The organism is Dermabacter sp. HMSC08H10 (assembly GCF_001807585.1).
Taxonomy (GTDB): Bacteria; Actinomycetota; Actinomycetes; order Actinomycetales; family Dermabacteraceae; genus Dermabacter; species Dermabacter hominis.
This window is the reverse complement of record NZ_KV789424.1, coordinates 170,001-221,773: the sequence shown is the minus strand read 5'-3', so window position 1 is coordinate 221,773 and position 51,773 is coordinate 170,001. Positions and strand designations below refer to the sequence as shown.

The following is a 51,773-nucleotide window of genomic DNA, read 5'->3' as shown; positions in this document are numbered from 1 at the left end:
CGGTGTCTACACCCCTGTCTTCCTCAGCGTGGAACCTCTCGCAGTAGTCGCCTACTGCATCGTCTTCCTCGCGCTCGTCGCGGCCCTGGTGACCCTGGCAAAGTTCGTCGCCACCCGCCCCCCGATCGCGGAAGTGCTCGAAAGCTGGGAGCACATCCTCTTTCCCATCGTTCTCATCGGCCTCGGCATCGTGATCCTCGTCAGCGGCGGAGCCTTCGGGCTCTGACGTAGCGACAGCGAGCCAACCAGCCCTGAGGGCGTGTCGGGGGTGTGCAACGGGTTGGCCCGGTTCGGACTCGACGAGGTTGCTGAGATCTTCGGAGGGTTGGTTCCTGGCTAGCCTGACCGGAGGTAGGTACGGCAGCGTCGGACAGGAGACAGCACAGGGTGTCGTGCGCGGAGGCCACCGGCAGCAGCCCCGGTGCGGCAAGCGGAAGAAGCACCGCACGTCTACTCGTCGTTGTGTCCACTGTCGCAACCTCCCTTCCCTAGTGCCCTCGCACGACCACGATGATCGTGCCCGCGGGGCGCATCGAGTCTAGTTGCGAGTCGCCCTGGGCTGGCCCTTCGCTCCGCACCGGGGCACGCCTCTGCTCGCGCTGCCGCCGCGGACACCACCCCTTGCAATATCGCTCGATGGTGATACTATCGGCATATGACGATGATTCCGGTGGTGGACAACGCTCCGTTCGAGGTCGCGGACGGCCATGCTGCGCTGTTCCATGCCCTGTCCGAGCCCACTCGATTAGCCCTCCTTCAGCACCTCTCGACCGGTGAGCACCGGGTCCGTGACCTCGTAGAGCACATGCACCTGGCGCAGTCCACCGTGAGCAAGCACCTGGCGTGCCTGCGCGACTGCGGGCTGGTCACCGTGCGCACTGAGGGACGGGCCTCCTGGTTCGCCCTGGCTGATCCGGCCCGGCTCACGGACCTGCTAGAGACCGCGGAGACGTTGCTGGCCACTTCCGGAGCGTCACTCTCCCTCAAAGCCCACCGTGACCACGCTGAGCTCGAGGACGGGGAGCTGTGATGGCGAGCGAGGAAGAGCACTCCCACCACCATGCTTCACCGGGAACGGCCCGGGGCCGCCTGGCGATCGCGTTCGGTATTACGTCTGTCATCGTGCTCGCGCAAGCCCTCGGCAGTGTCGTCACCGGAAGCCTTGCTCTGCTCACCGACACGGCACACGCGCTGGTCGATGCCTCGGGGCTGCTGGTGGCCCTGATCGCGGCAACCATGATGCTGCGCCCGGCCAGCAGCCAACGCACCTGGGGATTCGCCCGCATCGAAGTGTTGGCCGCCCTGGCCCAGGCCACCCTCTTGATCGTGGTGGGAGCCTATACAGCCATCGAGGGCATCTCGCGGCTGACCGAGCCCCCCGAGGTCCCTTCCGGGGAGCTGCTCGCCTTCGGGGTGATCGGGCTGATCGCGAACATCGCTGCGATCCTCGTCCTGGCCGGGGGAAAGAACTCCAGCCTGAACATGCGCGCCGCGTTCCTCGAGGTCCTCAACGATGCCCTCGGATCACTCGGCGTCATCACGGCCGCACTGGTCATCCAGTTCACCGGGTTCCAGCAGGCCGACGCTCTGGCAGGGCTGTTCATCGCGGCCCTGATCATGCCCCGAGCGTTCCAGATCCTGCGCGCGACGGTGCACATCCTCATGGAGTACACCCCCCAGGGGGTCGATCTCGATCAAGTTCGCGAGCACATCCTCGCCCTGGATCACGTCCAGGACGTTCACGACCTGCATGCCTCCGCGATCGGCAGTAACCTGCCCATCATCTCGGCCCACGTCGTGGTCAGCGAGGAGTGCTTCGAATCCGCCCACGCGCTGCGGATCCTCGAAGACGTCCACCTCTGCGTCAGAACACACTTCCCGGTGGCGATCGAGCACGCCACCATCCAGTTGGAGAGCCCGTCCGTGCATGAACGCGAGGCCGCAGGCAGCCTCCACACCTAACCCCACCGAGCTGCCCACCCCTTCCCCCCGGAGCGGCAACCCGACACAGAGGGGGCGCGGACCACCGGGAGGCGGTCCGCGCCCCGTCGGTGTCGCTGGTGCTCAGCGGAAGCTGATGAAGGTGGGGGATCCCCAGATCGTGCGCTCGGTGACGGCGCCCGCGGAGCGGCCCGCGTCGACGACCTTGTCACCGCCGGCGTAGACGCCGATGTGACCGGGCCAGACCACCAGATCGCCGGACTGGGCCGCGGACTTCGAGATCGAGGTGCCGGCGTTGACCTGCTGACCGGAGGTGCGCGGCAGATCGATGCCGGCCTGCTTGTAGGCGTACTGGGTCAGCCCCGAGCAGTCGAAGCCCACCCCCGGGCTGCTCGAGCTCCAGGAGTAGGAGGTGCCGATCTGGGTGCGAGCGGCGTCGACAATGCTCTGCCCGACGCTGCCCGAGGAGGAGGTGGAGGGCGTGGGGACCGACGTGCCCGTGCCCCCGATGGAGAGGCCTCCACCGTTGAGGGCGCCGCGCGCCCCCGCGCGAGCTGCGTACTGAACTGGGGCACCCCAGCATGACAGTTACTCGCGGGACTTTTACGGTTCCCAATGGGCCCAAAAGTGCACTTTTGCGACACATCTGTCGCACTGGGTACAGGGCAACGAGACGCGCGGTCGCATCCACCTCGACGTCTCCAGTAGCTATAGCGATACCGGACGTATACCACCCCGCCGCGAGATCTCGGAAGAAGTGGGCTGCACTCCCCGCACCGTTACGACGCACGTAGCGATGCTCCGAGAAGCTGGCTTGCTGCCCGCGAGTAGGGGTGGAAATGCCATAAGCACAGAACGGTTCCCCCTCCCCCTAGAGAGAGCACATGGCTTCCACCCTTCTTCACGCCCCACCACCACGGGCCTCCCGGCTCCCCTTCCGCCCTTCTCACTGCGGGCTTGAGATGTGGTCCCGCCTACCGCTGGCACTGCTATCCATTCAGGATCCACAAGCTGAAAGACCTCGAAGCGATGCTCTAGAGCGATCTTCCGCTTTCGCGCGCTGGGGCCACGCGGAGCTTGTGGAGGCCATACCAATAGGCGTCGAAAAGTGCCTCCCACGAGGCCTCGATAATGTTCGGGCCCACGCCAACCGTCGTGAAGCGGCCAAAGGGAGCCTGGCTCGTCACGAGCACGCGAGTCGTCGCGTCGGTGCCCTGCTGGGAGTCGAGGATACGCACCTTGAAGTCGACGAGTGCGAACGAGGCAATCTCGGGATATGTGTCCACGAGCGCCTCACGAAGGGCCTTGTCGAGGGCATTCACGGGGCCGTTGCCTTCGGCGATCGTCACGCTTCGATGACCGGGAGCCGTGCTGAGGCGCACGGTTGCTTCCGATTCGAGCGACCCGTCGCGGAGCTGGTGGGAGGAGGTGCGCCACGACTCCACCTCAACGTAGGTGGGAAGGTCCCCGAGAACGTGGAGCACGAGCATCTCGAAGGAAGCGTCGGCCGCCTCGTAGCTGTATCCCTCGGCTTCGCGCCCCTTGACTGTCTGGGCGAGCAGGGCGAGTGTAGCGTCCTCACCGGAGAGGTCGTAGCCGAGCTCGCGCCCCTTGAGTTCAATCGACGCCTTGCCCGCCATGTCCGAGATGATCATGCGCATGTCATTGCCCACGACCGTTGGATCCATGTGCTGGTACAGATCCGGATCCACGCGGATCGCGCTCGCGTGCAGGCCAGCCTTATGCGCGAACGCGCTCGCTCCCACGTACGGCGCGCGTGCGTACGCGGGAATATTCGCGACCTCCGCGATCGCGTGGGCAATCCGTGTCGCATCGCCAAGCTGTTCGGGGCTTACGAGCTTTCGCCCGAGCTTGAGCTGGAGATTAGCGAGAACAGGAATGAGATCGGCGTTGCCCGTTCGCTCGCCGTAGCCGTTCACACAGCCCTGAACGTGCACCGCACCCGCTTCTACTGCGGCGATCGTGTTCGCGATCGCACAGCCGGAATCGTTATGCATGTGGGCACCGAGACGGTCGCTCTCGAGCCCTGCTTTTTCAAGCCGTGCGCGCACATCCGTGATGGTCGCACTCACCTGATGCGGGAGCATTCCGCCATTCGTATCGCACACAATGACGATCGCCGCCCCGGCGCGCAAGGCCTCGTCTACGACGTGCACCGCGTAGTCGGCATCGTGAGCGTAGCCGTCGAAAAAATGCTCGGCGTCGATGAACACTTCGCGGCCGTAGCCACGGAGAAACTCAATGCTCTCGCGCACCATCGCGAGGTTCTCCTCGGCGCTCGTGCGCAGCGCTGATTCGACGTGCCGAAGATCAGACTTTGCCACGAGAGTGACCGTCGGAGCCCCTGAATCCACGAGCGCCCGCAGCTGCGGGTCCTCGCTCGCGGCACACCCCTTCTTGCGGGTCGCCCCAAAGGCCGCGAGCTGGGCATTCCTCAAAGAGAGCTCCTTCTTCGCACGGGCGAAAAATTCTGTGTCCTTCGGAACTGCACCTGGCCAGCCGCCCTCGATATAGGTCACGCCGAGCTCATCGAGAAGCTTCGCGACCTGGAGTTTGTCCTCGACGCTAAGCGTGAACCCTTCCTGCTGAGAGCCGTCGCGCAGGGTCGTGTCATAGAGGTGAAACACTGCCGTGACCTCCGGGGTGCTGAACGAATCGGGTGGGGATGAGGCGCTAGACGAGGCGCGTGAGCCAGCCGTGGCGGTCCTCAACTCGGCCGTACTGGATGCCCGTCAGCTCTTCGCGAAGGGCCATCGTGACCTCGCCACTGCCACCATTGCCGATTGTCCACGTGGCCTTTTCATCACGCAGCTCGCCAATCGGGTTGATCACGGCTGCTGTACCGCACGCAAACATTTCCGTCACGCGGCCCGCAGCGATATCGGCGGTGAGCGCCTCGTAGTTGACGGACTCTTCGCTCGGGCTAAGGCCACGATCGGCGGCGAGCGTGAGGATCGATTCGCGCGTCACGCCCGGAAGGATCGACCCGGTGAGCGTGGGCGTCACGATGCGACCATCGGCGTAGACGACGAAAATATTCATGCCCGAGAGCTCATCGATGTTCGAGTGTGTCTCCGAATCGAGGAACATGACCTCATCGGCACCCGCCTTGGCAGCCTCGTACTTGCCCTGGAGCGAGCTCGCGTAGTTGCCGCCGCACTTAGCAAAGCCCGTGCCGCCGCGGCCCGCACGGGCGGCGAGCGGCGAGACCCAGACGACGAGGGGCTGCACGCCGCGCGGGAAGTAGTTACCGGCAGGCGAAGCGATCACGTAGTAGTCGACCGTGTGCGCCGCACGCACACCGAGGAAGCTTTCCGAGGCGAACATGAACGGGCGAAGGTAGAGACTTGACTCGCCACCCGTGGGAACCCACGGCTCATCGGCGCTCACGACGCCTCGCAGCGAGGCGAGGAAATCCTCGGTCGAGATCTCGGGTAGCGCGAGGCGCCTCGCCGAGTTCTGGATACGCACGGCGTTCTTCTCGGGGCGGAAGGTCCACACGCTTTCGTCGGCATGCCGGAATGCCTTGAGCCCCTCGAAAATTTCCTGAGCGTAGTGGAAGACCGCAGCGGCGGGTTCGAGCGAGAGGGGACCGTACGGGAGAATCTCACCCTCGCTCCAGCCTTCGGCTTCGGTCCACCGCTGATGGGCCATGTAATCGGTGAAGTTGTCGCCGAAGCCGGGATCCTTGAGGATGCGCTCACGCTCCTCGTTCGAGATTCGACGCGGAGCCGAGCTTGCGCGGTATTCACCCATGGGCTGTAATCCTCTCACCTTTAATCGTTGATTTCCCCAGTTTACGAGGCTGCGCGTGCCTTTTCCCGAACAGCCTGCGCAATTGCGTCCCCGATCTGCGCGCACGTGCGCGCGGAGCCCGGGTTCTCGGCGAGATCCTCGGTCACGGCCTCACGCACGCGCTGCGCGGCCGCGTCCTCACCGATCGACTCGAGAAGGAGCGCGACGGAGAGGATCGTCGCGGTGGGGTTCGCGATGCCCTTGCCCGCGATATCGGGGGCGCTTCCGTGCACGGGCTCGAACATCGAGGGGAACTCGCCCGAGGGATTGAGGTTTCCGGAAGCCGAAAGGCCGATGCCGCCCGAGATCGCGCCCCCGAGGTCGGTAATGATGTCGCCGAAGAGATTGTCGGTCACAATTACGTCGAAGCGCGAAGGATCCTGAACGAGATAGATCATCATCGCATCAATGTGCGAGTAATCGACCTCAACATCGGGATACTCGGCGGCTATTTCGTCCACGATGCGCTTCCACAAGCGGCCGGCGTGCACGAGCACGTTGTGCTTGTGCACGAGGGTGAGCTTCCCGCGGCGCTTCGCGGCAAGCTCGAAGGCATAACGCACGACGCGCTCAACGCCGTGGGCAGTATTGATCGACACCTCGGTCGCCACTTCGTCGGCGCTCCCCTCGCGAAGCACCCCACCGGCACCAACGTACGCCCCCTCGGTTCCCTCGCGCACGACGACGAAGTCGACCGCGCCAGGGTTCGCAAGTGGGGAATCCACGTGCGGGAAGAGAGTCGTAGGGCGGAGGTTCACGTAATGCTCGAACGCAAACCGGAGCTTGAGCAAAAGCCCCCGCTCGAGAACGCCCGAGGGCACGCTCGGGTGTCCGACGGCACCCAGTAGCAGGGCGTCGTGGCGCTTAAGCGCGTCCAGGTCCTCATCCGTCAGCGTTTCGCCGGTGTCGTGCCAGCGGCTCGCGCCGAGGTTGTAGTCGGTCGTGACGAGGTTACGCCCCGTGCTTTCCAGGGCCGCCCGAAGAACCTTGAGGCCCTCGGGTACAACTTCCTGCCCAATCCCATCTCCGGGGATGACAGCGAGGTCAAGTGTGCTCATGGTTTCTCCTTCGGTGGCGCGAGGGTGGTGCACGGGGCGGCGAATCAGCGTTGTGCGGTGCCCTCTGTGTAGTCGGCATCGAGCTGCTCGGCGCTCCAGGCAAACATCGTGCGAAGCTCCTTGCCGACCTTCTCGATCGGGTGCTCCTGCTCGCTCGCGCGCAGCTTCGTGAACTCGGGCGCACCTGCCTTTTGATCATCGACGAAGCGCTTCGCGAAGCTGCCGTTTTGAATGTCGTCCAAAACGGCCTTCATGGAGGCCTTGACGTGTTCGCCCACGACTCGCGGACCCGAGACGTAGTCGCCGAATTCGGCGGTATCCGAGATCGACCAGCGCTGCTTCGCGATGCCACCTTCGATCATGAGGTCCACGATGAGCTTGAGCTCGTGAAGCACCTCGAAGTAGGCGATCTCGGGCTGGTAGCCCGCCTCGGTCAGTGTCTCGAAGCCCGCCTGCACGAGGTGGCTCATGCCTCCGCACAGCACAGCCTGCTCACCAAAGAGGTCGGTTTCGGTTTCTTCCGTGAAGGTGGTTTTGATCGCGCCCGCGCGCAGGCCACCAATCGCCTTCGCGTATGACAGGGCGAGCGGCCAGGCCTCGCCCGACTCGTCGTTTTCCACTGCGATGATGCAGGGAACACCGCGCCCGGCGACGAACTCGCGGCGCACCGTATGGCCCGGGCCCTTCGGCGCGACGAGCGCGACGTCGACGCCCTTAGGCGCTTCGATGTAGTCGAAGCGGATGTTGAAGCCGTGCGCGAAGAAGAGCGCGTTACCCGCCTCGAGGTTGTCCTTGATCTCGTTCTCGTAGATCTCGGCCTGGTACTGGTCAGGAGCGAGGATCATGATGACGTCGGCCCACTTCGCGACCTCGGCGACGGTGTCCACGCCAAAGCCCTGCTCTTCGGCTTTTGCTCGCGATTTCGACCCTTCCTTGAGGCTGATGCGTACCTCGACGCCCGAGTCGCGAAGGTTGAGGGCGTGAGCGTGGCCCTGCGAGCCGAATCCTACGATGCCGACCTTCTTGGACTGGATGAGTGCAAGATCAGCGTTGTCGTCATAAAACATTTCCGCCACGGTGAACTCCTTCGGTTCTCATGTGTGATTCGGTTGTGGGCAGTCTAACCGCCCCTCGTCTTACTTACTGGATACGTGTCTCATATTGAGAAACGCCGGTGGGTGTGCACCCGTCGGACCCCACGCTGCCTACCCGAGCAGCGCGCGATCCGTAATCGAACGCGAGCCGCGCCCGATCGCGACCGCCCCCGACTTCACGATCTCCTTGACCCCGAACTGCTCGAGCATGGACAGCAGCGCGGCAAGCTTATCGGCCGATCCCGTCGCCTCGATCGTGACGGAATCGGAGGCCGCATCGACGACCTTCGCTCGAAACATCTGCACTATTTCGAGAACCGACGTGCGGGTCTGGTTGTTGGCCTTAACTTTGACGAGCACAAGCTCACGCTCGACCGACTGCCGCGGCTCGAGCTGGACGGTTTTCAGGACGTTCACGAGCTTATTGAGCTGCTTCGTGATCTGCTCAAGTGGCATCTGATCAACCTCGACCACGACGGTGATGCGAGAGATACCCTCGTGCTCGGTAGGTCCTACCGCGAGCGATGCGATGTTGTAACCGCGCCTCGCAAAAAGCGCCGTAACGCGCGTGAGCACGCCGGGCTTGTTTTCGACGAGGACAGACAGCGTATGGTTCTTCTCCGGGTCGCGCGAAAAGTCCATGCTCAGATCTCCCTCTCCCATTCGGGCGTCATACCCTGCGCGATTTGAATCTCGTCATTGCTCACGCCAGCGGGCACCATGGGCCACACCATCGCGTCAGCACTCACCTGAAAATCGACCACGACGGGGCGATCGTTGATCGCCATCGCTTCGCCGATCACCCGGTCGATGTCCTCGTCGCGCTCGCACCGTAGCCCCACGGCACCGTAGGCCTCGGCGAGCTTCACGAAGTCGGGAACGCGGCGCGTGCCGTGCCCGGTATTGAGATCGGTATTGGAAAAACGCTGATCGTAGAAAAGGTTCTGCCACTGACGCACCATGCCTAGCGACGAATTGTTGACGATCGCGACCTTGATCGGAATGTCGTTGAGCACGCAGGTTGCGAGCTCCTGATTCGTCATCTGGAAGCAGCCGTCACCGTCGATCGACCACACGACCTTGCCGGGCTGTCCCACTTTCGCGCCCATCGCCGCGGGCAGTGAGTAGCCCATCGTGCCGAGGCCGCCGGAGTTGATCCACGAATACGGCTCCTCGAAGTCGATGAATTGGCTCGACCACATCTGGTGCTGGCCCACACCGGCAACGAAGATCGATTCGGGGGCACTGATGGCGCTGATGCGCGAAATCACGTGCTGCGGCGCCGTGTAGCCGTCGGCAGTCGCGGTCCACCCGAGCGGGTAGTTCTCGCGCAGCCCGTTCATGAGCTGCCACCAGGCTTCGTAGTCGCGTTCGTCGCCGTCTGCAAGGCGATCGGCGAGGGCCGCTAGAAGGGCGCGAGCGACATCCGCCGCATCGCCCACGATCGGCACGTCGGCGACTCGGTTTTTTGAAATCTCGGCGGGGTCGATATCGGCGTGCACAACCTTTGCTGCGGGCGCGAACGAGTCGAGCCTTCCCGTCACGCGGTCATCGAAGCGTGCCCCGATCGCGATAATCAGGTCACTGCGTTGGAGGGATGCGACCGCGGCGACGTCTCCGTGCATCCCGGGCATTCCCAGGTGCTGCGGGTGCGAGTCGGGAAGGGCGCCACGCGCCATGAGGGTCGTCACGAACGGCGCGTTCGCCGCCTCGACGAGCGCACGCACCTCCTCGCTCGCGCGCGAACGAAGCACACCACCGCCCAGGAGGAACACGGGGCGCTTCGCGTTCACGAGCAACTCGACCGCTTCGCGGATCTGCTTGCCGTTGGGGCGCCCCGGGACGCGATAGCCGGGAAGATTGAGCTCTTCGGGCCATTCGAAAACGGTTTCGGCCTGCTGCGCATCCTTCGTCACGTCTACGAGCACGACTCCCGGCCTGCCTGTCGAGGCGATGTGGAAAGCCTGTTTGATCGCGAGCGGAATGTCATCCGCGTTCTTGACGAGGATGTTGTGCTTCGTCACGGGCATCGTCATGCCCACGATGTCGGCCTCTTGGAACGCGTCCGTACCAATAAAACTCGAACCCACCTGACCGGTGATGACCACCATGGGGATCGAGTCCATCTGGGCATCCGCAATCGCGGTGATGAGGTTTGTCGCGCCGGGCCCCGAGGTCGCGATACACACGCCTACCTTGCCGGTTGCATGCGCGTACCCGCTCGCCGCGTGGCCCGCGCCCTGCTCGTGACGCACGAGAATGTGCCGAAGCCCCTTCGCATCGAGAAGCGGATCGTAGGTCGGGAGGATCGCTCCCCCGGGCAGGCCAAACACGACGTCCGCCCCCGCCGCTTCAAGCGACATGATGAGCGATTGCGCTCCCGTGACTGCTCCAGCCATAACGCCTCCAACTATTCACTGACGAAAAAGCCCCTCGTCCCTTGCGGGAAATCGAGGGGCGCGGCTTATCGTGCGGGGGCGTTAGCCGCGCCCGGTCACAATAAGGAGAATGCTCTGCATGCGTCTCAAACTACCCGGATACAAATCTTGAAACGAAACGGTTCACATCTTGAGATCCGACGGCTCCTCCGAACCGTCGGCCCCACGGGGCCCGCCGCTTACGGGAGAGGCCTGCGCGTCGCGCCAAATGTTGCCGAGCGCACGTGATGGGCATACACCTTCAGTGCCTGACTCACCTCGCGGCGTCGATTCTGCGGCCGCCACGGAAGAGGCCCGCGCGATTCGCGGCGACAGTCAAGTTCTGCCTGCGGAACATCGAGCGTCAGCTCTCGCTTCGGGACGTCGATGACGATTCGGTCACCCGTCTCCACGAGACCGATCGCACCACCCTCGGCGGCTTCGGGCGAAATATGCCCGATTGAAAGGCCCGAGGTGCCGCCCGAGAACCGACCGTCGGTGATGAGCGCGCACGCCTTACCGAGCCCGCGTCCCTTGAGGTAGGAGGTGGGGTAGAGCATCTCTTGCATGCCCGGGCCACCCTGTGGTCCCTCGAACTGGATCACGACAACGTCGCCTTCCGCAACGGACTTATCGAGGATGCGTTGCACCGCTTCCTCTTGGGACTCGACAACAAAGGCGCGCCCCTCGAAATGGAAGAGTTCCTCGTCGATGCCCGCGCTCTTGATGACGGCGCCATCACTTGCGAGATTGCCACGAAGCACGCACAGACCGCCGTCTTTCGTGTGGGCGAACGGCACGGCGCGAATTACGCCCGATTCCTGGTCGAGATCGAGCTCCTCCCAGCGCATGTCCTGGCTGAACGGCACCGTCGTGCGTTTTCCGCCCGGTGCCGCGCTAAAGAGAGTGAAGGCCTCCTGCCCGGCCTCTCCCCCGCGGACATCCCACGTGGCGAGCCATTCGGCGAGGGAACGAGCGTGAATCGCGTGCACCGAGTGATCGAGCAGGCCCGAGCGATCAAGCTCGCCGAGGATCGCGGGAATCCCGCCGGCACGGTGCACGTCTTCGACGTGAGCAATTCCGTTCGGGGCGACCTTGGAGAGGCAGGGCACGTTCCGCGAAATCCGGTCGATGTCCTCGAGGCTAAAATCAACCTCACCCTCGATCGCTGCCGCAAGGATGTGCAGCACGGTGTTGGTCGAGCCGCCCATCGCGACATCGAGACTCATGGCGTTTTCAAACGCCGCTTTCGTAGCGATCGAGCGGGGCAGCACGCTCTCGTCGTCATCGTCGTAGTAGCGGCGGCACAGCTCGACGATTCGTTTTCCCGCCTCCACGAAGAGGTCGCGGCGGAACGCGTGCGTCGCGAGCGTCGTGCCATTTCCCGGAAGCGAAAGCCCCAGGGCCTCGGTGAGGCAGTTCATCGAGTTTGCCGTGAACATTCCCGAGCACGAGCCACACGTGGGACATGCATTGTTTTCGATCTGGGCGAGCTGGTCATCGCTGACGGACTCATCGACGGCGTAGCTGATTGCATCGACGAGATCGATGCTGTGGTCGATTACGCCTTCGACGGGTTTGCCGGCTTCCATAGGACCACCCGAGACGAAGACGACGGGAATGTTGAGCCGCATGGCCGCCATGAGCATGCCGGGCGTGATCTTGTCACAGTTCGAGATGCACACGAGCGCATCGGCGCAGTGGGCGTTGACCATGTACTCGATGCTGTCGGCGATAACGTCTCGGCTCGGGAGAGAGTAGAGCATCCCCTGGTGCCCCATCGCAATGCCGTCGTCGACCGCGATGGTATTGAACTCCTTCGCCACTCCCCCGGCCTCGCGAATCGATTCGGCGACCATGTCGCCAACGTTTTTGAGGTGCACATGGCCAGGAACGAACTGTGTGAAGGAGTTCGCGATCGCGATGATCGGCTTGCCGAAATCATTCGAGCCCATGCCGGTCGCGCGCCACAGGGCGCGTGCGCCGGCCATATTGCGTCCGTGGGTTGACGTGCGTGAACGAAGGTGAGGCATGGCCACAGCATAGGCAGAAACCCAAGACCCTCGCCCAAATATTGGACGAGGGTCTCAGATTATGAACTGCCTGTTGCTAGAACGACCAATCAGCCTTCGCGATGCGGCCAACCGGGATCGTCCGCGAGGCGCTGCTTGAGCGCCTCATACTTGGCGTTTTCCTCCTCCTCGAGCGCGCGAGCTTCAGCGACCTGCTGCTCCGTGGGCTCGTGGTCACCCATGCCGACAGCGAGTGCCGGATCAACGACTGCGATCGCGCCCGTTTCAAGCTTCACCTTGTGGCGGAGAATCTCGTAACGCACAATCTTTGCGAGGAAGTAGATGCCGAGAAGGTTCGGAATCGTCATGAGGAAGAATACGGCATCCGAGAAGTTGATGACAGCGTCCATCGACACGGCCGAGCCGAGAATAACCGCGAGAATCCATACGATCTGGAAGCCGCGCTTCACGAAGGCCGACCGCCCGAAGAGGAACTCGGCGGCAAGGTTGCCGTAGTAGTAGTAGCTCAGGATCGTCGAGAACGCGAAGAGCGCCACCGACACGGTCAAAATATACGGGAACCAGCTTGCGACCGTCCCAAATGCATTCGCCGTCATGACGATGCCGTCGCCGCTACCGTCCTCATACACACCCGTCACGGTAATGGCGATCGCCGTGAGCGTGCAGACGATAACAGAGTCCACGAGCGGCTCCCACATCGCGGTGAAGCCTTCCGTCGCGGGCTCCTTGGTCTTCGAGGCCGAGTGCGCCATGCCGGCCGAGCCCACACCCGCAGCGTTCGAGAAGAGCGCGCGCTGGATACCAACGATGGCCACGCCGATCGCGCCACCGGTCACGCCCTCGCCGGTTACAGCCGTCGAGAAGATCTTGGCGACCGCCTCGGGCACCGCCTGAATATTCATGATGATGATCGCGAGCACGCACAGGAAGTACACGATTGCCATGAGAGGCGTGATGCGCGCCGTCCACGTACCGATCGACTGAATACCGCCGACGATCACGAGCGCCGCAAGCGCCGCCATAATCGCACCGATGACCCAGCGGTTGTCCTGAAGGAAGGCAATGCCGAGCTGATCGCTAAGGATCGCCGCGCCCTGATTCGACTGGAAGAGGTTACCCGCACCAAACACGCCGATGAGCGTGAATGCCGCGTAGAGGAACGAGAGGACGATGCCGAACTTCTTGAAGCCGACGTCAGCAAGACCGTGCCTGAGGTAATACATGGGGCCGCCATGCGTGTGGCCGTCATCGTCAATCTCGCGGTACTTCGAACCGAGAGTCGCCTCGGCCATCTTTACGCTCATCGCGAGGAAGCCGAAGAGTACGATCCACAGCGCGGCACCGGGACCACCGATCGAAATGGCGACGGCGACACCGGCGATATTGCCGAGGCCAACGGTCCCCGAAAGCTCCGTTGCGAGAGCCTGGAAAGAGCTCACCTCACCCGGGTCGGTCTTACGGGTGTATTTGCCGCGAATGACACCAATCGAGTGCGCGAGACCCGTGATGGGCTGGAATCGAAGCCACACCGTGAGGAAGAGGGCGGCCGCGATCAGCCACAACACGATGATGGGAACCTCAACCCCGGCAATGGTGGGGGCGAAAAACACGATCGCCGACAGGAAATCGGCAAACGGTGCAAAGTAAGTATTTAAGAACTGGTCGATAGCACCAGAACTATGCATCAGTTACTCCTTGAAGGGGGAAAGCCAAACACGCTCCACCATTCGGAAAAGAACCGGCGGTTTCAAGCACATTCGGGAAAACGAATTCTTAGCGACAATTTTTTCTCGCACACTCAAGCGGACCTATTTGCACACTGACGCGGCGACAAAACCCCTGGTCACCAGCGGTACATAACAATCACCAGGAGTCTCGTCAAGTAATGACGGCCAACACGGCGCCTGTGACTAGCATCACTCGGTGGCCTGCATCACTCGCCTTCGCGCTGCTGACCCCATTCGCCGTCTTCATAGAGGCGCTCTCGAATCTCATGCCATTCGCGCGCTTCCTCTTCATCACGATCACGCGCCTCAGCAATTTGATCTTCGGTGGGCTCGTGATCCCCCATCCCCACGGCGAGCTCAGGATCAATCTGCGGGATCGCTCCGGTTGTCACCTTCACCTTGTGGCGCAGGATCTCGTAGCGAACGATCTTGGCAAGCGCGTACACGCCGATGAGGTTCGGGATGGTCATGATGAAGATGAGCGCATCGGCAAGAGTGACAACGGAATCGATCGTGATGGCGGACCCGATGATGGTGAAGGCAATCCACACGACCTGGAAGCCGTGGGTCACCCATTTCGAGTTGCCGAGGATGTACTGGATCGCGCTCAGGCCGTAGTAGTAGTACGCGAGCACGGTTGAGAACGCGAACGGGACGACGATCACCATGAGGACATACGAGAACCACGGCGCAACGGTCGAGAAAGCCTTCGCGGTCATCACGATGCCGTCGGACTCACCGCTCTTATAGACGCCGGTCACGACCACGACAAGCGCGGTGATCATACACACGACGCACGAGTCGAGGAACGGGCTCCACATGCCCGTAAAGCCCTCGGTCGCGGGGTGGCGGGTTTTCGCCGCCGCGTGCGTCATGCCCGCGGTTCCGACGCCAGCGGCGTTCGAGAAGAGCGCACGCTGGATACCGATCACGGCGGCTCCAGCCGCGCCCCCGGCAACGCCCTTGGGCTGGAACGCTTCGGTCACGATCGTCATGAATGCCGAGGGGATCTGCGGGAGGTTGAAAAGAAGAATAAGGATTGCGCAGACGAGGTAGGTACCCGCCATGATCGGAACGGCTTTCGAGGTGATCTTGCCGATCGACTTCACGCCGCCGACCACGACGAGCGCGAGGAAGATGCCAAAGACCACACCCACGATCCAGCGGTGGTTGAGAAGGAAGTCCCAACCGAGCTGCTCACCGAGGATCATCGCGGTCTGGTTCGACTGAAACATGTTTCCGCCGCCGAACACGCCGAAGAAAGCCGAGATCGCGTAGAACATCGCGAGAACGCTGCCGGCCTTCGCCCAGCCGATCTCTTTGAACCCATATTTGAGGAAGTACATAGGGCCTGCGTGGACCGTTCCGTCTTCGTCGATCACGCGGTATTTCGTGCCCAGGGTCGCCTCGGCCATCTTGAGGCTCATCGCAAAGAAGCCGAAGATCGCGATCCACAGTGCAGCGCCCGGACCGCCGAGCCCAATCGCGACCGCGACGCCCGCGATGTTGCCGAGCCCGATCGCGCCCGAAATCTCGGTGGCAAGCGCCTGGAAGCTGCTCACCTCACCGGGGTCAGTTTTGCTCGCGTAACGCCCTCTCACGACGTCAATCGCATGCTTAAATCCCGTGATCGGCTGGAATCGCAACCACACCGTCATGAAGACGGCCGCCACTGCGAGCCAGACGACGATCAGTGGGATTTCAATGCCGCCGATATTCGGCGCGTAGAACACGACCGCGCTCATAAATTGAGCAATCGGTGCGATCAGCTGGTCAACGTACTGGTCGAAACTCATGAGTCCCTCTCGGTTGGCCCAGATCTGCTTCAGGCCGCAAAATGGGGCCCCGGTCACTAAAGCCCGAGGCCCCATTTCATACTAGGTAGTTCTTAATGACCCATTATGACCGGTGAGTTAGCCCACCTCAAGTTTGGCCATAATGATCTCACGAACGCGCCCGGCATCAGCCTGGCCGCGCGTCGCCTTCATGACCGGGCCGATAAGCGCGCCGATCGCCTGGACCTTGCCGCCCTTGATCTTCTCGACCACGTCGGGGTTATCAGCGATGGCCTGATCCACGGCGCCCTCGAGAACCGAGTCATCAGAGACAACCGCGAGGTTCTCCTTCTCCACGATGGCGGCGGGATCACCGTCACCATCGAGGACCTTCGCAAGCACCTGGCGGCCGATCTTGTCGTTGATCTTCTTGCCCTCGACGAGCGAGACGAGTTCGGCAACCTGAGCCGGAGTGACGCTGAGCTCCTCGAGCTCTTTCTCGGATTCCTTGGCGATGCGTGCGAGTTCACCCATCCACCACTTGCGTGCCGCCTGGGGCTTCGCACCCGCAGCGACCGTCCCCTCGATCAGGTCGAGCGCACCGGCGTTAATGACGTCGCGCATCTCGAGATCCGTGAAACCCCACTCACCGAGCAACCGTCGGCGACGAGCCGCGGGAAGCTCCGGAAGCGAGGAGCGCAGCTCCTCAACCCACTCGCGACTCGGGGCGACCGGCACGAGATCGGGCTCGGGGAAGTAGCGGTAGTCCTCGGCATCGCTCTTCACACGGCCCGGGCTCGTGTGGCCCGTGTCGTCGTGGAAGTGACGGGTCTCCTGGATGACCTCGGCACCGCTATCGAGCACTCCCGCCTGGCGGCTGATCTCAAAACGCACGGCGCGCTCGATTGCACGGAACGAGTTGACGTTCTTCGTTTCGGTACGTGTGCCAAGTGGCGCCTCTTTCGAGGGGCGAAGCGAGACGTTGATGTCGGCGCGCACGTTGCCGCGCTCCATGCGCGCTTCCGAAACTTCGAGGGTGCGGAAGATATCGCGGAGCGTGCGAACGTACGCCGCGGCGACCTCCGGTGCGCGGCCGCCCGTGTTCGGGATCGGGCGTGTCACGATCTCCACGAGGGGAACACCCGCGCGGTTGTAGTCGACCTGCGAGTGAGTCGCGCCCTGGATACGGCCGGTACCGCCGATGTGGGTGTTCTTGCCGGCGTCTTCTTCCATGTGCGCGCGCTCGATGTCGACGCGCACGATCTCGCCGTCGTCAAGTTCGACGTCGACGTACCCGTCGTAGGCGATCGGTTCGTCGTACTGCGAGGTCTGGAAGTTCTTCGTGAGATCCGGGTAGAAGTACTGCTTACGCGCGAACCGGCAGTGCTCGGCGATCGAGCAGTTCAGTGCGAGACCGATCTTGATCGCGTACTCCACTGCTTTCTCATTGACGACCGGCAACGTCCCCGGAAGACCGAGCGAGACGGGCGTGATCGCCGTATTGGGTTCGGCGGCAAAGACATTGGGGGCGCCATCGAACATCTTGGTCTTCGTGCCAAGTTCTACGTGGACCTCGATGCCGAGGACCGGGTCATACTTCTCGATCGCCTCGTCGTAGTCGAGGGGTTCGATATCCGTGTAGGCGTTCACTTGGCGCCTCCTTCCAGGGCCGGGGCGTTGTTCAGGAGAGGCCCTCCCCAGGTGTCTTCAAGCAGCGCCTCGAGCGCGCCGCCGGCGCGATAGAGGCGATCATCGGCCATCGCGGGCGCGAGGAACTGGAAGCCTGCGGGCATCGAATCCTCGGCGAGGCCGCTCGGGAGTGAGAGGCCGGGGACACCCGCGAGGTTCGCGGGAATCGTCGCGATGTCGTTGAGGTACATCTTGAGCGGGTTATCGGTGTTCTCACCGAGGCGGAAAGCGACGGTGGGAGCGGTCGGCGACGCGAGAACGTCACACTTCTCGAAAGCCGCGGCAAAGTCGCGCTGCACGAGAGTACGCACCTTCTGGGCGCTTCCGTAGTAGGCGTCGTAGTAGCCAGAGCTAAGCGCGTACGTGCCGAGCAGAATGCGGCGCTTGACCTCGGCGCCGAATCCCTGGCCGCGCGTGGCGGCCATAACCTTTTCGGCAGTCGGGTGGTCCTCGGGAACAACCCGCATGCCAAAGCGCATGCCGTCGAATTTCGCGAGGTTGCTGCTCGCCTCGGACGGCATGATGAGGTAGTAGGCGCCAAGCGCGTACTTAAAGTTGGGGCAGCTCACGCGAACAATCTCCGCGCCTGCTTTTTCGAGGAGCGCGAGCGATTCTTCGAAGCGCTGCTTCACGAGCGGATCGAAGCCTTCGCCCTCGAGCTCTTCGATAACGCCGATGCGCATGCCCTTGACGTCCTTCGCGCGCGCAGCCTCGACGAAATTACCGAAACCGTCCTTGAGGGAGGTCGAGTCCTTCGGGTCATAGCCGCCGATCACCTCGTGCAAAAGCGCGGCATCCTCGACCGTGCGCGTGCACGGGCCGGCCTGGTCGAGCGAGCTTGCCATCGCGATGAGGCCGTAGCGCGATACGGAACCGTAGGTGGGCTTCACGCCGACGGTGCCGGTCACGGCTGCGGGCTGGCGAATCGAGCCGCCCGTGTCGGTGCCGATCGCGAGAGGCGCCTCGAAGCCAGCGATAGCGGCGGAGGAGCCGCCGCCTGAGCCGCCGGGGATTCGCTCGAGATCCCACGGGTTGTGGGTGTTGCCATACGCGCTCGTCTCGGTCGAGGAGCCCATCGCGAACTCGTCCATGTTGGTCTTGCCGAGGATCGGAAGTTTCGCGTCTCGGAGATTCTCCACGAGCGTTGCGTCGTAGGGCGGAATCCAGCCTTCGAGGATCTTCGAACCGGCGGTGGTCTGGATTCCCTTCGTGACGACGACATCCTTCACGGCAACGGGAACGCCCGCGAGCGGCGCGAGGCTCTCGCCCTTGGCGCGCGCCTCATCGACAGCCTCGGCGGTGGCACGTGCGTCCTCGCCGGTAACGGTCACGAACGCATTGAGCTGGCCCTCGACGGCCTCGATGCGCGAAAGGTGCGCGTCAGTCAGCTCGCGCGCGCTGAACTCGCCACTGTCGAGGCCCTTCGCCATCTGCGCGGCGGAAAGCTTCACAAGGTCGGTCATCGGTTACTCCTCCCCCAGAATCTGCGGAACGACGAAGCGGCCGTCGGCGGCCGAGGGCGCGCCGGAGAGTGCCTCTTCTTGCGTGAGGGTTTCGGTGACCTCGTCTTTTCGGAACACGTTGGTCATGGGGATCGGGTGGCTTGTGGTCGGGACGTCGTCGCTCGCGACTTCACTCACGGACGCAACCGCGTCCAGAATCGCGTCGAATTCGCCCGCGAATCGGGCGATTTCGTCGTCGGTGAGCTCGATGCGAGCGAGGGACGCCAGGCGTGCGACTTCTTCAGAACTCATTGCTGGCATGCCGCCCATTCTAGGCGCTACGGCAGGGCGTTTTCTCCACCCTCGAGAAGCGATGTGAAACCTTCCTCATCGAGAATCGGGATGCCAAGCTGTTCTGCCTTCGTGGCTTTCGAGCCCGCGTTCTCGCCGACGACGACGTAGTTCGTCTTCTTCGAGACGCTGCCGGATGCCTTGCCGCCTCGCTGGAGGATCGCCTCTTTCGCGCCATCGCGCGTGTAGCCCTCGAGAGAACCGGTGACAACGATCGTGAGTCCTTCGAGCGTCTTTTCGATTCCGCTCGTCGATTCGTCGACAACGACAACACCCGAGCGCTTCCACGCCTCAACGAGCTCGGCGTGCCATTCCTCCTGGAAGAACGCCGCGACACTCGCTGCAATCGTCTCGCCGACGCCATCAGTTTTGGCCAGTTCCTCGACGCTTGCACTCGCGATCGCGTCGATAGAGCCCCAGGCCGTCGCGAGTGCGCGGGCGGCCGTCGGACCCACGTGGCGGATCGAGAGGGCCACGAGCACCCGCCAAAGCCCTGCCGATTTCGCCTTGTCGAGTTCGCTCATCAGCACCTCGGTGGTTTTTCCGACGGTCGCCGGCTTCACGAGGCTCCAGGATTTTCTGGACTTGTAGTAGCGCCACTGCGGGCGGTTCCAAAAGGCGCTCACGGTGCGCCAATCACCCGTTTCCTCACCGTCGCGGCGCACGCTCTGGTAGACCGTGACCTCGCGCAGGTCCTCGGGCGTGAGATCAAACAGATTCGCGCCCGTACGCACGACGCCTGAGCGTGGTGCGGGAATGCGGGGATCGTCGGGGTCGGTGATGCGGAGCATTGGAACTCCGTCCGCATCATCGGTTGCAATGCCGTTCTTGAGCGTCACAAACGCGTCGCTTTGGAAATCCTCTTCCGTCAGCACCGGCAGGTAGAGCGCGTGGCCGGCCTTGAGAGAGGCGAGGGCTTCGGCGCGGCGCTTATCGGGATCGGTGAGCGCAATTGCCGATTCATCGCCGAGGGCCTCGATGTCGAAGGCCCCGCGGCTCGCGGCATGGGCGATGCGACCCGTGACCTGCGAGGGGCAGTCCTTTTGGTTTGGGCAACGCCAGTCTTTATCGCCCTCTTTTTCGGGGCGGATCTCGGCGCCGCAGCTCGGGCAGTTTTTCGGCATGACGAACGGCTTTTCGCTCCCGTCGCGGAGCTTTTCGACGGGGCCGAGGATTTCGGGGATCACGTCGCCGGCCTTGCGCAGGATGACCGTGTCGCCGATCAGCACGCCCTTTCGTTCGACATCGAATTGGTTGTGGAGCGTCGCCCGCGCGACGGTCGAGCCCGCGACCTTGACGGGTTCCATGACGCCGAAGGGGGTCACGCGGCCAGTTCGGCCCACGTCAACCTGAATGTCGAGCAGCTTTGTCGTGACCTCTTCGGGCGGGTACTTGTAGGCGATGGCCCAGCGCGGTGCCCTAGACGTTGCTCCAAGAGCACGCTGATGAGCGAAGTCGTTGATCTTGATGACGATGCCGTCGATGTCGTGCTCGAAGTCGTGGCGCTTGCGCCCCGCCCGTTCGATGTACTGCGTGACCTGCTCGAGCGAGTCGAGCACCTCGAAGTGAGGAGAGGTAGGAAGGCCCCACGAGGCGAGCATCTCGTAGACCTCACTTTGGCTCTCGGGGTATCCGACGGCGCCTTCGTGCGCCCCGATCCCGTGGACGTACACCTCGAGGGCGCGTGAGGCGGTGATGGAGGAGTCTTTCTGGCGAAGCGATCCCGCGGCGGTGTTGCGAGGATTCGCGAACTCGCGAAGCCCCGCCTCGCGGCGCTCCTCATTGAGTTTTTCGAACTCGTCGACCGGGAAGAACACCTCGCCGCGCACTTCGAGAAGCGCAGGCGGCTTTTCAGTGCTCAGAGTGTGCGGCACGTTGCGGATCGTCTTGACATTCGCGGTGACGTCCTCGCCAACGCGACCGTCGCCGCGCGTCACGCCGCGCACGAGTGTGCCGTTTTCGTACACGAGCGAAATGGCGAGGCCGTCAATCTTGAGTTCCGTCAGGAACTGGGGCGTTCCGGGCGCATCCTCCTGGCAGCGCTTCGCCCACTCGCGAATCTCGTCAAGGCTGAAGGCGTTGTCGAGGCTCATCATGCGCTCGATGTGAGGAACCGAGGCGAATCCCTGGGCAACCGCGCCGCCCACGGTCTGGGTGGGTGACTCCTCGCTCGCAAACTCGGGAAACTCCTCCTCGAGACTCTTGAGCTCGCGTTCGAGGGCGTCGTATTCGCCGTCGGCCATGATCGGCGCGTCGTTCTCGTAGTATTCGACGCGCGCCTCTGCGAGGCGTTCGCGCAGCTCAAGAATGCGGCCCTCAGCCTCGAGCGCGGTGATCTCCGCGAGGTCAGCGGCTGCGGAGCTGTCTGAGGCGGTCGTGCTCGGTGTCTGCTCGGTACTCACGCGTTCAGTCTACGGGCCGCTCCGCTTCGCCTTCCTGCTCGCGCTTCGCTTTTCGCCACAGGAAGAACGAGGAGACTGCACCCACCGCAAAGATGGCGAGCCACAGCACGAGCGCTCCGATGCCAAAGGAACTCTGTCGCTCTCCGCTTATGTCCAAGGCCAGGAGGATGCCAGCGAGCACCATGAGTGCAAGCTGGAAGAAAAGCTTGCGTTTTGCGACCGTCGCGCGATCCTTCGGGAGGTTACGCGCGTATCGCACGGGATCGCCGCACTCCTCCCCCACGCTTCGGTGTGCAGATTCGGCACGGGCGAATGCGTCGTCAGCGAGCTCCTCGATGCGTTTTTCGGTGAGGTCCCCGCGCACGCGAGCGGCACGAATGAATTCTTCGCGCCAGTCGCCCCGATCCTCACCCGAGCCGAAGAGTCGCGACTCTTGCTTCTTTGGCGCGGGCCAGAGAGCGAGCACGGCCCACGCGAGAGCGCCATACACGGGCACGCCAATGAGATAGACGAACGGCGAAAGCTCATACCGCTGGTCGGTCAAGAGCTCGAAAACAGTCGCGCCCGCGAGAGCAAGCGCAAGAATGCTCGCGGCGACAACACCGCACATCCATGCAAACGGCAAGCGCCGACGCGTCGCGTCATACACCGCACCGGCGACCGCGATGAAAATTCCGAGCATGAGCGGGGCGATGAGGCCTCCGAGCGAGATGTCGGCACTTAGACCATCACTGAGAAGCCACACGATCGTGAAGAGTATGGAGAGGCCCGCGGCCACGGTGAAGGCGAAGGCAGCCGTGAGGCGCGCCGTCAGGGGCGCGTCGTCGTCAAAAGCCCAGCCGCTGTGGTTCAATGCCTCGCCTCGCGTTTCTCGCTCACGTCCGTTCCCCCTCAAATATCTCACGCGATCACCGGCACGAGCATCCCCTTCAGGGCTCCGGTATAGGATTTCGGGACAAAGAACGCCGCGCCGCGCACGAATCACGAGGCCCGGAGTGAAGGGAGATTCGCGATGAAAGTTGAGCGGGTTCTTCCTGCGCTCATCGCGATCGTTTGCGCTCTCCTCTTCGGATGTGCAACGGCCGCGCACATGCCTCCCCTCGTGGACATCGGCGCCGGCCCCTCGGCCCTCGATGTCCTCCCGCAGGAGAGCGCGACTGACCAGAAGGCACACGTCAATACGGAAATCTCCGCGGGGTTCGAGCAGTATCAACCCGAGGGCCCCAATCCCCTCGGCCCGACCCTCGAGATCATCGTGTGGGCGCTACTCGCGCTTGCAGGGCTGTGCTTACTCATCATTTGTGTGCGGGTAGGGCTACGCGCGCTTAGGACGCGGCGAACACTCACTCCTCAAAGCGAAAGTGGGGACGCGCCGAGCGAAGTCGAAGCCTCCGCTGTCGCGGCCTCTCTCCAGGCCGCGGCGCAAGCCCTTGAGAGGAGTGCGGTCGACGGCAACGCCATTGTCGCGGCATGGCTCGCGATCGAAGCCCGCCTCACGGAAGAGGGTTATGGTCGCTATTCCTACGAAACCTCAAGCGAGTTTGTCGAGCGCGTCGTCGGCTCCGCTGGACTCGATAACTCTCGCCTCGCGCGCCTTGGGGAGCTCTACCGAACCGAACGCTACTCGAGCGCAGAAACTCGCCCCGCCAGCCTCAACGAGGCACGAGACTTGCTCCGTGCCTTGAGCGGCGAATTGGACACGGCCCGCAAGGGAGGCGCACGTTCATGAAACGTCTCGTGCTCACCTTCGCCGTGACGGCGGTGACGACGGCAATCGTCCTCGCGCTGCACCTCGTCGATATCCGCCTCAACCTCGCCTACGCGCTTATCTTTACCCTCGGCGCACTGCTCGCGAGGGAACTCAATGCCACGGGACTCACCGGAAGCGAGGCTCCCGAGTTTCCGCGAGTCCTCTATCGCGCAGCACCCGAGCTCGAAGCAGCAAAGGATCGCCGCGTGCGCCGCATCGAGGATGACCTCTACCGCACAATCGAGACAAAGCGGCAAGGCCCGCGCCTTCCCGCAACGTACCTCGCGGGCATCGCTCACGAACTCGAGACCCTCGCTGCCACGCGCGGGGAAAACCTCGTGCTGTCGCAGCAAACGTCGGACATTATCGCCTGTGCGGAAGAGAGCGACGCTGCCCACTCCCCCGCCTATGCCCCTCGACCGCGCACGACGCAGGTCCGCCTCACACGTCGCGGCCTCGTCGCAGCGCTGCGCGACCTCGAGAGTGCATACGCACGACTGATCGCCCCCGCACCCCACGTCAAGGAGAGGCCATGACCGACACCTTCACCCCGAGCGAGGCCGCCGCACTCAGCACGCGCATCCTCGACGAGACAGAGCGCGCGATCGTCGGTAAGCGCGAAGCGCTCACGAAGCTCCTCGCGGGCATCTACGCGGGCGGACACGTCCTCCTCGAGGACTACCCGGGCCTCGGCAAAACGCTCACGGCCCACTCGTTCGCTCTCGCTCTTGGACTCGAGTTTCGCCGCGCCCAGTTCACGCCCGACCTCCTGCCTGCCGATCTCACGGGCTCCGAGGTGTTCAATCAAAAAACGAACGAGTTTGAGTTTCGGCCAGGTCCGGTATTCACGGGGCTCCTCCTTGCCGATGAAATCAACCGCACGCCTCCCAAAACTCAGGCTGCGCTCCTCGAGGCGATGCAGGAACGCCAGGTGAGTATCGAGGGCACGACGCACGCACTCCCGCGCCCATTTCACGTGCTCGCAACCGCCAATCCCGTCGAAACCGAAGGGACCTATCCCCTGCCCGAGGCCCAACTCGACCGTTTCCTCATGCGACTGACCTTCGGCTACCCGAGCGCCGACGACGAATGGGATGTCATCGCACGCCGAATCGAGCGCCGCGAGGAGAGCATCGACGTCGAGCGCGTGCTCCAGGCGGGCGAACTCGAAAAGCTGCAGCGCTCAGTCGAAACAATTCACGTGAGCGAGGCCGTTGGCCGCTACGCCGTCGCGCTCGTGCGCGAAACGCGAGAGCACAGCGAGACCGCGATGGGGTCTTCGCCTCGCGGCTCGCTCGCGCTCATTCAGTGCGCACGCGCGCTCGCGCTCATCCAGGGCCGCGAATTCGTGATTCCTGAAGACATCAAGACTTTGGCCCACGCGTGCCTCGAGCACCGCGTTGTGATCCGGCCCGAACTGTGGCTCCAGAACATTTCACCCGCGAGCGTGATCGACTCGATTCTCACGCGCGTTCCCGCCCCCGAAGCTGCCGCTTGAGAATGCGTACAACCCAGGCCTATACGCGCGCGGTACTCGCAGCCGCGGCGTTCATCCTGTACGGCGTGCTCGGCTCACGCCTCGACGCCCTCCTTGCTGGGTGTGCGCTCGTTGCCTGGATTGCGGTCGCCCACATCATGCGGCCGAGCGAGGCGAAGCCGGCAACGCTCGAGGCCGCGGAAGCCAAAGTCAACGAGGGTGAGAGCGTCACGGCGATCGCTCGCGGTGCTCGCGGAACACTCGTGACCGTGGGCGTCCACATGAACAGCGGGCTCGAGTATTCGCCTCGATGGGCGGTCATCACGGGTCTCGAAAGTACGTGGGTTCGGGCGACGCCCCGGGTGTGGGGCACGCACGAGTTCGGCCCGTTCACCGTGCAAGAAACCGATGCGCTCGGGGCGTTCCGACGCCACCGGCACCACGCAGCGCGCAACGTTTCTGCCGTCGCGAGTGCAACGGCGAAACCTCGACCCCTTCCCCTTGAGCGCGTCCTCGGTGTGAGCGGTCCCCATACTTCCCGCACGAAAGGTGAGGGGACGGCGCTCGCCGACATCCGCCCCTACCGCGCGGGCGATCGACTCAAAACAATCAACTGGCGCGTGACCTCACGCCGGGGAGTCCTGCACACGAACGAGACCTTTTCCGAACGAGACACGGACGTCCTCATCGTCGTCGATACGATGGCCGATATCCGGCCGATCGGTGCCGAGCCCGGGGATGGCCGCGCCTCGAGCCTCGATATGAGTGTTGAAGCTGCGACGGTGCTCGCGCGCCATTACCTCTCGCTCGGCGACCGCGTGGGCCTGCATGATGCGGGAGCGTTAATCGGGTCGATCCCCTTCGGCACGGGCGAGCGTCACATGCGACGCATCCTCGAAGCGCTTTCGGCCGTATCGCGCGACAAGTCCGTGTCTCCTCGTTTACGTCGGGCCCCGCGCATCCGCTCCGGCACACTCACCATCGCGTGCACTCCCCTCCTGAGCGAAGAGTTCATCGGGCAGATTGGCCTTCTACGCACGATCGGCGCGAACCTCACAATCATCGACACACTTCCCGCAGAACTCACGAATACCGCGCGCCTCACGGGTGCTCCCATGCGCCGCATCGACGGGATCGAGGACACTCATCTGTGGGACGAGGCATGGGTTATTCGCGGATTTGAGAGGCGCTTCGTCATCGCCGATCTTGAACGACGCGGGATTCCCGTGCGCCGCCTCGAGGAGGCTCTGTGATCCGTTCCCTCACCGATCATCTTCTCGATGCTTTCGACCTCGTTCGGGCCGTCTCTCCCACTCAGTGGTGCGCGAGGATCGGCGCGCTCGCCGCGCAAATCGCCGCTGCGCTCGTCGTCGCGGCGGGTGCAACGGCTGGGTTTTCGGCACCTCTCACGATGGGGATCATACTGCCGTTTATCGCGCTCGCCGTACTCAACCTTCTTCAACTAGCCCAGCCGGGATCAGAGGCGGGACTCGTCACGTTCGCGGTGTGGATCTTCGCTCTGTGGGCCTCGCCTCCGCTTTCGCTCGCACCGGCAATCGCCTTCGCGATCCTTGTGCTCGCGTCGCATTCCCTGTGGGCACTCGCCGCGCGTTCGCCCGCCCACGGGCGAACGAGCACGAAGGCCCTGATTCGCGTCGTCGGCGCGCTGAGCCTCGTACTCGGTCTCGCCGCGGCGCTCATTGCAATCGCCCTCGTTCCAGTCGCCTTCATGCGCCCGGAAGCAATCCCGAGCGTCATGATCCTCGTCGCGATCCTCGCTGTTTTCGGAGCGCTCGCGTGGCTGCTTCTACCGCGTACGAGCTCGAAGTAGCGGGCGTCTTTCTCGCTTAATCGCCCTAGTCGCTCACGCGTTCGGCAAGGCCCGGCGCGGCGTGCATGATTTCGTCCATGTCGCACGGGCGCACGAAGGCCGACGCGCCATTTTCACGCGCGGGGTCGGCCGCCCGTCGCCGCGTAACCGCGAATGCGAAGCCGCGAGCCTCGCGAGCGGCGTAGCCAAGCTCGTTCCACGCGGCAAGGACGTGCCTCATCGATCTCTCGACCGCGCCCGCCGTCGCCAGGAAGCGAATCTCGACGCCTCTTTCTCGGGCGTCGGCAAGCGCCTCCCACGCACCACCAACGGCCGCGAGGTCTCTCGAGAGTGGATCGAGGGCGATACTACGCACCCCCGCATCGAGGGCCGCACGCACGATCCCCACTCGCGCGTCAACGGCGAGCGTGAGTTCTTCCGTTCCAATCCCCCGCTCGGCGGCCCCGGTTATGCAGGCCGAAAAAAGATCGGTGAGCCCCGTACGGCCTATGGCGCGGTGGAAACGATAACCGGAGGCGGTACGCACACGCCCCTCAACGGCCCGAAGTGCTCCTCGCTCATCGAGCATGACGCGCGGCCGTGCGCCAGATACGCGTTCGCGAAGCACGGAAACCTCGGAGCCGATGCCCTCGGCAATGAGGGTGGGAAGCTCCCGCACGAGCCCCGCATCGGCGAGCGCGAGCTCGCCGGAAGCCATAAACACCGAAGAGGCGCACGACACGGGCCCGAGGCGCACGAGGCTCAACGGCCCCTCATACTCGAAAAATGCGAGGCGAGCCGCGTCGAGGCGCGCAAAGGCCGCATCGCGGTTGGCGCGCCATCGTGCGCCTTCGCCCGGGCCGATCCGCCAACCGTACGGGGCGAGGTCTCCCGACACCGGCAGCATCGCGAGGCTCGCCGGAAGAACGTGATCGAAGGAGTCCTCGCCTCCGAGCGCGAGCGAGGGCTCCACCCCGAGACCCGCCTCAGGACTCGAACCGAGAAGGGAGCGCATCCGCGTCAATCGACCGAGGAGGCGGCCACCATCAACGTCCGCGGCGGACTCGGTGAGAGCGAGGGTGCCGTCGGAAAAAATCGTCACGAGCGAATCGGGCGCTCCCCCGTGTGCTGTCATGCGCGCGCGTCGAGAGTTGCCGAGGCGAGCACGCGGTCGCCCGCGTACAGCACGAGGGTTTGACCGGGCGCGACCCCGCGGATCGGTCGAGCAAGCTCGACACTGACAGAGGCGATTTCTGCCTCGCCCTCCCGGCCGGCCTCGACACTCGTAATGACGCCCCCTATCGCCTCGCCGTGTGCGCGAATCTGCGCCTCAACTTCGCGGCCCTTATCAAGATCCTCGAACGGCACCACATCGCTCGCGATGAGCGTGCGCGTCGAGAGCAGTTCGGCGGCCCCCACGACGACCTGACGCGTCTCGGGCTTGACGTCGAGTACATAGCGCGGCTTGCCATCGGCGGCTGGTCGGCCCAGGTTGAGCCCTTTACGCTGCCCCACGGTAAAGCCGTACGTGCCCGAGTGCTCGCCGAGCACCCGACCGTCCGTATCAACGATCTCCCCGGGCTGCTCACCGAGCTCACGCTCGAGGAAACCACGCGTGTCCCCGTCGGGGATAAAACAAATGTCGTAGCTATCAGGCTTGTGGCCGACGCCGAGCCCACGCCGATCCGCCTCGGCACGCACCTGGGCCTTATCGGCGAAGTCTCCGAGCGGGAACACCGAGCGCGCAAGCCCTTCGGGCCCCATCACCGCAAGCACGTAGCTCTGGTCCTTGAGCATGTTCGCGCTCCTGTGGAGCGAGCGCGCCCCTTTCGGGCCCTCGTTCCTAATCGAGGCATAGTGGCCCGTGCACACAGCATCGAATCCAAGCAGACGAGCGCGGTCCATGAGCGCCGCAAACTTGATCCGCTCGTTACAGCGCACGCATGGATTCGGGGTGCGGCCGCGCGAGTACTCCGAAAGGAAATCCTCCACCACGAGGTCGTGGAAGTCGTTAGAGAGGTCCCACACGTAATACGGAATCCCAATATGATCCGCCGCGCGGCGGGCATCCGAAGCGTCTTCGACCGTGCAGCACCCGCGCGAACCGTTGCGGGTCTGTTCGCGGTTTTTCGACAGCGCCATATGCACACCCACGACATCGTGGCCCTGCTCAACGGCGAGCGCCGCAGCCACAGCCGAATCGACACCGCCACTCATCGCGGCAAGAACCTTCACCTCGCGCCTTTCACTCGCATGCGTTGCAAACGCCTCCACTGTACAAAGCGAAAGCCCCGCACACACGATGTGCGCGGGGCATCTCACGAAAGAATCAGCGGTTCGACGCGACCGCTCGCGCCTGCTCGAGAACCCCCGGGAGGACGCGTACGAGCGCCTCGACATCCGCTCTCGTGCTCGTCCACCCGAGTGAGAACCGGATAGCGCCGCGCATCCGGGTCTCCGAGTACCCCATTGCGCTCAGCACGTGGGAGGCCTGCGTGACGCCAGCGTGGCAGGCCGATCCCGCCGAGCAGTCGATGCCTTCCTGGTCGAGGAGGAACAAGATCGCGTCCTGGTCGGCGCCCTCGAAGCACACGTGCACGACGTGCGCAGAACGCGGGGCGTTCTCGGCCGTGAAATGGGCGCGGGGATCGATCTGGCGGATACTCTCACGCAAATACCCGGCAAGCGCCTCCCTTTCTTCGCCTTGTGACTGGCGCTCCTCGGCGCTCTCGCGAAGTGCCACCGCGAGCGCGGCAGCGTGGGGCGCATCGAGCGTGCCTGAACGAATACCGCGCTGCTGCCCGCCACCTGTGCCGACAGCCGAAAGCTTGATCGACGGATCGGCGACGAGCAGGCCCGCGCCCACGGGTGCGCCGATCTTGTGCCCCGTAATCGAGCACAGCGGCACCTTCGCAAAGTCCGGTGGCGCCATGTGTGCCATGGCCTGCACCGCGTCAGTGTGGACGACGGTGCCATAGCGGGAGGCGAGCTCGGAAAGCGCCTCGAGGTCCTGGATGACTCCGGTCTCGTTATTCACGAGGGCCGCGCTCACGAGAGCGGCCGCATCTCGCCCCTTGGACGGCGCGAGGAGCTGCTCGGTCGCGGCGAGATCGAGACGGCCGTCGGAATCCACCGGCGCGAGATCCCCGCCGAGCGCACGCACCGTATCCACGACCGCGGGGTGGTCCGTCGCAAGCCCAACGACGCGCCCTCCGATCCCGCGAAGGGCGAGGTTGTCGGCCTCCGTGCCACCGGAGGTCATGATGATCCAGCTGCGCGGAACGCCAAGGACATCCGCGATCTCCGCGACGGCGTCGTCGAAAATCCCGCGCACGCGGCGCCCCGAGGCGTGCTGGCTCGAGGGGTTGCCGAGGGTGCGGGCGGCCTGCGCGTACGCGTCGAGCGCGCTTGGGCGGATTGCCGTTGTCGCAGCGTGATCCAAATACACGCGAGTTCCTACCATGGTTTCGTTACTCCCTTGTCGTCGCCCTTGCCGTCTTCGTCTCCCTCGCCGTTCGAGGGGTCATCGCCGCCGTTCTGCTTCTTGAGCTCGTCCTGTTTCTTTTGCTCCTCGGGATCGGGCGTAGGGGTGTGGCCCTCGTTCCCCTTCCCCTTCGGGTCATTCTTCTTGGGATCGTTTTCGGGGTTTTCCTCGTCGTTTTTCCCTTTGTCGCTGGGCCCCTCGCGCTCCTCGTTCCCAGCTTCGCGGTCGGCTTCCTTCCGCTCTTCCTCGATCTGCTTGCCCGTTTTCCCGGTCGATTCCTTATCTTCGTTGGAATCCGAGGAGCTTCCCCCGTTTTGGCACGGCTCGAGGATCTCTTCGGCCCTATACAGAAGGTCCGCGCGCTCATTCGGGTCTTCAATAGCCTTCGCTTCTCCAGCCATCGCGACCGCGAGGTTGTTGCGGATCTTGCACTCGGCATGCGGTGGTTTGTTGAGGTCCTTCCCCGTCGTCCACTCGCTCAACGCCTTTTCAAGCTCTCCGCGCGCCTCGGGGAACTTGTTTTCGCGCAGGAACGCTGTGCCTTTCGTGAGATGCGGAAGGTAGGGCTCGAAAAGGTTGAGCTTTTCGACGGGACCGAGACGGTCGCGCGTATCTTCGTACTGCTCGTTCGAATACGCTCCCAGAGCCCACGCCTGGGTGAGCGGCATCGAGACGAAGCGCACGATACCCGCGAAAAGGAGGAGAACGGGGATCGCGATCAGAAATGTGCCGATCACCCGCAGGGTAAGAAAGCGCCCGCGATCAATTCCGAAGCCGCGCCCTTTTCGCGCCGAGCGGCGAAGGCCGAAGCGCTCTCGCACCGTAAGCCTCTGGTCGTGCGAGCCTTTCGACATGGCTATCTCCTTCCGGCACGCGCGACGTCCGCGCGAGACAGGGGCTTGGGCAGGCGCAGAGTGAGAGTGACAAGCTCCCACACCGCCAGGAGCGTGAGGAGGATCGAGGCGATCCAGTACCAATCCTCAAAGCTAGGCGTGGGTTGCTCCTCCGTCGAGTCGATGAACGTGAGTTTGAGGTCCTTCCACGTTTTCTCGAGGGTTGCTCCGTCCTCGCCACCGGTGCGGTGGACGTAGGCAACGCCCATTTGCTGCGCGATGAACTGGAGGTTCTTTTCATCGATTTTTGAAAGTCCCCGACCGCCCGCAGGGTCCTTGATGTATTCGCCGTCATGCTCACCACCTACGGTTTTCATGGGGCCGCCCGCGGCGGTGCCGTATCCGAGCACTGCGCCGCTGTCGAGCTTTCCGCCGAGCGCCCCGAAGGGCTCGGATTCCTTCTGGTCGGTGTTTTCGCCATCACTCAAGAAGTACACGATGACGCGCGATTCAGGGTCTTCCTTTTTGGTTTGATCCACGAGCTTCTGGAGAGCGCCTCGCGGGCGGTCGACGTTCGATCCGCGCGAATAAGCGGTTGTTTCGGTGCGTGCCGTGTCGATCCACGACTTGACCGCGCCTGCATCGGTCGTGAGCGGAAGCTGCGCAGAGGCACTCGAATCAAACGTGAGGATCGAAAAACGCGCTCCTTTGAGGCCCTCCATGATCCGCGCCATGTCGGCTTTGGCCCCCTCGAGGCGCGGCTTCGAGCCGTCGTAATCTTCGGCGTTCATCGAGCCCGTGAGGTCCACAACGAAGATCACGTTCGCATTGAGGCGCTGGGTGCTCAGCGTTTCATCGCCCGTCACGGGCCGCAGAGCCACGACGGCGAGAACGAGCACCATAAGCAGGCGCCGCAACCAGTCGAGACGCGCCCCCTTGCGCACCCCGAGGAGCACGGCGCACGTGACCGCGAGCGGAACGAAAATGAGGGCGATGGCCCACCACGGCATGAGGGGATGCAGTCCAAGATTCATCGCTGCCTCCACCCTACGACGACCACTCCGATCAGCATTGCGAGGCAGAGGCCGAAGAACATGGCGGGATGGTCAGTGCGGATGACTCGCGCAATCGCGCCCATGTCGCGCGCCTGTGCCTTTTGAATCTGGGCGATAATCGCTGGAATCGCTCCCGGGTCAGACGAGGCCCAGAAGCCACCGCCCGATCGTTCTGTCTCGGTTTTGAGTTCATCCGCGCAGTGTCCCTGGCAGGCCGACGCCCCCGGATAGAAGGTCCACATCGTGATGTCGCGCTCGATCAGGGTGTCGACGGCTCCGGGGAGTTCGTAAATGCCGGTGCCGCCCGGTTCGTTATCCGTTGCGAGAACCACGAAGCGCGAGCGTTCCTCTTCCGCGTGGTCGAACAACTGACCGCACGAGGCGACGCCGTTACCAATAAGCGAGGGCGGGTAGGTCTCCGAGTAGGTGCCGCCTACAAAGTCCCAAAACTTCTGGATGTCCTCGTCGCTGTACTGGGCCGTGCCGAGCCTGTGGGCGACGGGATTGTAGTTGAGAGCTTCGATCCCCCGCTTGAGCTCGCGTCGGATCAGACCGTAGTCATTCGTGAGCGGGAAGACCGTGCGCGAGTTCGAGTTAAAGATCGAAAGCCCGACGCGCTCTCCCTTGAAGCCATCGACAAGCTCGAGGTAGCTTTCGAGAATTTCGCGGTCGAAGGGGAGCATCGAGCCGGAAATATCGAGGCACAGCACGATGTCGCGGTTCTTGAAGGACGGGGTTTCAACACGTTCGCTTGCGAGGCGCCCGGAAAGGAGAGCCCCGGACAGCACGAGTGTGCCCGCGAGCGCGACGCTCACGAGGCGCAGAATGCGCGAGGTTTTTTGGGCGCGCCGCACGCTCGGTAGGTGGTCAAGGTAGTTCGTGTTCGCGACGAACAGCGCGCGATTACGCACGGCACGGCGGTTGAGATAGGCGAAGGCCCACGCGATGAGGCCCGCGATCAGGAGGAGGCAGCTCACCCACCAGAAACTCATGACCATGCGCGCACCACCCCTCTAGCCGCGTGCAGACTTTCGGAAAGGCGCGTGCGACTGTCGCGGGCATAGCCTGCTTCGTGGGTGCGGGCGAGGAGATTTCCGACGGTCTGCGTGCGCGGGTCGGCCTGAATCCGTTCGACGGGTTCTTGGCGAATATCGAGCCCCTCGCTGCGAAGGACAAAGACACGCAGGATGGCTTCGAGATCGCGATGTCCCTCGCGCGCGCTCTTCTCGCCTGCGTCGACGGCTTCCCCGAGAGCGTTGATCGAGCGGAGGAATTCGGCTTTGAGGGCGTCGGTTGCGCCGGGGCGCTTCGCGTAGGCGCGTCGCTCGACGAGCCAGCGGGTGAGCTTCACAAGGGTCGTGATGAGCGCGATGATGACGAGCGCGCACAGCACCGCGAGGATGAGCCACGCAATCGAATACTGCGGCGGGTCGATGATCTCAAGGCCGTCCATTACGTGCCCCCTGTCTGCGAAACATCGCGATCATGTCGTCAACGATCTGAGAGTCGCCGTCGGTAAGGGTGTGGACGATCCCGAGGGAGTCGAGCATCGCCGTGATGTCAGCTTCGCGCTTCTCGCGAAACGCGTCTGCCTCCTTTTGCACGGCCGCGACCGTGCGCGTGTGGCGAAGGATTTCGCGTGGGTAGCCGGGGTCGATGAGCGCGGCATCGAGGTCCAGGCGCCCGAGCGGGTCGGCGTCGCGGATGCGCACGACCAGCAGGTCATGGCGCGTCATGAGGCGCCGAAGAGCCCCTTCGCATTCTGGTCCGGGGTTCGCCTCGTCGGTGATGAGGAGCATGAGACTTGAGCGGCGCGTGAGCCTGAGGGCCCGCGTGAGTGCCCATTCAATGTTCGCGGGAGCTCCGCCAAGGACGGTGTTCTTCTGGAGAGTTCTGAGGAGGAGTTCGAGGTGGCCCCGTGAGCTGCGCGCAGGAAGCTGAAGCTGATCGCCCGGGGTCCCCGCAACGAGTCCCACGAGATCGCCGTTGGAGTGGGCGAGGTAGCACAGCAGGCCCGCGGCGGTCACGAGGGCGTCGCGCTTGGAGGTTCCGTCGGCGGCGCTCGCTGCCATCGCACCCGACGTATCGCCGATGACGCACAGGTAGCGTACGCGCTCCTCGTTGAATTGGCGGATGAGCGGCTCGCCGCTTCTTGCGGTCGCCTTCCAGTCGATATCGGAGATTTTGTCGCCGGGCTGGTAGTACTTGAGGTCGTCGAAGTCTTCGCCGCTGCCTTTAAACAGGGAGCGCCCGCGGCCCGAGATGAGACCACGCACCTTTTTAGTGGTCGTGATCTCGATCTTGGCCTTGACCTTGGTTAGAAGCGACGCCAAAGCGGCTCCTACGGAAGTGGAACCGCGGAGAACACCGCGTCGATGATCGTCTCAGGCGTAATTCCGCTCGCGAGTGCGTCGAAGGTCATCACGAGTCGGTGACGCAGCACCGAGTAGCGCAGGGCCCTCACGTCGTCGGGGGTAGCGTAATCGCGCCCTTCGACGAGCGCGTGGGCCTGCGCGACGCGCATGAGTGCGAGCGAACCACGCGGCGAAGCACCGACGCGCACCGATTGGGTGATGTTTTGAATCGGGCGCGGGCCCGAGCCTCGGGTCGAGAACACGAGGTCGATGATGTAGCGCTTGACCGCGGCATCCACGTACACGCGGTCGACGGCACGCTGAAGGAACTCGATGTCCTCGAGGCTCACGCTCGGCCTCGTGCTCTTTGGCGCAGTAAGCGTGCCCGAGGTCGAGCGATCGAGAATCTCATGCTCTTCCGCGGGCTTGGGATACGTGAGAATTTCCTTCATGAGGAAGCGGTCCATCTGGGCTTCGGGCAGCACGTAGGTGCCCTCTTCCTCGATGGGGTTCTGGGTCGCGAGCACCATGAACGGGTGCGGGAGTGGATAGACCTCACCGCCGATTGACGTCTGACGCTCCTGCATCGCTTCGAGCATCGCCGACTGGGTCTTTGCGCTCGAGCGATTGATCTCGTCGAGAAGGACGATGTTCGCGTGCACCGGGCCGAGCTGGGTCGTGAACTCACCGGTGCCATAGTTGAAGATCTGCGTACCGATAATGTCGTTCGGCATGAGGTCGGGTGTGCACTGGATTCGGCGGAACGAGCCGCCGATCGCGCTCGCGAGTGCCTGCGCGGCAGTTGTCTTCGCGAGACCGGGCACAGACTCGAGCAGCACGTGACCACCGGCGGCGAGGCTTGTGAGAAGCGCGAGCCGCAGACGCTCCTGGCCGACGACCCGCGTGCCGAACACCTCGGCGATACTCGCGACAATATGCGCCGCCCGTTCCCGCTCAGCGGGGCCGAGCACGGGGCTTTCCGGTTGGAACGTCCGCGTACGGGAGGGCCCCTGCCCTACCGGACGAGGCGAAGGCGCCTGACCATTCATACTCATGCACGTACCTCTTTTGCCGCTTCCCGATCGATCACACGTGCGCGAGCGCGCGCACCACGGCATGACAATACCGAACCGGACTCGACGCCACGTCAAAAACACGGCAAACGCCAGATGTCTGAAACAATATGTGCGTGACTGTCCCCCCTCCACCAACGACGCCCGGTCTCACCGTGAACGAGGCAGGCGTCGGAACGTATTCGATCCCTGCCCCGCGCGCCGAACGGATTGAGCTGTGCATATTCGACGCAGGCCGCGAGCGCCGCATCCCGCTCCCCCACGTCGACGCGGGCGTGCACTGGGGAGCCGTCGATGGCCTCACCGAAGGGACCCACTACGGACTACGCGCCTACGGTCCTTGGGCGCCCGAACTCGGCCTCGTATTCAATCCCAACAAGGTACTCGTCGATCCGTACGGGCACGGCATTGATCATGCCTCGGCGCTTCTCGAATCGATGTTCGCCCACACCGTCGATTCGGCACTTCGACCCACGCAGCCCCTCGAGCGCGATCCGCATGATAACGCCGACTCGGCGATCCACTCCGTCGTCACGCGCGTCAATCCCGACCGCTTCGACCCCGCGCTGCGCCCACGCACCCCGCTTCGGGACACCATCATCTACGAAGCGCACGTCCGCGGTTTCTCAAAGCTCAACCCGGATGTTCCACCCGAGCTTCGCGGCACCTACGCGGGCCTCGCCCACGAGGCCTCCATCGCCTACCTGCGCGAGCTTGGCATCACCGCGATCGAGCTACTGCCGATCCACGCGGCTCTCGACGAAGTTCACCTCACGCGCCTCGGGCTGAGCAACTACTGGGGCTACAACACCCTCGGTTTCTTCGCTCCCAATCCGCGCTACGCCACCCGGGCCGCACGTGACGAGGGCCCGAGCGCAGTCCTCGCCGAAGTCCAGGACATGATCAACGCGCTTCACGCCGCCGGCGTCGAGGTCATCCTCGATGTCGTCTACAACCACACGGCTGAAGGCGCTAAAGACGGTCCGTGCGTGTCCTTCCGAGGGCTTGATGCGCGCGAATATTACTGGCAGGACTCGGGCCACCTCGCCGACTTCACCGGCACGGGCAATACCCTCGACGCGCGAAGCCCCTACGTCGTGGACCTCGTCATGCGCTCGCTGAGGTTCTGGGCAAACACCGTGGGAGTCGACGGGTTCCGCTTCGATCTCGCCACCACCCTCGCACGTGGTGAGCACGGCTTCGATGCACAGCACCCTCTTCTGACCGCCATGCGTACCGACCCCGCGCTCGCGGGCATCAAGCTCGTCGCCGAGCCGTGGGACGTGGGCAGCTTCGGGTGGCAAACGGGCAACTTCCCGGCGGGCATGAGTGAATGGAACGACTCCTACCGCGACGACATTCGAGGCTTTTGGCTCTCGAGCACCCGCGAGCTGAGCGAGAACGGCGCGCCGCAGCACCCCTATATTCGCGATCTCGCCACTCGGTTTGCGGGCTCCGCAGATATTTTTCGACGCGCCGATCCGCACGATCTACCCGAGGGTCGGTCGATGCGCTCGCCGCTCGCGTCGATCAACTTCGTGACCGCCCACGATGGCTTCACGCTCGCTGACCTCACGACGTACAACGACAAGCACAACCTCGCCAACGGCGAGGACGGCCGCGATGGCACCGAGAACAACCGCTCCTTCCACCACGGCACGGAGGGTCCCGATGCGGCGCTTGAGGCCGTGCGCGATCGAAGCGCCCGCAATCTCCTCGCAACGCTCCTCACGAGCGCTGGCGTTCCCATGATCACCGCGGGTGACGAATGCTTGCGGACCCAAGAGGGCAACAACAACGCGTATTGCCACGACAGCCCTCTCACGTGGCTTTCGTGGGACTCGAGCGAGCGCATCGAACGCCATCTCGCCTTCACAAAAGCAGCGATCGCCGCTCGGCGCGCCCTCAGTTCGCTTCGCCCCTCCACCTTCTTCGACGACGCTAGCCTCGAGGATCGCGAGCCGGGAGGCATCAGGTGGCTCAAGGGCGATGCCTCGGCCATGAGCCACGCCGATTGGTTCAACCCCGAACGACGCCACTTGAGCATCGCGATCCCCCACCACGACGGCCTCACCATCGTGGTGATGAGTAACGAACAGGGGCCTCGAGAAGTGCGCTTGCCCGCGAGCGCTTGGGGTGCCGGTCCGCTCAGCATCGCACTGGATTCTTCGCTCGGGGGCGCGCGTCTCGACCGGGCGAACGAGAGCCTCCACCTCAATGGGCCAACGGTCGTCGTCGTGCAATCCGACGGTTGGCGATCGCCCACCACGCGAGACGAAAGTGCAGACAATCTCCCAGCGCACCCCGATAAACTTTGAGGCACAGATCACGACCATGCCGAGATTGGGAGGCACCATGGCCACGAAGGCGAAAGCAGCGATGACCACCGGGATCGGGCGAATCCCGATCACCTCTGTCTCACCGAACGTCGACGGCGGTCGCTTCCCCGTCAAAGCGGTCGTGGGCGAGCGCGTCCGCGTTCATGCCACGAGCTTTCGCGAAGGCCACGACCAGATGGGCGTGCAGCTCCTCGTGACGAATCCCGAGGGCAACACGGTTCGCTCCCCGATGACGTGCACGAATCCTGGACTCGACCACTGGGAGGGTAGCTTCCGCCCCGATCGTGAAGGCGAATGGTCGTACAGGGTTGAGGCCTTCGATGCCCCCTACCTCACGTGGGCCCACAACGCCGAGGTCAAAATCGCCGCCGGCGTCGACGAAGAACTCATGTGCGCCGAAGGCGTGATCGTCCTCAAGGCTGCGCTCGCCGAGATCCCCAAGAAAAAGCGACCCAAAACGCACAGGGCCCGTCTCGAAGCAGCGATCGACGCTCTCACCAATACGAGCCTGCAGCCGTCGGCCCGCATCGCCCCAGCCCTCGCCGCCGACATGCACGAGGCGATGACCGAATACCCCCTACGCCGCTGGCCCACGCGTTCCGCAAAAATTGCCGTGAGAGTCGAGCGCGAACGTGCACTGTATGGCTCCTGGTACGAGTTCTTCCCGCGGTCAGAAGGCGCGCACTTCGACCCTGAACAGGGCGGCTGGACATCCGGCACACTCGAAAGCTCACTCCCGCAACTTGATCGCATCAAGCGCATGGGCTTCGACGTCGCCTACCTCACTCCCATCCACCCCATCGGCACAACGCACCGCAAAGGGCGCAACAACACGCTCACCGCGCTCGAAGGCGATCCGGGATCGCCCTACGCGATCGGCTCACCCGACGGTGGCCACGACGCCATTCACCCCGACCTCGGCACGATCGAGGACTTCGACCGTTTCGTCGCGCACGCGAAAAGCCTCGGCCTCGAAGTAGCCCTCGATATCGCGCTTCAGTGCTCCCCCGATCACCCGTGGGTCAAGGAGCACCCCGAATGGTTCGTCGTTCGTGCTGACGGCACGATCGCGTACGCCGAGAACCCACCGAAGAAGTATCAGGACATCTATCCCTTGAGCTTCGATACCGACTATCGCGGCCTGTACGAGGCGATTCGCGACGTCCTCGAATACTGGATTTCGCACGGCGTCACGCTCTTTCGCGTCGACAACCCGCACACGAAGCCGGTGCGCTTTTGGGAGGAGCTGCTCGCCGAGTTCCGCGAAACCCACCCCGAGGTGCTCTTCCTCGCCGAGGCCTTCACGAAGCCGGCGATGATGCACACGCTCGCCAAGGTCGGCTACCACCAGTCCTACACGTACTTCGCGTGGCGCCACAGTCCCGAAGAACTTCGCGAATACATGGAGGAACTCAAGGCCGCGGCCCACTACATGCGGCCGAGTTTCTGGCCCACGACCCACGACATTTTGACGCCTTTTATGTCCGACGGCGGCTGGAACGCATTCCGCCTCCGCGCGATCCTCGCGGCCACACTCTCCCCCACATGGGGAATCTACTCGGGCTTCGAGCTTGTCGAACACCAGCCGAGACCGGGGGCACAGGAGAACATCGATAACGAAAAGTACGAATACAAGCCACGCGACTACGAGGGCGCACTCCGCTCCGGCCGCTCGCTCGAGCCGCTCCTCACGCGGCTCAACGAGATCCGAAAGGCCCACCCCGCGCTCCAGACCCTCACGACGACCCGCTTCCACGGCTCAGACGACGACCGTGTACTCGTGTTCTCCAAGCACGTCGAAGGGCGCGACACCGAAAGCGGTCTCGACGACACGATCATCGTCGTCTCGATGACCGAGGCACACGGGGGCACGTCAACGTGGGTCCACATCGACACCGAGGCGCTCAACATCCACTCCGACTTCATGGTCGAGGACCTGCTCACGGGTGAGCAGTTCCTGTGGGACCGCGACAGCTACGTCGAGCTGAACGCCGATTTCCGCCCTGCCCATATCCTTCGTGTTATTCGCTACTGAGCGCCGTCACCAAAGGAGATAGACATGAGCGCACCACTTCCCCTTCTGCCTGCGAGCGAACACGAACTCGGTTCAGTCGCGACCGGTTCGTACTATTCGCCGCATTCGATCCTCGGCCTGCACGAATACGAGGGCGGGTACACGATTCGCACGCTCAAACCGTTCGCCGACCAGGTTGTGGCCCTTGTACGCCTCGAAAACGGCGAACGCCTCGAGATCGAACTGCACCACGAGTACGACGGCATCTTTAGCGCCGCCTTCGAGGCTCCCGATTCCCCGATTGTGCTGCACCGCTTGCGCGTGACGTGGCCCGGTGGCGGCACCGAAATCGTGGACGAGCCCTACCGCTTCCTCCCGACGATCAGCGACTTCGACCTGCATCTCATCCGCGAAGGGAGGCACGAGGAGCTTTGGCGTGCGCTCGGCGCGCACGTACGCACCCTCGACGGCATTCAGGGCACAAGCTTCACCGTGTGGGCACCGAACGCCGCCGCCGTGCAGGTGATCGGCGACTTCAACGGGTGGAATGGCCGACGCACGGCAATGCGATCACTCGGCGATTCAGGCGTGTGGGAAATCTTCCTTCCCGGTGTGCGCGCGGGCGCGGTCTACAAGTTCCGCATCCTCGGAGCCGACAGGGTATGGCGAGAGAAGGCTGACCCGATGGCCCGCCTAGCCGAGGTGCCGCCCGCGACCGGAAGCGTCGTCGTCGAATCAGATTTCGAGTGGAGCGACGATGCGTTCCTCGCCGAGCGCGCCGCGAAGAATCCACTCGAATCGCAAATGTCGATCTACGAGGTTCACCTCGCCTCGTGGCGCCCCTTCGCCTCCTACCGAGATATCGCCGAACCCCTCGTTGACTACGTCAAGGGCATGGGCTACACGCACGTCGAGTTCCTTCCGCTCGCTGAACATCCCTTCGGCGGCTCGTGGGGTTACCAGGTCACGGGCTACTACGCGCCCACCTCGCGTCTCGGTCACCCCGACGACCTTCGCTACCTCATCAACGCTCTGCACGAGGCAGGAATCGGGGTCATCATGGACTGGGTTCCCGCTCACTTCCCGAAGGACGAGTGGGCGCTCGGTCGCTTCGATGGCACCGCGCTTTACGAACACGCCGATCCGCGCAAGGGTGAGCACCCCGATTGGGGCACCTACATTTTCGACCTCGGCCGAACTGAAGTGCGCAACTTCCTCGTCGCCAACGCGTGCTACTGGCTCGAAGAATTCCACGTTGACGGTTTGCGCGTCGACGCCGTCGCGTCGATGCTCTACCTCGACTATTCGCGAAACGAGGGCGAGTGGATCCCGAACCAATACGGTGGGCGCGAGAACCTCGAAGCGATTGATTTCCTCAAGGAGGTCAACGCCACCGCGTATAAGCGTGCCCCGGGCATCACGATGATCGCGGAGGAATCGACCTCATTCCCGGGAGTCACGAAGCCCACCGACCAGGGAGGCCTCGGCTTCGGGTTCAAGTGGAACATGGGCTTTATGCACGACACGCTCGAGTACCTTGGCCAAGACCCGATTTACCGCCAGTACCGCCACCACGAGCTGACGTTTGCGATGGTCTATCAGTACTCGGAGAACTTCATCCTGCCGATCTCTCACGACGAGGTCGTTCACGGCAAGGCACCGCTGCTGCGCAAGGCGCCCGGCGATGACTGGCAGCAGGCCGCGAACCTCCGCGCCTACTTGAGTCTCATGTGGGCCCACCCGGGCAAACAGCTACTGTTCATGGGCTGCGACTTCGCGCAGGGAACGGAATGGAACGAGAACCAGGCACTTCCCTTCTGGCTCCTTGACTTCCCGCTCCACCAGGGCGTCAACGATTTCGTGCGTGACCTCAACCGCGTACAGCGCACCTACCCGGCACTGTACGAGCTCGATCAGGAGGGTGCGGGTTTCCGATGGCTTGATGCTGATGCCGCTGGCCACAACCTCGTGGCGTTCGCACGTTTTGACCGCAAGGGCGATCCGGTCGTGGCAATCATCAACTTCTCACCCGAGCCGTGGCGCGGCTTCCGGATCGGCCTTCCCGAGGGCGGCGCGTGGGCCGAGGTGCTCAACTCCGACGCTTTCGCTTATGGCGGCAGCGGCGTGGGGAACCTCGGCCGGGTCCAGGCGGAGCCGGTCCCCTACGGCGGCCTCGACTACTCGGTTCGCCTGAGCGTTCCGCCGCTCGGTGCGGTGTTCTTTGTTCCGGAGCGCGCGGCAAAGCAGTAGCGTCGACGGATACGGAAGAGGCCTGTGCTCCCCGAGGGGCGCAGGCCTCTTCTCCAGGCGTTGCCGGTCTCTTGGTGCCTTAGAACATGAGGCGGCTGAGCTTCTTGCGGGCCTGAAGCACGCGCTCGTCTTCGACGCCTACGACGTCGAAAAGCTCGAGCAGACGCTCACGGATGCGATCGCGCTCCGAGGGAGTGTCGCGGAACGACGTCAGAAGGCGCGCGAAAGCATCATCGACGTGTCCCCCAAGCAGGTCGAGATCAGCGGCTAGGAGTTGAGCGTCGATGTCCTTCGGGTTCGAGGCCGCGGCCTCGCGCCCGGCCTGAAGGTCGACGCTTTGCGTACGGCGCATAAGGGCAATCACGGCGAGGCCCTTCTTCGCCTCCGAATCACCGGGGTGCTCGTCGAGGTACGTGGTGAAGGCCGTTTCGGCGTCGTCCATATCGCCGCTCTCCATCGCGGTGTAGGCCTTTTCAAGGGCTTCGGGCAGCGCGGCTTGCTCCGCAGTCTCGCGCGGGGCCTCGGTGTGCATGCCTTCCTTCGCGGCGAGACCCGCGAGTTCCTCCATGACGGGGGCAAGCTGCTCTTTCGTGACTACGCCTTCGAACAGCGGCTGGATCTGTCCCTTCATGAGAAGCACGGCCGTGGGCAGTGACTGGATCCGAAGTGCCGCCGCGACGCGCGGCTGCTGATCCGCATCGAGGATCGCGAGACGGATCGTGCCAGCATGCTTAGCCAGAACCGAACGTAGATCGTCCGTGAAGGCCGCTCCCCCGTTGACGCGTGCGCTCGTCACAAAGAGGATCGTGAGGTGCTGATCGGAGTCTTTGATGAGGCTCTCGAGGTTCGCCTCATTGACAGCGACTTCGCCCTCGAGAGGATCGGAGGTGCCGCCGGTCTGGTTTTCCTTTTTAAGCGTGTTGAAGTCCATCACGCCGTACGAGCTCGTCATCGTTTTCTCCTTTGTCGAGTCTTTCGTGGGGCGCTCAGCTGCCGGAGACCGACAGGAGCACCTTGTAGGCCCCGATTGGCTGGATCTTGGCGCCGGAGTCCGCCGCGGGAATGTGCATGAGTACGGTCGTGCCGTAGGTACGCACGAGCTCCTTCTCGAACTTCTTCGTACCCGCGAGCTTCGTGTAGAGGTTCTCCTCCGTGTAGGAGATCGATCCGGAATTCACGCTCACGCGCCGAGTCGAGGTGATGGTCCCCATGACAACGGCTCCGCCTTCGGCAGTGGCGAGGCCGAGGAACTCGCCGTCTTTGACCGCATATTCTTCGCGGACTGAGGCGACTTCATCCCAGTCCACGCCTTCGTTCATTTGCGCGCGCTCCCCTTGGATTTCAGCGTGGGCGCTCTGCTGGAACGGGTCCTCGTTAATGAGATCGTCCGGGTCGGCTTTGTCGTGGCCGTCCGTAAGCACAGCCGCATACTTCGCGAGGGCTTCCTTGGGGGTCAGCACCAGTCCCTGCTGCTCGAGGTCGACCTGTGTGGTGCCGGCCTCGGCACTCGGCACGGTCGGCATCTCGATACCGGCAGCCTGGCGGGCCCAGCCCCACGAGGTGTAGTCGGAGCGAGCGTCTTTCTGCTGAAGTCCCACGAAGAAGCGTGCCTCGCCCGCGTTTGCGGCATCGTCCACGAGCGCGAGGGCATAGCGGGGAAAGCCTTCCGAAGTCGAGGCGATCGGCACGACGAGCTTGTCGCTAGGCCTTTGGAGGGCGCTTTCATGTTCGGGAACTTTGCTGATGATCGCGTAGGTTGCGCGGCGAAATTCCGCGGCACTTCCCGAAATACGCGGGGCGAGAAGATCCGCGTTTTTGTCCGCATCGGCTTTTTCGAGCGCCTTCGCGTATTGGGTGAGAATCTCCCCGAGTTTCGTCCCCGTGAGTTCGGGGGTCGGGCTCGCAAGTTTCGGCCCGGGATCGACCTTCGGCGGTTTTTTCTCGCTTCCGCACGCGGTGAGCGCACCTGCGGCAGTGAGCGCAGTCAGCCCGAGGAGGCTGCGCCGTGAAAGTCCTGTCATCGTTCCTCCTCGATTCGCGTCGCGATGGGGTCGGTCATTGTTGTCGTGGCGTCAGAACCGTCGGCGGCGCGCCTGCGCCCGTGCCGAGTGCTCACGCCGCTGCCGCCCGTCTCGTAGTTCTCAAGTTCGAGCGCTTTGAGTCGGTCGGTCACATCGTCGGGAGTACCGCGGCGGCGTCCCTTACGCGCGACGGTGACGGGGGTGTCCACGTCGTCGTGAGCCGGGCGAGCGTCTGCGGTCTCCTGCGGCACTCCCAGTGCGGGCTCGGCTTGCTCGGCTGGCTCGGCGTCGCCAACGGGCTCTTTCGCGGTAGCCGGTTCCGTTTCGGAAACGCTCGCGGTTCCGACGGCAGCCTGCGCACGACGGGAGCCCTTACCTTCGGGGGCTTCTGTCGCCTCGTCGCTCTCGCCGCTACCGGATTCGCGGCTCGTGTTGTCGCTCTGTGCGTCGGTTCGCGCCGTCGCAGCGTCGTCGTTGTCTGTCGCGTCGACCTCGGAGGAGCCAGCGTCGGACTCCCCTGCCTCCTCCTGCTGGCGGGCCTGACGCTCACTCATCATTTCTTCAAGCACGTCGTCATGTGTGGAACGCGAGCGCGACGTGAGCGCGATCAGAAGCAGCACGAGGCCGATGATGAGCAGCACTGCGCCGGCAGCGTACGCATAGGGCGTCCACGCGTTCGTGGCGTTGGTCGGCCACGTGATCTCCACCTTCGTGATGGTCGAGGCATCGCCATCGTTGGCGAGGAGGATTGCGCGATACGGCTGCGGCTTCTTCGGGTCGAGCTCCGCCTTCGACCAGTCTTCGATCGTGAAGGACTCGCCCGTCTTCTTGGGCTTGATGTCGGTCCACAGATCCGAGTTCTGGATACCGGCGGTGCCCTCCTTCTTATCGGCATTTTCGGTGCTCGTCGCGAGCGTTGCCCAGTTCGATGCGCCCGTAATTGCCGTGTATTTCGAGTTTTCGAGGTAGCTCTTTACGGTGCCCTCGGGGGCGGAAATCATGTAGTAGTCACCGCTCGACGTAATCGTCACGGTGCCTTTCTTTCCACCCACATACAGCACACCGGGATTGATCACCACGGCTGCACCGGGCTTCTCAAAGCTCGCGCGCGCGGTGTGGTTCCCTTTCGGCGCCCACACGGTCTGGCCGGCCCATCCAAGTGCAAGCCCCGCGAGACCCAGGAGGATGAGGACGCCCGCTAGCCACTTTCGCACGAGGACACGACCTTTCGCTCATTCGACGTCTACGACGCTGTCAAAAACAGTACTCACCCATTTTGGCGGAGTTTCCCGGCGGTGGGCTGAAGGCCACAAGAAGCAGTGGGCAGGTCAACATTTCATGTAAAGAGCATTCAAAGACCCATCGCGTAGTCTTTACCAGTGCGATTAGTTCTAGCGGAATGTTCTGTCAATTACGTCGGGCGGCTAACGGCGCACCTCGCGCGGGCCCCCCGGCTCCTCATGGTGAAAGCCGATGGAAGCGTGCTCGTGCACTCCGACGGCGGCAGCTACAAGCCCCTCAACTGGATGGCCCCTCCGTGCACGCTCACAATCGAGGCCGCAGAGGCGGAGGATGCACTCGAAACGTGGAAGGTCACGCATAAGAAGACCGGCGACAGTCTCGACATCACGGTATTCGAGATCATTGAGGAAATGAGCCGCGACTTGGGCATCGACCCAGGGCTCGAAAAGGCCGGAGTCGAGGCGCATCTTCAAGCGCTTCTTGCCGAAAATATGGCGAGCATCGGTGAAGGGTGGAAGCTCGTGCGCCGCGAATACCCCACCGCGATTGGGCCCGTCGACATTCTCGCGAAGAACCCCGAAGGCGGCACGGTCGCGATCGAAATCAAGCGCCGCGGTGAGATCGACGGCGTTGAGCAGCTCACCCGGTACGTCGAACTCCTCAATCGCGATCCGCTCCTCGCCCCCGTGACGGGCATGTTTGCAGCACAGGAAATCAAGCCGCAAGCACGCACCCTCGCGAAGGACCGCGGCTTCGAATGCCTCACCCTTGATTACGACGAACTGCGTGGAATCGACAACTCCGAAATGAGGCTCTTCTAAATGACGCAACGCATCGACGGCACCGCTTTTATCTCCGGCTCTTTCCTTTCCGAAGCCTCGATCCTTATCGACGGCGACACAATCACGTACGCGGGGCCCGAGAGCGCACTCCCCTCGGACCTCAAGGCCTATGAGCACGTGCGCCACGATGGCCTCATTTTCCCGGGGCTCGTGGACATCCACTGCCACGGCGGTGGCGGATTCTCCTTCCCCGATACCGAGGACCCGGCGCAAGCGGCGCCGGCGATCGCGGAGCACCGCGCCCACGGCACGACGAGCATCGTTGCCTCACTCGTGACGGCCGCGCAGGACACGCTCATGTCGAGGGTGCACGCGCTACGGTCTCTCGTCGAGGCCGGCGAACTGGCGGGAATCCACCTCGAGGGCCCTTTCATCTCCCACGCCCGCAAGGGCGCTCACGACCCCCAGTTCATCGCTGAGGGGGACGCCGCGCGCACTCTCGCGCTCCTTGAAGCGGGAGGCGGCACGATCGCGACGATGACGATCGCCCCCGAAGCGGACCTCGATGGCAGCGTGTCCCGGGCCCTGATCGCGCGCGGAGCCCTCCCGAGCTACGGCCACACGGACTGCACGGGTGAACAGATGGTCACCGCAATCCAGAAGGCACACGAGGAGCTCGCAAGCGTCGGCCCCGTCGCCCGTTCCACGAAGCCAACCGCCACCCACCTGTTCAACGCGATGCGCCCCATCCATCACCGGGATGCCGGTCCTGCATTCGCCGCGATCGACCAGGCCGCCGCCGGCACGGTCGTCGCCGAGCTCATCGCCGACGGCGTCCACACCTCCGCCGACACCGTGCGGTACACGTTCGATCTCATCACCGACGGGCACATCATGCTCATCACCGACGCGATGGCCGCGACGGGGATGGCCGACGGTGACTACGTTCTCGGCTCGCTTCCCGTCACGGTCAAAGACGGCGTCGCGACCCTCACCGAAGGCGGCGCGATCGCGGGAGGCACCGCCCACCTGCTCGATGTCGTACGCTTCGCCCATTTCGAGGCAGGCGTGTCGCTCGAGCGCGCAGTTCTCGCCGCAACCGCGACCCCCGCGCGCGTCCTCGGCCGCCACGACATCGGCGAGATTTGTGAAGGTGCCCGCGCTGACCTCGCGCTCGTGAGCGCCGAGGGGCTCGAGCCTGAACGGGTCATGCATGCGGGTGAGTGGTGGAGTTCCGACGCCTCCTAAGCGGCCCCGTTCCTTTCGTTCTCGCACCGCGGCATTCGACCGCGTGGAAACACGGCACAGGAAAGCGGCCCCGCCGCGCCCACGGTGCGCTGGCGGGGCCGCTTTTCACGGAGAGGAGGAAAGACCCTTAGTCGGTCTCGGCCTCTCCTTCGAGCTCTGATGACGGAGTAGAGCGTGCAAGAGCCGCCTCGCGGGCCGCCTCCTCGGTGAGAACCTCGTCGGCAACGACGTTCACGACTTCCGCATCAACGGAGCAGAAACCGCCCGTGACCTGGAACTCGTGCTTCGCTCCGCCGACTTCGGTAATCACCACGGGGCCCTCGCTCAGGAGCGCAAGGTGGGGTTCCATGCCGGCCATGATGCCCATCGCGCCGTCGATGGCGAACACCGAAACGTACTCGGCTTCGCCTTCCCAGATGCTGCCCTCGGCCGACACGAAGTTGACCTTCATGGCGCTCACTTCGAGGTTTCCTTCTGGATGCGGTCCCAGTTACGAAGCACATCGTCGATACCACCGACGTTGAAGAACGCCTGCTCGGCGATGTGGTCAAACTCGCCGTCGCAAATGCCCTTGAAGCCTTCGATGGTGTCGCGCAGCGGAACGTCCGAACCGTCGACGCCGGTGAACTGCTTCGCCATGTGGGTGTTCTGCGAAAGGAACTGCTGGATGCGGCGTGCGCGCGCCACGATGACCTTGTCCTCTTCGGAAAGCTCATCGACACCGAGCATCGCGATGATGTCCTGAAGCTCCTTGTTGCGCTGGAGAATCTGCTTGACGCGAACCGCAACATCGTAGTGATCCTGCCCGATGTAGCGCGGGTCAAGGATGCGCGAGGTCGAGGCGAGCGGATCGATCGCGGGGTACAGACCACGCGAGGCGATCTCACGGCTCAGCTCGGTCGTTGCGTCAAGGTGCGCGAAGGTCGTGGCCGGAGCCGGGTCGGTGTAGTCGTCAGCGGGAACGTAAATCGCCTGCATCGACGTAATCGAGTGGCCGCGGGTCGAGGTAATGCGCTCCTGGAGCACGCCCATCTCGTCCGCGAGATTCGGCTGGTAACCCACTGCCGACGGCATACGGCCGAGCAGCGTCGACACCTCGGAGCCCGCCTGCGTGAAGCGGAAGATGTTGTCGATGAACAGGAGCACGTCCTGGTTCTGGACGTCACGGAAGTACTCCGCCATCGTCAGCGCCGAAAGTGCCACGCGAAGGCGCGTGCCCGGCGGCTCGTCCATCTGGCCGAACACAAGGGCGGTCTTCTCGATCACGCCCGATTCGGTCATTTCCTCGATGAGGTCCCAACCTTCACGGGTACGTTCACCGACACCTGCGAACACCGAGACACCGTCGTGGTTGTTCGCCACGCGGTAAATCATTTCCTGGATGAGAACGGTCTTGCCCACGCCGGCGCCGCCGAACAGACCAATCTTGCCGCCCTGCACGTAGGGCGTCAGCAGGTCGATCGACTTGATGCCGGTCTCGAACATCTGGGTCTTCGACTCGAGCTGATCGAAGTTCGGGGCCTTGCGGTGAATGGGCCAGCGTTCGTTGATCTCGAACTTCTCGCCCTCTTCTCCGTTGAGCACGTTGCCGACAACGTCGAACACGCGCCCGAGGGTGAAGTCGCCAACGGGGACGGAGATTGGCGCGCCCGTGTCGCGCACGGCCTGGCCGCGCACGAGGCCGTCGGTCGGCTTGAGGGCGATTCCTCGCACCATGCCGTCGCCGAGGTGCTGGGCAACCTCAAGCGTGAGGGTCTGGGTGGCTGAGCCACCGTCCTCGTCGCCAGTGGGCAGCTCGATCTCGGTGACGAGCGCGTTGTACATGTCGGGGATCTGGCCCGCGGGGAATTCGACGTCGACAACGGCGCCGGTCACGCGAGCGACACGACCGATGGCGGCGCTAGCCTCGGTCTGAGCCGGGGCGTTTTCGGTGATGGTCATTCTTCTACTCCAAATGTGCTTTCTCGCTCAGCGTTCTTTCCTGCCGGAGGCATTGAGGGCGTCCGCTCCGCCCACGATCTCCGTAATTTCTTGCGTGATCTCGGCCTGGCGAGCGGAGTTCGCAAGGCGAGTGAACTTCTGAATCTGCGTTTCCGCATTGTCGGTCGCGGTCTTCATCGCCTTCTGCCTGCTCGCGTGCTCCGACGCGATCGACTGCAGAAGGATATTGATGATGCGCGATTCAACGTACCGCGGCACGAGCTGCTCGAACACCTCATCGGCGCTCGGCGTGTACTCATACAGCGGGTACTGGCGGGTCAACCGGCTCTCGGCACCGTCGGCACTCAGCTGGAGCGGGACGAGGCGCACGACGTTCACATCCTGGCGGAAACGATTCGTGAACCGGTGCCCCACGACATACAGCTCATCGAGGTGCTCCTCGACCTCTTCCGCAAGGAGTGCCTCGCGAAAGAGCGCCGAGATTTCACGACCGAGCTTCGGAAGGTCTTCCTCTTTGACACCAATCCACGACTTTTCAGCGGGACGGTTGCGGAAGCGGTAGTACGAGTCGCCCTTGCGGCCAACGACGTACAGGACCGGCTGCTTGCCCTCTTCGCGCAGCTTATTCGTGAGGTGTTCGGCCTCGCGAATCGCGCTTGGCGAGTAGGAACCGGCCATGCCGCGATCCGAGGTAATGAGGAGAACACCGACGCGGTTGGAGAACGAGCGATCCGCTTCAAGGAACGGGTGGTTCGTCTCCTCCGCGTGCTGAACGACCGAGGCAATCGCGTCCGTAATCGCTTTCGCGTACGGGGTCGTAGCCTGCACGCGTGCGTGTGCCTTCGAGATTCGGGCAGCCGCGATCATTTCCTGGGCCTGGAAGATTTTCTTCATGCCCTTCGCGGAGCCGATCCGCTTCTTGTATTCCCTTTGCTGGGCTCCCATATCTCTCCCTCGTGACTAACGTTCTATTTCTCGAACATCCGCCACTACTTGGAGGACTTCAGGATCGACTCTTGCTCGATGTCCTCGTCTTCGATCACGCCGGTGTTGTCGTACACGGCGTCCTTCTGCTTTGCAGCGAAGTAGTCGCGCTTGACGTTCTCGATCACGGTCTCGAGTTCCGCCTCGGTCTCCGGGGAGAACTTCTTGGTCTCGCGGATCGTTTCGAGGATCGTGCCATTGTGGCGCAGGAACTCGTGCAGGCGCTCTTCGAACTCGAGGATGTCGTCAACTTCGATGTCGTCGAGCTTGCCGCGCGTGCCGGCCCAAATCGACACCACCTGTTCCTCCATGGGCATGGGGTTGGCCTGGCCCTGCTTGAGGAGCTCGGTCAGGCGAGCACCGCGCGCAAGCTGCTGCTTCGAAGCGGCATCGAGGTCCGAGGCGAACATCGCGAACGCCTCGAGGTCACGGTACTGCGCGAGCGAGATCTTGAGGGTACCGGAGACGCCCTTCATGGCCTTGGTCTGGGCCGAGCCGCCGACGCGCGACACCGAGATGCCTACGTCCACTGCGGGGCGCTGGTTCGCGTTGAACAGGTCCGACTGGAGGAAGCACTGGCCGTCGGTGATCGAAATGACGTTGGTCGGAATGTACGCCGAGACGTCGTTTGCCTTAGTTTCGATGATCGGGAGACCGGTCATCGAGCCGCCGCCCATGTCGTCCGAGAGCTTTGCGCAGCGCTCGAGCAGACGCGAGTGGAGGAAGAAGACGTCGCCCGGGTATGCCTCGCGGCCCGGCGGACGGCGAAGAAGAAGCGACACGGCGCGGTAGGCTTCGGCCTGCTTCGACAGGTCGTCGAACACGATGAGGACGTGCTTGCCTTCATACATCCAGTGCTGGCCGATCGCCGATCCCGCGTAGGGCGCGATGTACTTGAAGCCGGCCGGATCAGAAGCCGGGGCCGCAACAATGGTCGTGTAATCGAGCGCGCCGTTTTCCTCGAGGGTCGCACGCACCGAGGCGATCGTCGAGCCCTTCTGGCCGACGGCGACGTAGATGCATCGCACCTGCTGGTCGGGGTCGCCCGATTCCCAGTTCGCCTTCTGGTTGAGGATCGTATCGACGGCGATCGTGGTCTTACCGGTCTGGCGGTCGCCGATGATGAGCTGGCGCTGGCCACGCCCGATCGGGGTCATCGAGTCGATGGCCTTGATGCCGGTCTGGAGAGGCTCCTTCACGCTCTTGCGCTGCATAACGCTGGGGGCCTGAAGTTCGAGGGCACGGCGGCCGGTCGTCGCGATCTCGCCAAGGCCGTCGATCGGGCGGCCCATCGGGTCAACGACGCGGCCGAGGTAACCGTCGCCAACGGGAACCGAAAGGACCTCCCCGGTGCGGCGCACCTCCTGCCCT

General features: G+C 63.6%; 44 protein-coding genes (1 of these 44 only partly in view). 13 read left to right on the top strand and 31 right to left on the bottom strand.

The features are described 5' to 3' along the window. The 3 genes from HMPREF3176_RS10535 to HMPREF3176_RS03805 all read left to right on the top strand — a co-directional run. Positions 1–226: cadmium resistance transporter (locus HMPREF3176_RS10535; RefSeq protein ID WP_246826647.1), on the top strand; the 226-nt coding region annotated here is incomplete at its 5' end. A gap of 429 nt (positions 227–655) precedes the next feature. After that, positions 656–1,030 carry an ArsR/SmtB family transcription factor gene (locus tag HMPREF3176_RS03810; RefSeq protein ID WP_070458404.1) on the top strand — a complete coding sequence of 125 codons (375 nt, stop codon included), beginning with the start codon at positions 656–658 and terminating at the stop codon, positions 1,028–1,030. Continuing rightward, entirely contained in the window at positions 1,030–1,962 is a 933-nt protein-coding gene (locus tag HMPREF3176_RS03805; protein WP_070458401.1) for a cation diffusion facilitator family transporter, read from the top strand. The genes HMPREF3176_RS03810 and HMPREF3176_RS03805 overlap by 1 nt, the downstream gene beginning before the upstream one ends. Before the next feature lie 102 nt (positions 1,963–2,064). Here the strand turns inward: HMPREF3176_RS03805 and HMPREF3176_RS10530 are convergent, their stop codons facing one another. The 15 genes from HMPREF3176_RS10530 to HMPREF3176_RS03730 all read right to left on the bottom strand — a co-directional run bounded on the left by HMPREF3176_RS10530 (position 2,065) and on the right by HMPREF3176_RS03730 (position 22,598). After that, positions 2,065–2,361, bottom strand: a complete 297-nt coding sequence (locus tag HMPREF3176_RS10530) for a C40 family peptidase (protein ID WP_083286220.1) — start codon at positions 2,359–2,361, stop codon at positions 2,065–2,067. Between the two features lie 614 nt (positions 2,362–2,975). Beyond that, complete coding sequence (gene cimA, locus HMPREF3176_RS03795) at positions 2,976–4,589, bottom strand: citramalate synthase (RefSeq protein ID WP_070458398.1); 1,614 nt, start codon at positions 4,587–4,589, stop codon at positions 2,976–2,978. Between the two features lie 46 nt (positions 4,590–4,635). Next, a complete protein-coding gene (locus HMPREF3176_RS03790) occupies positions 4,636–5,718 on the bottom strand; it encodes a branched-chain amino acid aminotransferase (protein ID WP_070458395.1) in 1,083 nt (360 codons plus the stop codon). Positions 5,719–5,759: 41 nt separating this feature from the next. Continuing rightward, complete coding sequence (locus tag HMPREF3176_RS03785; RefSeq protein ID WP_070458392.1) at positions 5,760–6,815, bottom strand: 3-isopropylmalate dehydrogenase; 1,056 nt, start codon at positions 6,813–6,815, stop codon at positions 5,760–5,762. Positions 6,816–6,859: 44 nt separating this feature from the next. Continuing rightward, entirely contained in the window at positions 6,860–7,891 is a 1,032-nt protein-coding gene (gene ilvC, locus HMPREF3176_RS03780; protein ID WP_070458389.1) for a ketol-acid reductoisomerase, read from the bottom strand. Positions 7,892–8,020: 129 nt separating this feature from the next. Next, on the bottom strand, positions 8,021–8,551 hold the full coding sequence (gene ilvN, locus HMPREF3176_RS03775) for an acetolactate synthase small subunit (protein WP_070458387.1): 531 nt from the start codon (positions 8,549–8,551) through the stop codon (positions 8,021–8,023). A 2-nt stretch (positions 8,552–8,553) separates the two neighbouring features. Beyond that, complete coding sequence (locus HMPREF3176_RS03770) at positions 8,554–10,308, bottom strand: acetolactate synthase large subunit (protein WP_070458385.1); 1,755 nt, start codon at positions 10,306–10,308, stop codon at positions 8,554–8,556. Between the two features lie 218 nt (positions 10,309–10,526). Then, positions 10,527–12,359 (bottom strand): dihydroxy-acid dehydratase, encoded by a 1,833-nt coding sequence (ilvD, locus tag HMPREF3176_RS03765; RefSeq protein ID WP_070458382.1) that lies wholly within the window; start codon positions 12,357–12,359, stop codon positions 10,527–10,529. Positions 12,360–12,448: 89 nt separating this feature from the next. Then, on the bottom strand, positions 12,449–14,044 hold the full coding sequence (locus HMPREF3176_RS03760) for an alanine/glycine:cation symporter family protein (RefSeq protein ID WP_070458378.1): 1,596 nt from the start codon (positions 14,042–14,044) through the stop codon (positions 12,449–12,451). 248 nt (positions 14,045–14,292) lie between these two features. After that, complete coding sequence (locus HMPREF3176_RS03755; protein WP_070436165.1) at positions 14,293–15,882, bottom strand: alanine/glycine:cation symporter family protein; 1,590 nt, start codon at positions 15,880–15,882, stop codon at positions 14,293–14,295. Positions 15,883–15,999: 117 nt separating this feature from the next. Further along, positions 16,000–17,511 carry an Asp-tRNA(Asn)/Glu-tRNA(Gln) amidotransferase subunit GatB gene (gatB, locus tag HMPREF3176_RS03750; protein WP_083286219.1) on the bottom strand — a complete coding sequence of 504 codons (1,512 nt, stop codon included), beginning with the start codon at positions 17,509–17,511 and terminating at the stop codon, positions 16,000–16,002. Beyond that, a complete protein-coding gene (gene gatA / locus HMPREF3176_RS03745; protein ID WP_016664783.1) occupies positions 17,508–19,013 on the bottom strand; it encodes an Asp-tRNA(Asn)/Glu-tRNA(Gln) amidotransferase subunit GatA in 1,506 nt (501 codons plus the stop codon). The genes gatB and gatA overlap by 4 nt, the downstream gene beginning before the upstream one ends. Before the next feature lie 3 nt (positions 19,014–19,016). Then, positions 19,017–19,313: an Asp-tRNA(Asn)/Glu-tRNA(Gln) amidotransferase subunit GatC gene (gatC, locus tag HMPREF3176_RS03740; protein ID WP_040387015.1), complete on the bottom strand. Its 297-nt coding sequence runs from the start codon at positions 19,311–19,313 to the stop codon at positions 19,017–19,019. A gap of 17 nt (positions 19,314–19,330) precedes the next feature. Then, positions 19,331–21,745 (bottom strand): NAD-dependent DNA ligase LigA, encoded by a 2,415-nt coding sequence (ligA, locus tag HMPREF3176_RS03735; RefSeq protein WP_016664785.1) that lies wholly within the window; start codon positions 21,743–21,745, stop codon positions 19,331–19,333. 4 nt (positions 21,746–21,749) lie between these two features. Next, positions 21,750–22,598, bottom strand: a complete 849-nt coding sequence (locus HMPREF3176_RS03730) for a hypothetical protein (protein ID WP_016664786.1) — start codon at positions 22,596–22,598, stop codon at positions 21,750–21,752. A 159-nt stretch (positions 22,599–22,757) separates the two neighbouring features. On the opposite strand from HMPREF3176_RS03730, the gene HMPREF3176_RS03725 reads away from it, so the two are divergent. Genes HMPREF3176_RS03725 through HMPREF3176_RS03705 form a run of 5 tightly spaced genes read left to right on the top strand, consistent with a single transcriptional unit; the run spans position 22,758 to position 26,803 of the window. Then, positions 22,758–23,474: a DUF4129 domain-containing protein gene (locus HMPREF3176_RS03725; protein ID WP_016664787.1), complete on the top strand. Its 717-nt coding sequence runs from the start codon at positions 22,758–22,760 to the stop codon at positions 23,472–23,474. Then, entirely contained in the window at positions 23,471–24,031 is a 561-nt protein-coding gene (locus HMPREF3176_RS03720; protein ID WP_016664788.1) for a hypothetical protein, read from the top strand. Before HMPREF3176_RS03725 ends, HMPREF3176_RS03720 begins: the two co-directional genes overlap by 4 nt. Beyond that, on the top strand, positions 24,028–24,993 hold the full coding sequence (locus HMPREF3176_RS03715) for an AAA family ATPase (protein ID WP_016664789.1): 966 nt from the start codon (positions 24,028–24,030) through the stop codon (positions 24,991–24,993). The genes HMPREF3176_RS03720 and HMPREF3176_RS03715 overlap by 4 nt, the downstream gene beginning before the upstream one ends. 2 nt (positions 24,994–24,995) lie before the next feature. After that, complete coding sequence (locus HMPREF3176_RS03710) at positions 24,996–26,225, top strand: DUF58 domain-containing protein (RefSeq protein WP_016664790.1); 1,230 nt, start codon at positions 24,996–24,998, stop codon at positions 26,223–26,225. Beyond that, a complete protein-coding gene (locus HMPREF3176_RS03705; RefSeq protein WP_070458375.1) occupies positions 26,222–26,803 on the top strand; it encodes a hypothetical protein in 582 nt (193 codons plus the stop codon). Before HMPREF3176_RS03710 ends, HMPREF3176_RS03705 begins: the two co-directional genes overlap by 4 nt. Before the next feature lie 25 nt (positions 26,804–26,828). On the opposite strand, the gene HMPREF3176_RS03700 is transcribed toward HMPREF3176_RS03705, so the two are convergent. The 9 genes from HMPREF3176_RS03700 to HMPREF3176_RS03660 form a co-directional block, all read right to left on the bottom strand. Continuing rightward, a complete protein-coding gene (locus HMPREF3176_RS03700; protein ID WP_070458372.1) occupies positions 26,829–27,917 on the bottom strand; it encodes a hypothetical protein in 1,089 nt (362 codons plus the stop codon). Further along, complete coding sequence (mnmA, locus tag HMPREF3176_RS03695; RefSeq protein WP_070458369.1) at positions 27,914–29,017, bottom strand: tRNA 2-thiouridine(34) synthase MnmA; 1,104 nt, start codon at positions 29,015–29,017, stop codon at positions 27,914–27,916. Before mnmA ends, HMPREF3176_RS03700 begins: the two co-directional genes overlap by 4 nt. Before the next feature lie 94 nt (positions 29,018–29,111). After that, entirely contained in the window at positions 29,112–30,245 is a 1,134-nt protein-coding gene (locus HMPREF3176_RS03690) for a cysteine desulfurase family protein (RefSeq protein ID WP_070458366.1), read from the bottom strand. Next, positions 30,239–31,120, bottom strand: a complete 882-nt coding sequence (locus HMPREF3176_RS03685) for a hypothetical protein (protein WP_070458363.1) — start codon at positions 31,118–31,120, stop codon at positions 30,239–30,241. Before HMPREF3176_RS03685 ends, HMPREF3176_RS03690 begins: the two co-directional genes overlap by 7 nt. A 2-nt stretch (positions 31,121–31,122) precedes the next feature. Then, positions 31,123–32,133 (bottom strand): vWA domain-containing protein, encoded by a 1,011-nt coding sequence (locus HMPREF3176_RS03680; RefSeq protein WP_070458360.1) that lies wholly within the window; start codon positions 32,131–32,133, stop codon positions 31,123–31,125. Beyond that, on the bottom strand, positions 32,130–33,152 hold the full coding sequence (locus tag HMPREF3176_RS03675) for a vWA domain-containing protein (protein ID WP_070458357.1): 1,023 nt from the start codon (positions 33,150–33,152) through the stop codon (positions 32,130–32,132). Before HMPREF3176_RS03675 ends, HMPREF3176_RS03680 begins: the two co-directional genes overlap by 4 nt. Then, complete coding sequence (locus HMPREF3176_RS03670; protein WP_061211714.1) at positions 33,143–33,607, bottom strand: hypothetical protein; 465 nt, start codon at positions 33,605–33,607, stop codon at positions 33,143–33,145. The genes HMPREF3176_RS03675 and HMPREF3176_RS03670 overlap by 10 nt, the downstream gene beginning before the upstream one ends. Beyond that, positions 33,594–34,487: a DUF58 domain-containing protein gene (locus HMPREF3176_RS03665; protein WP_034373585.1), complete on the bottom strand. Its 894-nt coding sequence runs from the start codon at positions 34,485–34,487 to the stop codon at positions 33,594–33,596. Before HMPREF3176_RS03665 ends, HMPREF3176_RS03670 begins: the two co-directional genes overlap by 14 nt. Before the next feature lie 8 nt (positions 34,488–34,495). After that, complete coding sequence (locus tag HMPREF3176_RS03660; protein WP_070458354.1) at positions 34,496–35,563, bottom strand: AAA family ATPase; 1,068 nt, start codon at positions 35,561–35,563, stop codon at positions 34,496–34,498. A gap of 134 nt (positions 35,564–35,697) precedes the next feature. On the opposite strand from HMPREF3176_RS03660, the gene glgX reads away from it, so the two are divergent. From glgX to glgB, 3 genes are read left to right on the top strand one after another with little or no spacing between them, the layout of a single operon-like run. Then, positions 35,698–37,899, top strand: coding sequence for a glycogen debranching protein GlgX (gene glgX, locus HMPREF3176_RS03655; RefSeq protein WP_246826646.1), 2,202 nt, complete (start codon positions 35,698–35,700; stop codon positions 37,897–37,899). A 37-nt stretch (positions 37,900–37,936) separates the two neighbouring features. After that, a complete protein-coding gene (locus HMPREF3176_RS03650; RefSeq protein WP_070458345.1) occupies positions 37,937–39,955 on the top strand; it encodes an alpha-1,4-glucan--maltose-1-phosphate maltosyltransferase in 2,019 nt (672 codons plus the stop codon). A 24-nt stretch (positions 39,956–39,979) separates the two neighbouring features. Next, positions 39,980–42,184, top strand: a complete 2,205-nt coding sequence (gene glgB, locus HMPREF3176_RS03645) for a 1,4-alpha-glucan branching protein GlgB (protein ID WP_070458342.1) — start codon at positions 39,980–39,982, stop codon at positions 42,182–42,184. A gap of 79 nt (positions 42,185–42,263) precedes the next feature. Here the strand turns inward: glgB and HMPREF3176_RS03640 are convergent, their stop codons facing one another. Genes HMPREF3176_RS03640 through HMPREF3176_RS03630 form a run of 3 tightly spaced genes read right to left on the bottom strand, consistent with a single transcriptional unit; the run spans position 42,264 to position 45,419 of the window. Continuing rightward, positions 42,264–43,136, bottom strand: a complete 873-nt coding sequence (locus HMPREF3176_RS03640) for a co-chaperone YbbN (protein ID WP_070458339.1) — start codon at positions 43,134–43,136, stop codon at positions 42,264–42,266. 34 nt (positions 43,137–43,170) lie between these two features. Then, the gene (locus HMPREF3176_RS03635; protein WP_070458336.1) at positions 43,171–44,205 is read right to left on the bottom strand and encodes a DUF8094 domain-containing protein; all 1,035 of its coding nucleotides are present in this window, start codon (positions 44,203–44,205) and stop codon (positions 43,171–43,173) included. Continuing rightward, the gene (locus HMPREF3176_RS03630) at positions 44,202–45,419 is read right to left on the bottom strand and encodes a hypothetical protein (protein WP_070458334.1); all 1,218 of its coding nucleotides are present in this window, start codon (positions 45,417–45,419) and stop codon (positions 44,202–44,204) included. Before HMPREF3176_RS03630 ends, HMPREF3176_RS03635 begins: the two co-directional genes overlap by 4 nt. 165 nt (positions 45,420–45,584) lie before the next feature. Between HMPREF3176_RS03630 and nucS the strand changes: the two genes are divergently transcribed. After that, complete coding sequence (nucS, locus tag HMPREF3176_RS03625; protein ID WP_070458331.1) at positions 45,585–46,268, top strand: endonuclease NucS; 684 nt, start codon at positions 45,585–45,587, stop codon at positions 46,266–46,268. Next, entirely contained in the window at positions 46,269–47,477 is a 1,209-nt protein-coding gene (locus HMPREF3176_RS03620; RefSeq protein WP_070458329.1) for an N-acetylglucosamine-6-phosphate deacetylase, read from the top strand. It begins immediately after the preceding gene. Between the two features lie 127 nt (positions 47,478–47,604). On the opposite strand, the gene HMPREF3176_RS03615 is transcribed toward HMPREF3176_RS03620, so the two are convergent. The 4 genes in view from HMPREF3176_RS03615 to atpA are tightly spaced (at most 44 nt apart) and all read right to left on the bottom strand, a layout consistent with a single transcriptional unit that may run on beyond the window. After that, positions 47,605–47,928 (bottom strand): F0F1 ATP synthase subunit epsilon, encoded by a 324-nt coding sequence (locus HMPREF3176_RS03615; protein ID WP_070436287.1) that lies wholly within the window; start codon positions 47,926–47,928, stop codon positions 47,605–47,607. 5 nt (positions 47,929–47,933) lie between these two features. After that, entirely contained in the window at positions 47,934–49,418 is a 1,485-nt protein-coding gene (gene atpD / locus HMPREF3176_RS03610; RefSeq protein ID WP_016664810.1) for a F0F1 ATP synthase subunit beta, read from the bottom strand. Between the two features lie 27 nt (positions 49,419–49,445). Continuing rightward, positions 49,446–50,363, bottom strand: coding sequence for a F0F1 ATP synthase subunit gamma (locus HMPREF3176_RS03605; RefSeq protein WP_016664811.1), 918 nt, complete (start codon positions 50,361–50,363; stop codon positions 49,446–49,448). Between the two features lie 44 nt (positions 50,364–50,407). Beyond that, positions 50,408–51,773 carry the 3' portion of a F0F1 ATP synthase subunit alpha gene (atpA, locus tag HMPREF3176_RS03600; RefSeq protein WP_070458326.1) on the bottom strand. The gene runs 263 nt beyond the window's last position, so only the last 1,366 of its 1,629 coding nucleotides appear in the window; the start codon falls outside the window, past its right edge; its stop codon occupies positions 50,408–50,410.

Coding starts and splice junctions, on each gene's coding strand:
- HMPREF3176_RS03760 (WP_070458378.1), bottom strand. CDS start 14,044: ATGCATAGTTCTGGTGCTATCGACCAGTTCTTAAATACTTACTTTGCA.
- gatA (WP_016664783.1), bottom strand. CDS start 19,013: ATGACCGACCTTGTGAAGCTTTCCGCCGCGCAGATGGCGAAGGGCCTC.
- HMPREF3176_RS03685 (WP_070458363.1), bottom strand. CDS start 31,120: ATGTCGAAAGGCTCGCACGACCAGAGGCTTACGGTGCGAGAGCGCTTC.
- ilvD (WP_070458382.1), bottom strand. CDS start 12,359: ATGCCTCACCTTCGTTCACGCACGTCAACCCACGGACGCAATATGGCC.
- HMPREF3176_RS03675 (WP_070458357.1), bottom strand. CDS start 33,152: ATGGTCATGAGTTTCTGGTGGGTGAGCTGCCTCCTCCTGATCGCGGGC.
- HMPREF3176_RS03640 (WP_070458339.1), bottom strand. CDS start 43,136: ATGACGAGCTCGTACGGCGTGATGGACTTCAACACGCTTAAAAAGGAA.
- HMPREF3176_RS03755 (WP_070436165.1), bottom strand. CDS start 15,882: ATGAGTTTCGACCAGTACGTTGACCAGCTGATCGCACCGATTGCTCAA.
- HMPREF3176_RS03690 (WP_070458366.1), bottom strand. CDS start 30,245: ATGGTAGGAACTCGCGTGTATTTGGATCACGCTGCGACAACGGCAATC.
- atpD (WP_016664810.1), bottom strand. CDS start 49,418: ATGACCATCACCGAAAACGCCCCGGCTCAGACCGAGGCTAGCGCCGCC.
- HMPREF3176_RS03650 (WP_070458345.1), top strand. CDS start 37,937: ATGGCCACGAAGGCGAAAGCAGCGATGACCACCGGGATCGGGCGAATC.
- HMPREF3176_RS03660 (WP_070458354.1), bottom strand. CDS start 35,563: ATGAGTATGAATGGTCAGGCGCCTTCGCCTCGTCCGGTAGGGCAGGGG.
- HMPREF3176_RS03790 (WP_070458395.1), bottom strand. CDS start 5,718: ATGGGTGAATACCGCGCAAGCTCGGCTCCGCGTCGAATCTCGAACGAG.
- HMPREF3176_RS03635 (WP_070458336.1), bottom strand. CDS start 44,205: ATGACAGGACTTTCACGGCGCAGCCTCCTCGGGCTGACTGCGCTCACT.
- HMPREF3176_RS03710 (WP_016664790.1), top strand. CDS start 24,996: ATGCGTACAACCCAGGCCTATACGCGCGCGGTACTCGCAGCCGCGGCG.
- HMPREF3176_RS03680 (WP_070458360.1), bottom strand. CDS start 32,133: ATGAATCTTGGACTGCATCCCCTCATGCCGTGGTGGGCCATCGCCCTC.
- HMPREF3176_RS03810 (WP_070458404.1), top strand. CDS start 656: ATGACGATGATTCCGGTGGTGGACAACGCTCCGTTCGAGGTCGCGGAC.
- HMPREF3176_RS03715 (WP_016664789.1), top strand. CDS start 24,028: ATGACCGACACCTTCACCCCGAGCGAGGCCGCCGCACTCAGCACGCGC.
- gatC (WP_040387015.1), bottom strand. CDS start 19,313: ATGCCAGCAATGAGTTCTGAAGAAGTCGCACGCCTGGCGTCCCTCGCT.
- HMPREF3176_RS03620 (WP_070458329.1), top strand. CDS start 46,269: ATGACGCAACGCATCGACGGCACCGCTTTTATCTCCGGCTCTTTCCTT.
- HMPREF3176_RS03720 (WP_016664788.1), top strand. CDS start 23,471: ATGAAACGTCTCGTGCTCACCTTCGCCGTGACGGCGGTGACGACGGCA.
- HMPREF3176_RS03605 (WP_016664811.1), bottom strand. CDS start 50,363: ATGGGAGCCCAGCAAAGGGAATACAAGAAGCGGATCGGCTCCGCGAAG.
- HMPREF3176_RS03615 (WP_070436287.1), bottom strand. CDS start 47,928: ATGAAGGTCAACTTCGTGTCGGCCGAGGGCAGCATCTGGGAAGGCGAA.
- HMPREF3176_RS03785 (WP_070458392.1), bottom strand. CDS start 6,815: ATGAGCACACTTGACCTCGCTGTCATCCCCGGAGATGGGATTGGGCAG.
- HMPREF3176_RS03670 (WP_061211714.1), bottom strand. CDS start 33,607: ATGGACGGCCTTGAGATCATCGACCCGCCGCAGTATTCGATTGCGTGG.
- HMPREF3176_RS03805 (WP_070458401.1), top strand. CDS start 1,030: ATGGCGAGCGAGGAAGAGCACTCCCACCACCATGCTTCACCGGGAACG.
- HMPREF3176_RS03725 (WP_016664787.1), top strand. CDS start 22,758: ATGAAAGTTGAGCGGGTTCTTCCTGCGCTCATCGCGATCGTTTGCGCT.
- HMPREF3176_RS03700 (WP_070458372.1), bottom strand. CDS start 27,917: ATGACAGCACACGGGGGAGCGCCCGATTCGCTCGTGACGATTTTTTCC.
- ilvN (WP_070458387.1), bottom strand. CDS start 8,551: ATGGACTTTTCGCGCGACCCGGAGAAGAACCATACGCTGTCTGTCCTC.
- glgB (WP_070458342.1), top strand. CDS start 39,980: ATGAGCGCACCACTTCCCCTTCTGCCTGCGAGCGAACACGAACTCGGT.
- HMPREF3176_RS03770 (WP_070458385.1), bottom strand. CDS start 10,308: ATGGCTGGAGCAGTCACGGGAGCGCAATCGCTCATCATGTCGCTTGAA.